Annotated in this window: 31 protein-coding genes; 11 read left to right on the forward strand and 20 right to left on the reverse strand. The window is 51.0% G+C overall.

Translation table 11 applies throughout. The features are described 5' to 3' along the window. Positions 1 to 502 precede the first annotated feature (502 nt). The 5 genes from ACZND6_RS07540 to grpE form a co-directional block, all read right to left on the reverse strand. Positions 503 to 3,592, reverse strand: a complete 3,090-nt coding sequence (locus ACZND6_RS07540) for an efflux RND transporter permease subunit (protein WP_489524520.1) — start codon at positions 3,590 to 3,592, stop codon at positions 503 to 505. A gap of 20 nt (positions 3,593 to 3,612) precedes the next feature. Next, complete coding sequence (locus ACZND6_RS07545; RefSeq protein WP_008863619.1) at positions 3,613 to 4,728, reverse strand: efflux RND transporter periplasmic adaptor subunit; 1,116 nt, start codon at positions 4,726 to 4,728, stop codon at positions 3,613 to 3,615. A 315-nt stretch (positions 4,729 to 5,043) separates the two neighbouring features. After that, entirely contained in the window at positions 5,044 to 6,204 is a 1,161-nt protein-coding gene (dnaJ, locus tag ACZND6_RS07550; protein ID WP_008810587.1) for a molecular chaperone DnaJ, read from the reverse strand. Positions 6,205 to 6,326: 122 nt separating this feature from the next. Further along, on the reverse strand, positions 6,327 to 8,231 hold the full coding sequence (gene dnaK / locus ACZND6_RS07555) for a molecular chaperone DnaK (protein WP_008863618.1): 1,905 nt from the start codon (positions 8,229 to 8,231) through the stop codon (positions 6,327 to 6,329). 81 nt (positions 8,232 to 8,312) lie between these two features. After that, positions 8,313 to 8,858, reverse strand: coding sequence for a nucleotide exchange factor GrpE (gene grpE, locus ACZND6_RS07560; protein ID WP_008810585.1), 546 nt, complete (start codon positions 8,856 to 8,858; stop codon positions 8,313 to 8,315). Between the two features lie 55 nt (positions 8,859 to 8,913). Between grpE and ACZND6_RS07565 the strand changes: the two genes are divergently transcribed. Further along, positions 8,914 to 9,036, forward strand: coding sequence for a hypothetical protein (locus tag ACZND6_RS07565; RefSeq protein ID WP_021868332.1), 123 nt, complete (start codon positions 8,914 to 8,916; stop codon positions 9,034 to 9,036). Between the two features lie 95 nt (positions 9,037 to 9,131). Here ACZND6_RS07565 and hemH read toward each other — a convergent pair whose 3' ends face one another. The 4 genes from hemH to glnE are packed head-to-tail and all read right to left on the reverse strand — an operon-like array spanning position 9,132 to position 14,639. Further along, positions 9,132 to 10,139 (reverse strand): ferrochelatase, encoded by a 1,008-nt coding sequence (gene hemH, locus ACZND6_RS07570; protein WP_293737038.1) that lies wholly within the window; start codon positions 10,137 to 10,139, stop codon positions 9,132 to 9,134. A 6-nt stretch (positions 10,140 to 10,145) separates the two neighbouring features. After that, on the reverse strand, positions 10,146 to 10,721 hold the full coding sequence (locus ACZND6_RS07575) for a VUT family protein (RefSeq protein ID WP_022100446.1): 576 nt from the start codon (positions 10,719 to 10,721) through the stop codon (positions 10,146 to 10,148). A 46-nt stretch (positions 10,722 to 10,767) separates the two neighbouring features. After that, the gene (locus tag ACZND6_RS07580) at positions 10,768 to 11,751 is read right to left on the reverse strand and encodes a YheT family hydrolase (protein ID WP_278385327.1); all 984 of its coding nucleotides are present in this window, start codon (positions 11,749 to 11,751) and stop codon (positions 10,768 to 10,770) included. A gap of 35 nt (positions 11,752 to 11,786) precedes the next feature. Continuing rightward, the gene (gene glnE, locus ACZND6_RS07585) at positions 11,787 to 14,639 is read right to left on the reverse strand and encodes a bifunctional [glutamate--ammonia ligase]-adenylyl-L-tyrosine phosphorylase/[glutamate--ammonia-ligase] adenylyltransferase (protein ID WP_370748494.1); all 2,853 of its coding nucleotides are present in this window, start codon (positions 14,637 to 14,639) and stop codon (positions 11,787 to 11,789) included. Between the two features lie 106 nt (positions 14,640 to 14,745). Between glnE and ACZND6_RS07590 the strand changes: the two genes are divergently transcribed. From ACZND6_RS07590 to aroG, 8 genes are all read left to right on the forward strand, one after another. Then, positions 14,746 to 18,702: a YhdP family protein gene (locus tag ACZND6_RS07590; protein WP_489524521.1), complete on the forward strand. Its 3,957-nt coding sequence runs from the start codon at positions 14,746 to 14,748 to the stop codon at positions 18,700 to 18,702. Positions 18,703 to 18,707: 5 nt separating this feature from the next. After that, positions 18,708 to 19,529, forward strand: coding sequence for a carbon-nitrogen hydrolase family protein (locus tag ACZND6_RS07595; protein WP_293737041.1), 822 nt, complete (start codon positions 18,708 to 18,710; stop codon positions 19,527 to 19,529). After that, positions 19,522 to 20,964 (forward strand): metalloprotease TldD, encoded by a 1,443-nt coding sequence (gene tldD / locus ACZND6_RS07600; RefSeq protein WP_300873753.1) that lies wholly within the window; start codon positions 19,522 to 19,524, stop codon positions 20,962 to 20,964. Before ACZND6_RS07595 ends, tldD begins: the two co-directional genes overlap by 8 nt. Positions 20,965 to 21,117: 153 nt before the next feature. Further along, positions 21,118 to 21,684 carry a surface-adhesin E family protein gene (locus ACZND6_RS07605; RefSeq protein ID WP_418573177.1) on the forward strand — a complete coding sequence of 189 codons (567 nt, stop codon included), beginning with the start codon at positions 21,118 to 21,120 and terminating at the stop codon, positions 21,682 to 21,684. Positions 21,685 to 21,786: 102 nt separating this feature from the next. Further along, the gene (locus ACZND6_RS07610; RefSeq protein WP_370748492.1) at positions 21,787 to 22,974 is read left to right on the forward strand and encodes an MFS transporter; all 1,188 of its coding nucleotides are present in this window, start codon (positions 21,787 to 21,789) and stop codon (positions 22,972 to 22,974) included. A gap of 272 nt (positions 22,975 to 23,246) precedes the next feature. Beyond that, positions 23,247 to 23,840, forward strand: coding sequence for a lysophospholipid acyltransferase family protein (locus ACZND6_RS07615; RefSeq protein WP_370748526.1), 594 nt, complete (start codon positions 23,247 to 23,249; stop codon positions 23,838 to 23,840). A gap of 1 nt (position 23,841) precedes the next feature. After that, positions 23,842 to 24,798, forward strand: coding sequence for a phosphatidate cytidylyltransferase (locus tag ACZND6_RS07620; RefSeq protein ID WP_008810574.1), 957 nt, complete (start codon positions 23,842 to 23,844; stop codon positions 24,796 to 24,798). A 249-nt stretch (positions 24,799 to 25,047) separates the two neighbouring features. Continuing rightward, complete coding sequence (gene aroG, locus ACZND6_RS07625) at positions 25,048 to 26,118, forward strand: 3-deoxy-7-phosphoheptulonate synthase AroG (protein ID WP_293737738.1); 1,071 nt, start codon at positions 25,048 to 25,050, stop codon at positions 26,116 to 26,118. 93 nt (positions 26,119 to 26,211) lie between these two features. Here aroG and ACZND6_RS07630 read toward each other — a convergent pair whose 3' ends face one another. Further along, positions 26,212 to 27,483, reverse strand: coding sequence for an amidohydrolase (locus tag ACZND6_RS07630; protein WP_293737727.1), 1,272 nt, complete (start codon positions 27,481 to 27,483; stop codon positions 26,212 to 26,214). A gap of 202 nt (positions 27,484 to 27,685) precedes the next feature. Here ACZND6_RS07630 and ACZND6_RS07635 point away from each other — a divergent pair, with 202 nt between their 5' ends. Both ACZND6_RS07635 and ACZND6_RS07640 read left to right on the forward strand, forming a co-directional pair. Then, positions 27,686 to 27,877 carry a hypothetical protein gene (locus ACZND6_RS07635; protein ID WP_293737728.1) on the forward strand — a complete coding sequence of 64 codons (192 nt, stop codon included), beginning with the start codon at positions 27,686 to 27,688 and terminating at the stop codon, positions 27,875 to 27,877. Positions 27,878 to 28,048: 171 nt separating this feature from the next. After that, complete coding sequence (locus ACZND6_RS07640) at positions 28,049 to 28,255, forward strand: hypothetical protein (RefSeq protein WP_290063942.1); 207 nt, start codon at positions 28,049 to 28,051, stop codon at positions 28,253 to 28,255. Positions 28,256 to 28,325: 70 nt separating this feature from the next. Here the strand turns inward: ACZND6_RS07640 and ACZND6_RS07645 are convergent, their stop codons facing one another. From ACZND6_RS07645 to dcuC, 10 genes are all read right to left on the reverse strand, one after another. Next, entirely contained in the window at positions 28,326 to 29,735 is a 1,410-nt protein-coding gene (locus ACZND6_RS07645) for an FAD-dependent oxidoreductase (protein WP_290063939.1), read from the reverse strand. Between the two features lie 77 nt (positions 29,736 to 29,812). After that, on the reverse strand, positions 29,813 to 30,436 hold the full coding sequence (locus ACZND6_RS07650; protein ID WP_278660670.1) for a response regulator transcription factor: 624 nt from the start codon (positions 30,434 to 30,436) through the stop codon (positions 29,813 to 29,815). After that, a complete protein-coding gene (locus tag ACZND6_RS07655) occupies positions 30,433 to 32,202 on the reverse strand; it encodes a sensor histidine kinase (protein ID WP_278660671.1) in 1,770 nt (589 codons plus the stop codon). The genes ACZND6_RS07650 and ACZND6_RS07655 overlap by 4 nt, the downstream gene beginning before the upstream one ends. Before the next feature lie 199 nt (positions 32,203 to 32,401). Further along, the gene (locus ACZND6_RS07660; protein WP_278660672.1) at positions 32,402 to 33,010 is read right to left on the reverse strand and encodes a TetR/AcrR family transcriptional regulator; all 609 of its coding nucleotides are present in this window, start codon (positions 33,008 to 33,010) and stop codon (positions 32,402 to 32,404) included. Continuing rightward, positions 33,003 to 34,502 carry an efflux transporter outer membrane subunit gene (locus tag ACZND6_RS07665; RefSeq protein WP_278660673.1) on the reverse strand — a complete coding sequence of 500 codons (1,500 nt, stop codon included), beginning with the start codon at positions 34,500 to 34,502 and terminating at the stop codon, positions 33,003 to 33,005. Before ACZND6_RS07665 ends, ACZND6_RS07660 begins: the two co-directional genes overlap by 8 nt. Further along, entirely contained in the window at positions 34,503 to 37,640 is a 3,138-nt protein-coding gene (locus tag ACZND6_RS07670) for an efflux RND transporter permease subunit (RefSeq protein ID WP_008810564.1), read from the reverse strand. It lies immediately after the preceding gene. Positions 37,641 to 37,654: 14 nt separating this feature from the next. After that, entirely contained in the window at positions 37,655 to 38,848 is a 1,194-nt protein-coding gene (locus tag ACZND6_RS07675) for an efflux RND transporter periplasmic adaptor subunit (protein WP_021867565.1), read from the reverse strand. Positions 38,849 to 39,020: 172 nt separating this feature from the next. Beyond that, positions 39,021 to 40,832, reverse strand: coding sequence for a gluzincin family metallopeptidase (locus ACZND6_RS07680; protein ID WP_305131450.1), 1,812 nt, complete (start codon positions 40,830 to 40,832; stop codon positions 39,021 to 39,023). A 131-nt stretch (positions 40,833 to 40,963) separates the two neighbouring features. After that, positions 40,964 to 42,211: a M20/M25/M40 family metallo-hydrolase gene (locus ACZND6_RS07685; RefSeq protein WP_008810561.1), complete on the reverse strand. Its 1,248-nt coding sequence runs from the start codon at positions 42,209 to 42,211 to the stop codon at positions 40,964 to 40,966. A gap of 15 nt (positions 42,212 to 42,226) precedes the next feature. After that, positions 42,227 to 43,492 carry a C4-dicarboxylate transporter DcuC gene (gene dcuC / locus ACZND6_RS07690; RefSeq protein ID WP_008810560.1) on the reverse strand — a complete coding sequence of 422 codons (1,266 nt, stop codon included), beginning with the start codon at positions 43,490 to 43,492 and terminating at the stop codon, positions 42,227 to 42,229. Between the last annotated feature and the right edge of the window lie 351 nt (positions 43,493 to 43,843).

Consider the following 43,843-nt stretch of genomic DNA (forward strand, 5'->3'; position numbering starts at 1 on the left):
GCCGCTGACGAAAAAAGCCCAAGACATGCTTGAGCTTTTAAATCTACCTAAGCCTCCCATGACATTTAAGTCAATATAGAACTATGTCACGGGAGTTACGGCGTTAAGGAAATTTTCACGCATGACGAAAGAATCGAAAAAGAATTTTATGATTTTTTGACCATGGATATTCTTAATCGTTGTGGAAATTCAAATTATTTTCTTCTTGCGACAGAATCGTGGATATTCTCACACCCCTTAATCAAAGCCGTTCCACTAGATATCAACGCAACCTTACCTTTTGGTGCAATTCATTCAAAAAAGCCATCAGAACCAGTTAAAAAATTTTTAAGGATTGTTGACTTTGTTAATTTGGAGTACAAGAACTTTCAGCTTTGGTAGGAACTATTGGAAGAAATCCAGACGAGATTCGCATTCTTGTAGTTCCTTGCATAAAAGCACTATTAGTTAGTTCGGCATCAAAAGGTCGTCCGCATCGAACTGGACGACCGAATCACCTAACTCACCGACGAGTCTTTATCTTCTTAGACACAAACCACGTAAAGAAGACAGGAATAAAGAACGTCGTGATAAACGTGGCTGCCAGCATGCCGCCCAAAACGCCTGTACCCATGGACTGACGGGCTGCTGCACCAGCGCCGGTTGCTGTGGCTAGAGGAATGACGCCCAAGATGAAGGCCATTGAGGTCATCACAATCGGACGAAGACGGAGTTTTGCAGCCTCGAGCGCGGCTTGCCTTGCCTCCATTCCTTCTTCCATCTTTTGGGCTGCAAACTCCACAATCAAAATGGCGTTCTTAGCCGTCAGACCGATCAGCACAAGCAAGCCGATCTGGAAGTAAATATCGTTCGAGAAACCGCGGAAATACGTCGCTACAAGCGCACCCAGCACGGAGTAAGGCACTGCCATTACAACGGCAATCGGAAGCGACCAGCGCTCGAACTGTGCGGCAAGAATCAGGAACACAATGATCAAGCCGAAGGCAAACGCAGCGGCCGAAGAACTTCCGATACGTTTTTCATGGAAGGCCTGCCCCGTCCAGTCAACGTAGTAGCCGCTCGGCAGATATTGGCTCTCGGCATCCACAGCCTGAATCACGTCACCGGTGGAATAGCCCTGCGCCGCATTAACGTTCATAGACGCAGCCAAGAAACCGTTTTCTCGTTTCAACGATTCCGGGCCTGAAGTGCGTTCCACATGGGCCAACGTCGAAAGAGGAACCATCTTCCCGGTATCAGAACGGACATAAAGCTCACCTAAGGATTCCGGTGTCATGCGGTACGGAGCATCGGCTTGAATAATGACGCGGAAGATTTTTCCAATACGCGTAAAGTCGTTGACGTACTTGCCGCCCATGAAATATCCGAGCGTGTCATAAACGTCCGAAATAGCCACGTCCATTGCCAGAGCCTTAGCCTCATCAACCGTAAGGTAGAGCTGAGGTGCATCCGCCTGAATCATCGAGCGGGCCGAACTGATTTCAGGTTTTGCAACCAAACGCTGTCGGAAATCTTCGGCCACTTGCTGCAGTTCAAGCGGATTGTCCGATTCTCGGGATTGAATATAGAAGTCCAAACCGCCGGCACGACCCAGGCCGCTGATCGGCGCCGGATTCACAGCCTGACCCACGGCATCCGTGCGTGCGTTCACCAGCGTTTGAAGCTGACGGCGAATCGTTTCTGCACTGCGCGTTCTCTGATCCCAGGGTTTTAACTGAACAATCAGGGAAGCGGCATTGGATTTCGTATCGTTTGCGATCGTATCGTTTGCCACCAATGCAGTAACGTTCTCAACTTCGGGGATCTTGCGGATTTCTCGACTCAAGTCTGTGACCACCACACCAGTACGGTTCAGAGTCGCGCCTTCCGGCAGCTGAATCGCCACGCGCAAAATGCCTTGGTCTTCGCGAGGAACGAAAGAAGTCGGAACGATCTGCAGGAACTCCCAGCATCCGACGGTGACAGCGACAAGAATCGCAGCCGTAAACCAGCGATGGCGAAGATTAAAGGACACACCCTTGATGTAGTTCAGCTTGAAGCGCTCAAAGCCGTCGTTAAAGAGCCGGAAGATTTTGAAAGGCTTGCTCTTATTTCTGAGCAAAATAGCACACAGAGCCGGCGTCAGCGTTAACGCCACGAAGCCGGAGAGCACAACAGAAACACCGATGGTCACCGCAAACTGACGATACAGCTCACCGGCGATACCACCTAAGAACGCGACCGGTGTGAAAACCGTACTCAGCACCAGCACAATAGCCACCAGAGCTCCGGCTACTTCTTTCATGGCCTTCTGAGAAGCCTGGAAAGCGTTGAGCTTTTCCGTCTCCATAATACGTTCGACGTTTTCAAGCACGACGATCGCATCGTCCACCACAATACCGATGGCCAGCGTCATCGCAAATAACGTCAAAGTATTAAGAGAGAAATTCAGAGCCCATAGACCTGCAAGGGTACCGATCAAGGAAACCGGCACAGCAAGCATCGGGATCAGCGTCGCGCGCCAATTCTGCAGGAAGAGATATACGACCAACAGCACAAGGAGACCGGCTTCCAGCAAAGTCTGCACAACCTCATTCAAAGCGGCCTCAACGAATCTTGAGTTATCGTCCGTAATCACATAAGCGATATCATCCGGGAAGTTCTTGGAGAGCTCCTGAAGCCGCTTTTTGACATCCACAGCCGTCTGCATGGCGTTAGCGCCTGTCTGCAGGTAAACAGCAAACGTAACGCTCGGAACATCGTTTAATTGGTTGTATGCCTCATAACTGCGGTTTCCGACTTCGACCCGGGCAATGTCGTGAATGCGGACAATACCGTCAGCACCGCGCGAACGGACAGTGATATTGCCGAACTCTTCCGGTGTCAGCAACTGACCTTTTGTGCGAATCGTATAAACCAGCTGCTGATCATCAGTCGTCGGAGACGTACCGACTTTACCGGCAGCGTACTGATTGTTCTGCTCTTCGATCGCTTTGCGCACATCGATGGCCGTAATGCCGAGCTGAGCCATTTTCTTCGGATTCAGCCAAATACGCATCGCGCTTTGTGCGTTACCGAAAACGTCTGCGTCACCGACGCCGGGGACGCGTTTGATTGCATCCACTACGTTCAGATTCACGTAGTCAGCGAGCTGAATCGGTTTTAGAGTGCCATTCGGAGAATAAAACGGCACGATCATCAGCGTTTCTTCGCTGCGCTTACGGACGTTCACGCCGTTCTGTCGAACGCTTTCCGGCAACCGTCTTTCTGCAGATCGCACGCGGTTATTGATCTCCAGCATCGCGTCGTTCGGATTTGTACCGACTTCGAACGTGCAGGTAATACGAACATTTCCGTTCGAACGGATGGAAGTTTCGTAATAAAGCAGGCCTTCAACACCGGAGAGCTGATCCTCGATTGGCGCAGCAACTGTCTTAGCCAATGTCTGTGCGTCGGCCCCTTCGTAGGAAGTAGAAATAAAAACAACTGGCGGCGTGATGTCAGGGTATTGGCCCATCGGCAGGACACGTCCTGCGAGCAGGCCCGCAATCACGATCAAAATCGACAGGACAGATGCGAAAATCGGTCGCCGAATACAGAATTGAGAAAGCATTTCGGTTCACCTATCGCAAGTTATTTTTCAGTCGGCTTTGAAGCGGTTTTCTTGTCTTGGTTTAAGGCCACCTTGGCCTTGTCTCTGAGTTTCTGGATCTGATCAATGATCACAAGATCTCCGGATTTGAGGCCGGAGGTGATAATCCAATCTTTGCCTGACCAGCGACCCACCGTCACAGACTGAGCCCTCGCGACACCGTCTTTGTATAAATAGACGCTGTAAGTTCCGTCGGGCAGCTGGCGCACCGCCGATTGAGGAATCAGATAAACGCCCTTCTGTGTGCCGAGCGTCAAACGGATCGTCACGTATTGTCCCGGAAGCAGCTCAGCAGAACGTTCAATCTCCGCGCTTAGCGAACGGGTACCCGTCTGAGGATCGATTTGAGTAGCGGCAAAATTAATGCGCGCAGGAACTTCCACGCCTGTTTTCTCATGCACCACACTCACTGGAGAGTCTTCGGTGATCGTGAATCCGTGCAGATCATTATCGCTTAAAGAAAAGCGAGCCTTAAGTTGATCATCCTGTGTAATATCGGTTAAGGCCGAATTGTTGGCGGTTACCAGTGTTCCGGGATTGATTAAAGACCTGCCGGCAATTCCGCTCACAGGCGCTTTAACCGACGTGTAATCAAGTTGAATTTTGGTTTGCAGCGCTTTAGCCTTTGCTGCCGCTAGATTTGCCTTACAGGACTCCAAGGCGCTGATGCGGTCTGAATATTCTTTTTCGCTTACAGCATTAACTTTGCGCAAAGCTGCAAATCGCTTGGCTTCTCTCTCCGCCTGTTTCAGTTCCACCTGCGCTTGAATAACCGACGCTTCTGCGCTCTGATTAGCGGCATCGAAAGGTGCCGGATCAATCGTAAAGAGCACATCGCCTTGTTTGACGCTCTGTCCTTCAGCATAGTGCCGCTGCAGCACGGGACCAGTCACTTGAGGATAAACAATCACGGCTTTAGAACCTTCCGTCTGCCCGAACACTTCGGCCACATACGGCTGAGTGGTAGGTTCGGCTTTAAGCGTTGTTACTTGAATGGCTTGAACTTTCTGCTTGACTGCTTCTTTGTCATTACATGCGGTTAAACAGGATATGAGGCCTAAGATGCATATAAGGCTGAGGATTGTTCGTTTCAGCATGATGTGTTATGTATTTTTTTTCGTCGACAAATGTGAGAATACCTCAAACGAAGGCCTTCTCATAAGTAAACTCATGCTCCACAGTATTTGTCCTATAGTCTACAAAAGAGGAATAGTTGCCCTAATATCTCTCTTGGGACGGAAATCGATCAACGGAGGTTTTAGACACCTAAAGCCTGATTTCACCCATGATTTCGGTGTTCTGAATCGAATTTAGTCTGCAAATCTTTTTCACAAAAATTTTTTGATGATGAAAAAATCCCGACTTCAACGGGTAAGTCAAAATCGGGATTGAATTATTAATTCAGAGGCGAATTACTTGAAGAGCTTGCCGAGCTTTTCGAAGAAACTTTTTCTTTCCGGCGCGTGATGATCTTTCTTGCTGTGATTGATCGACGCATCGAACTGTCTCAGGATGTCCTTCTGTTCAGTCGTCATATTTACCGGAATCTCCACAGTGGTATGAACGTACAGGTCGCCCTTCTCAGCATTGCGAACACTACGGATGCCGTGGCCTCTCAAGCGGAAGGTCTTTCCGGACTGAGTCCCCTCGGGAATGCGCAATGTGGCTTTGCCCGTTAACGTCGGGACTTCGAGTTCACCTCCGAGCGCCGCCGTCACAAAACTCATGGGCATCTCCATGTGCAGATCCTGCCCGTCACGTTCAAAGATGTCATGGGGCTTGATGCGAATGCGGATGTAAAGATCGCCTGCGGGGCCGCCGTTTTGTCCGGGCGATCCGCGGTCGGGAATACGCATACGGTTGCCGTCATCCACACCGGCGGGAATCGTAATCTCGAGTTCTTTCTTCTCTTCCTGCATACCGGTGCCGTGGCACTTGTGGCAGGGATGAGGAATGTACTTGCCGGTTCCGTGGCAGCGCGGACAGGTCTGCTGAATCTGGAAGAAGCCGGCGCCGGCGCGGACATAACCGCTGCCGTGACAGGTCGGGCAGGTTTCTACCTTCGTGCCCTTTTCTGCACCGGATCCGCCGCAGGCTGTGCACTTGCTCCAGGAGGGAACCTTAATCTTTGTCTTGTAGCCTTCTGCGGCTTGTTCAAGCGTGATATCGAGGTCATAAATCAGATCTTCACCGCGGAACATCTGCTTATTCTGTCCGGAGCTGCGGGCGTGTCCTCCGCCGAAAATCTCGGAGAAAATATCGCCCATGTCGCCGAACTGAGAAGCATCAAAACCTCCGAACCCCCCGAATCCGCCGGCACCGGGGCCTCCGGCTCCGCCGTTGAACGCAGAACGGCCGTAACGGTCATAAGCCGCGCGCTTCTGCTCATCCTTCAGCACTTCATAGGCTTCGCCTACTTGTTTGAATTTTTCTTCGGCATGCTTGTCCCCTTTATTGCGGTCAGGGTGATACTTCATCGCCATACGGCGATAACCTTTCTTGATCTCTTCCTGAGTAGCAGTACGGGAGACTCCCAGTACCTCGTAATAATCAAAATCTACTTCGTCAGCCATTCTTTACGGAATTCGGTTATAGGGTAAAAACCCTTATTTTCGTCTCTTTATCTACGCCATGAGGCCGCAACCTTACGGAAGCGGCCTCATTGTCGTTAGCTACAGTCTAACAAGTTTCAGAATTAGACTTCTTTGAAGTCGGCATCGACGACATCGTCATCTTTCTTCTGAGACTTGGGAGCTTCCTGCTGAGCACCCGGCTGTGCCTGCTGCTGATTCAGCTTTTCGCCGATCTTCTGAGCAGCAGCCATCAAAGCGTCAGTACGTTTTGTGATCAGATCCTTGTCTTCGCCCTTAACGGCTTCTTCAAGGTCGTTAATCGCAGTTTCGCAGGCAGCGCGGTCAGCGCCGTCAACCTTTTCACCGAGGTCCTTCAGGGTCTTACGAACCTGATGGATGCTGGATTCAGCCGTGTTGCGAGCCTGAGCCAGTTCGGCACGGCGGCGGTCTTCTTCCTTGTTGGCTTCAGCATCGGCAACCATTCTTTCGACGTCGGCGTCGCTCAAACCGGAGTTAGCCTTAATCGTGATCTGGTTTTCCTTGCCTGTTGCCTTGTCCTTAGCGGAAACATGGAGAATACCGTTGGCGTCGATATCGAATGTCACTTCGATCTGCGGCAGTCCTCTCGGAGCAGGAGCGATGCCTTCAAGGTTGAATTCGCCAAGCAGTTTGTTGTCAGCTGCCATTTCACGTTCGCCCTGGTAAACCTTAATGGTTACGGCAGGCTGATTGTCTTCGGCAGTAGAGAACACCTGAGAGTGCTTTGTCGGGATCGTGGTGTTGCGCTTGATCATCGGAGTCATCACGCCGCCCAGGGTTTCGATACCGAGGGTAAGCGGTGTAACGTCGAGAAGAAGAACGTCGCTGCGGTCACCGGACAGAACGGCACCCTGAATAGCAGCACCCATAGCAACTGCTTCATCCGGGTTCACGTCCTTACGCGGATCCTTCTTGAAGAAGTCCTTAACAGCTTCCTGAACAGCCGGCATACGTGTCTGACCGCCGACGAGGATGACGTCGGAGATATCTTCAACAGTAGCGTTGGCGTCCTTCAGGGCCTTGCGGCAAGGTTCGATCGTCCTTTCGATCAGATCTTCGCAGAGGCTTTCGAGCTTAGAACGTGTCAGTGTGATGTTCAGATGCTTCGGACCTGTTGCATCAGCAGTGATGTAAGGCAGGTTGATTTCTGTTTCCTGACGGCTGGACAGTTCGATCTTGGCCTTTTCAGCGGCGTCTTTCAAACGCTGCAGAGCCAAAACGTCCTGGCTCAGGTCAATGCCTGTGTCTTTCTTGAATTCTTTGATGACGTAGTCAACGATTCTCTGGTCGAAGTCTTCGCCGCCAAGGAATGTGTCACCGTTGGTAGACAGAACTTCAAACTGTTTTTCACCGTCAACATCGGCTAAGTCGATGATGGAGATATCGAATGTGCCGCCGCCCAAGTCATAGACAGCGATTTTACGGTCTCCCTTACCGCCTTTATCAAGACCGAAAGCCAAAGCAGCGGCTGTCGGTTCGTTAATGATACGGCGGACATCCAAACCGGCGATCTTACCGGCGTCCTTAGTAGCCTGACGCTGAGAGTCATTGAAGTAAGCCGGAACAGTAATAACGGCTTCTTTAACTTCTTCACCGAGGTAGTCTTCGGCGGTTTTCTTCATCTTACGAAGAATTTCAGCAGAAACCTGCTGCGGAGCCAGATCCTTGTCACCGAGAACCTGAACCCAGGCGTCGCCGTTGGCAGCCTTGATAATCTTGTAAGGCATCAGTTTGATGTCTTTCTGAACTTCTTTGTCGTCATAGCGACGGCCGATCAAACGCTTGATCGCGAAAAGCGTGTTGGCAGGATTCGTAACAGCCTGACGTTTTGCCGGAGCGCCGACAAGCACTTCTTTTTCAAGATATGCAACGACGGAAGGTGTGGTGCGAGCACCTTCGCTGTTTTCGATCACGCGAACCTTGTCACCTTCAACGACCGCGACTGCGGAGTTTGTTGTTCCAAGGTCAATACCAATAATTTTTGCCATTTTTGAATTTCCTCACTTGCCGGCAGAAGGGCTGCCTGCTGTTAAGTTTCTATATTGAGTCGTTTCCTGAAAAAACAAGTCTTATTGAGCGACTGCCACCATCGCCGGACGAAGAACTCGATCGGCAATTTTCCATCCGCGCTGAAACACTGTTGCGACGCAGCCTGGCTGGACTGCAGGATCTTTCACCATGGTTATCGCCTGCATTGTGTTGGGATCAAATTTGAGACCCACAGGGTTTTCACACTTCATCCCGTTATGCTCCAGTGCGCTCAGCAGTTGACGGTAGGTAATCTCAAGGCCTTCTTTGAGGGGCCCCTTTTCATTTGCAGACGCCTCAAGCGCCTTTTCCATACTGTCTACGACCGGCAGCATGGATTCTGCAAATTTTTCAATGCCGAATTTACGGGCTTTAGCAACATCTTCAGAGGCGCGGCGGCGGGTGTTGTCTGCTTCGGCGACTGCTCTGACATAAAGGTCGTAGTTTTCCGCGGCCTTAGCCTGGGCCTTCGCTAATTCGGCAGATAAATCTAAGTCCGGGAGTTCCGGAGCGTCTGCCGGAGCCTGTTGGGCTGCTTCGTCCTGAGGTGGGACGGTCTGTCCGTTCTTTAATTCGTTATCTTGCATTAACTGTCCTCAAGTTTTTTTCAGAAATCAGGATCCGATCTAACGGAGCCCTTTAATGGTTGATATGGGGTCGCCCGATCCTTTTTCAACCTTCGATGAACATCATTATGAGAACACCTCTCAGCTTCAAGAAGTAACGCCACCCGAATTAAGCAAATTAGGAAGTGAAGTTATGTAGCAAATTAAATGACCTAGCGGGAAAATACCCGCCTATTGGTTGAAATATAAAGGGTTTTCCCTTATTCGCCAAGCTTAACGAAAAAGGTAACAAATTTATTCCGGCCAATGAAGCAGTTCTTCTTCGACAATCTTCTCAACTAGGGAAACCGACGCCTCTGAATCATTCAAACAAGGGATGTAATGGAAGACTTTGCCTCCGGCTTTAAGCCAAGTCTCTTTGAGTTCCAGGCCGATCTCTTCAATCGTTTCCAAACAGTCGGTATGAAACCCCGGGCAGATAACATCTAGCCGCTCCACGCCTTCTCGAGCTAAATGACGGGCCGTCTCATCGGAATAAGGTTTGAGCCATTCTTCCTTGCCAAAACGGGATTGGTAGGAAAGCACTACTTTAGAAGGATCTACGCCGAGCTCTTGAATCAGCAGATCGGTTGTCTCGCGAACTTGTTTCGGGTAAGGATCGCCTTCTTCGCAGTAGCGAACCGGCATGCCGTGGAAGGAGAGCATCAATCGGCCCTTCTTGCCAAGCGGACCGACCTTTGCCCATTGATCGCGAATTTGATCGGCCAATGCCTTGATGTACAGCGGATGCGTGTGATAGTCGCGAATGAAGCGCACTTTTGGATGGCTTTTCATTTGCTGCATTGCCTTTGAGACGGCATCGGAAACGGAAGCCGTCGTGGAAGACGAATACTGCGGATAGAGCGGAAGCAATAAGACACGGTCAAAACCGTGCTCATTGTGGATGGTTTTAAAGACTTCGACCTGGGAGGGATTGCCGTAGCGCATGCCGACAAACACGTCCGCATCGATGGCTTTTTCCTGCAGACGCTGACGTAGCTTATCGGCGATCCGGTCGGTATAGACCTTAAGCGGAGCGCCCTCTTTCATCCATACCTGCGCGTAGCGCGCTGCGGATTTGGGACTGCGGCGAGGCAGAATAACCAAATTCAGCAGCGTCAGCCAAAAAATCGGATTTAAGTCGACGACTCGTCGGTCGGAAAGAAATTCTCGTAAATAAGGCTTGAGCGCCGAAGCGGTCGGTTCATCAGGGGAACCGAGGTTAATCAGGAGTACCGCGGTCTTCGGGCTCTTTTCTGTCATATCTTTTTAACGGGAAAGGATTTCGTCTTGAACCGCTTTGGCGCGGCGGCTATGAAGATACCCGATAAGCAGTGCTACGGCAAGAGACATCCAGAACTTACCCAGAACCTGGCCGAAGATAAATTCAATAGAGCCGAAAGCCAGAGAAAGGAAGATGGCACTGTCGACCATGGAGCCAACTAAGCCGCTTGCCATAATGGCCCAAGCCGGCCATTTCTTACGCATCGGCGTGTAGACAACCAAGTCAGCGAGTTCGGAGAAGAAGAAGGCCATCACGGAAGCCAAGACCAAGGACGGTTCGGAGAAAAGTGCGGAGAGCGCTGCGCCGATAATGATGGCGTAAAGCGACCAGCGGACACCGAGTTTGGCCTGCAGTCCGTCACGAAGCACCAGCGCTACACCGGCCATGAGCACGCCGCTCGGGGCCATGATTCCGGGCCATACCGGAATTAAGCAAGGGCCGTCGGCAGTACAGACCGTACCGACATTCATCACCACCCAGTTCATCGCCGGGATGGTCAGGATAAAGAGGATGAAGTAGAGGATTCCGACTGAGTAGTCTTTGGTACTTCTTAAAGGCATTTCAACTCCGTTTCCGGCTGCACATACCGGGGGAAAATTAGAGACATCAGCGGCCGCGGAAACAGAAATCGAAGGTGCGTGTCGGCAGAAATCCGAGGCTTCCTTCGTTCGGTTTGCGAGGGAACCCGCAATGGCCGCCCTCAGCGGGATATTCTAACGTCACAAATTTGGAAACTTCTTGAATCTTCGGTAAAACTTCGTTTCCCACGATCGGATCGTTCTTGGCATTAAGCACCAGTGTCGGCAATCGGATGCCGCCTAAATGCGGTTTGCTCGAACATTTCGTCCAGTAGTCCATGTAGTCCTTGTAGCCGAAAATCGGTGCCGTAAAAAGATCGTCAAACTGCCAGAGCCAGCGAATCTTTTTAATTTTCTCGACATCTAACACGCCCGGAAAACGCTTGGCTTTTGCGAGCGCTTTTTTCTTCATCGTCGAGATGAAATTTAAGTCGTAAATCCGGCTGAAGCCTTTACGAATGACATGACTCGAACCCACCAAATCGAGGGGCGCGCAGACTGCAGCGATGCCGGAAACCAGCTTTGCAGCGTCCTCGCCTCGAGTACCGGCCCAGAAGAGCAGGTTGTTGGCGCCCAACGAGACGCCCATCGCATAGATCGGGGCCTCAGGATAGAGCTCTCGAAGCCGTGCAAACTCCCAATCCAGCTCTGCGGCATCTGCCGCGTTATACGCCCGAAGTTTCTTATTAGTGACACCGCCGCAGCCGCGGTAGTGAATCACCACGCCTCGGACGCCCTCTTCGCCGCAGCGCGCCATCAGCGCTCGCGCATAGTGACTGTTGGAGGATCCCTCCAGTCCGTGGATATGCACCATGATCGGGGCCTTCGGATCAATGGGTTCCGGTGTCGACCAGTCCACGGCGATGATGTCGTCATCCGGTGTATTCCAAATCTCACGGCGATAAATCACCTTGGCCTTCGGAAACAATTCGGCAGGCACAATGGTTTGCAGGTGGCCGCCGGGCAGCCACCAAGGAGCACGGTATTCGGAAGCAACGAGACTCATAGGCATAGCAGGTTCAAACTGCCTTTTAGCTTAGGTCGCTTTTAGGCCTCCTGACCTTCGGACGGACCAAAAACGAGCGACCAAAGCTCGCGAACCTTTTGCGCCTCTTCCGCAAACTCTTCTCTCGGAACGCGTACCGGCACACTCGGTGAGTTCAGTCGGAACTCATGCTGGATGCGGCGATATTTACGATAAATCGCCGAGACTTCAAGCGCCAGGTCTTTCGGAATCAATCCGGCGTCAGAAGCCATCTCCAGCATCTTGATGTTGCCGAAATTATTGACGAGCTGCGGGAACTTAGAAGAGTACTGAAGCACAAGATACTGGACAATGAACTCCACATCCACCATCCCGCCTTCGTCATGCTTCACATCAAAAAGCTCCGTTTTGTTGGGATGGCCGTCGTGCATACGCTGCCGCATTTTGAGCACTTCAGCCTTCGTTTCCTCGGCATTTCGCTCGCGGCGGAGAATTTCGATGCGAATTTTTTCGAACTTGTCGCCGATGTCTCGGTCGCCGGCGGCGTACCGCGCACGCGTTAAGGCCTGATGCTCCCAGAGCCAAGCACCTGTGCCGTCTTCGTTTTTCTGATACTTCTCAAAGCTGTCCACGGAAGAAACCAGCATGCCGGACTCTCCGTTCGGACGCAGACGCATATCCACGTCAAAAAGAACGCCGGACCCGGTTGTGGCGGTGAGCCAGTTAATCAGTCGACGCGCGAAACGCATGTAGATCTTTTCTGCATCCTGAGCGTCATCTTCAAACAGGAAGACCAAATCCAGGTCGCTTGCGTAGGCGAGTTCTTTGCCGCCGAGTTTGCCGTAAGCCACGATGGCAAACTTAGGACGCTCGATGTGGCGTCCGGGAACCGTCTTCCAGACCTCTTCCATAACGATTTCAAGCGTCGCGTCCGCCAGGGCCGAAAGCTGGTCTGCCAATCGTTCTACCGTCAGGCGTCCAGCCATGTCTGCTAAGAACAGTCGGAACAAACGAGCGTGATGGACTTCTCGGATGAGGTTCATACGAGTTTCCTGATCGTCTTCCGGAATATCCGCAAGCCGCGCCCGGGTGCGCTCAATATAAGAAGAGAAATCCACCGGCGTGTAGTCGTCAATCTGGCTAAGTCGCTCGTCCCAGAGTTCGTCCAGCAAAAGCGGATGGCGGTTGAGATACTCGGCCGCCCACTTGCCGCAGCCAAGTACGTCGCCCAAACGTTTCGCCGCCAGCGGGTACTGTAGAAGCAGCGAAACATACGTCGGGCGTCCCGCAATAACTTCATAGAACTTGATGCAGCGGCGTAAGAGCTCTTCCCGCGAAATCAGTTTTAAATGTTCCGGCTTATTTTTACCTTCAACCGTATTCTTAACCAGGGTGATCATGCGCTGGCGGGCACCGGCATTAATGAGCTTTAAGGCGCGCAGCGACATCAGGTTAAGGATGAGCTGGGAGAGCTCTTCGGTTTCTTTAAAACCGTTACGCTCTAGTACTTTTGCTAAAGCAGGCAGCGCTTCGGCGGAACCGGTTTCCCAGCCAAGCGGCCAGTCTTCTTCGCCGACCTCTTCTTTAGTCTGGAAAATCTCATCAAAGCGGGCGGCTACATACTCTGTCGAGAGCTCTATCTGTTTCTGCAGGTCTTCGACAGTAAAGCCCAGCATCCTCGCAATTCTCTTTCTGTGTTCGGGATCCGCGGCAAAAAGCTGCGTCTGCTGATCGTTCTCATACTGAAGCGCATGCTCCAGATTGCGGAGGAACACATAAATCTTCGAGAGCATCTCGGCTTTGTCTTTGGCGAGGATGTTCTCGGAAGCGAGCGCCTGCAGTGCTTTCAGCGTAGAGCGTTCTCTTAAAAACGGATTGCGTCCTCCGCGGATTACCTGAAAGGTCTGTGCAATGAACTCGATCTCTCGGATGCCGCCGCGGCCGAGCTTAATGTTCTGACCTTCTTTCAGGCTCTCCAAGGCACGTTTCTGCGTCGAGAGACGAATCTTTGCGTGCAGGTCGGTAAGAGAACTGATCGCCCCGAAATCCAGGTACTTCCGATAAACGAACGGGCGGACAATATCGTTGATGTTTTTCTTTTGGATATTGAAGTCTTCCTCAGAAGCAAACACCGGGCCGTTAACGACACGGCCCTTGAGCCATGCAAAGCGCTCCCAGTCGCGTCCCTGCGTCATCAGGTACTCTTCGAGCATGTCGCTTGAGCCCACAATCGGACCGGAATCTCCGTTCGGACGCAGACGCATATCCACGCGGAACACAAAGCCTTCCCAAGTGATTTCGGAAAGAGCCGGAATGACTTTCTTGGCGAGCCGCTCATAGAACTCCTGATTGCTGATGATCTTGCGAACATTCGGATATTCCGGCGTCGGTCCGCATTCGCCGTCGCAGTCGTAGAAGAAAATCAGGTCTATGTCGCTTGAGACATTCAGTTCATGGCCGCCTAACTTGCCCATGCCGATCACAATCAGATCCTGAGGAACACCGGTTTCCGAGCGCGGAACGCCGAATCGCTTCGCCAGCTCTTTGGCATAGACGGAAACCGTGCGGTCGATCGTGATCTCTGCTAAATCAGACATCACGGTGACGACTTCTTCTAAATTCGCCAAGCCGGAAATATCGCGCGCGACAAGATTCATCATCACGTCTCGGCGCAAACGACGCATTGCACTCTTAAGCGCCTCGCCGTCTTCGATACCGGATAGTCGCTCACGCATTTTTTCCGGCGCCCAGGGCGTCTGAGAGATTTCCTGTACATAAGACCGAACTTTATCTTCGTCTTCTCCGAACATGGAACGGAGTGTGTTTTTGAAATACGCCGAGACTTCAGGGACTTCCGAGAGAGAAAGCCTGAGAACTTTAGGAAGGAGATCGGAGGATTGGAGTGCTGCAGACATATTGTTTTTGGAAGCTAAAAATGAGTCTATCTTCCAATATTAGAGTTTATTTATGGGAAATTGAGCGATACTTAGAAGATCAGAAAAAAGTTTAAGGATTCGGGAAATGACGGACAATTCCGAACTACAGACATCAACCACACCAACAAAACCTAAAAAAGGCTTTTTCGGGTATGCCTGGAGGACCATTCTTTGGTTCTTAGTCATCCTTTACTTTGCACTCGGCACCGCATGGCTCGGAGCGCGCTACTGCCTTGCGCCTTATCTGAACGAACATAAATCCAAGATCGAAAACAAGATTTCTCATGTTTTGGACATTCCCGTTCAGTTCGGATCGCTCGACACCGACTGGCAGGGGCTGTCTCCCGAAATCACGCTTAAAAACATCGAACTCGGCGAACCGGGCAAAGACCCGATCACAGCTGAATCTCTTACTGCAAAGCTTTCTCTTAGTTCTTTAACAAACCTCACTCCGATCTTCGAATCCGTCACGTTAAACAACCCTAAAGTCGAAGTTCGCCGCCTGGCACCGATGTCCTTCTCCGTATTGGGCAGAAAGGTCAATCTCAAAAAACTCATGTCCGGCGAGACAGAGACGCATGCGCTGACGACGAAACTGCCGTCCGACGTCATGCTTCTTTTAAAGCAGAAGTCTCTGGAAATCAAAGACGGCACGATTCTGATTCATGATCAGAAGAGCAACAAAACACTTGAAATCAAGAACGTAAACGTCGCCTATAACGGCTCCTCCCGGGACAAGCAGCTGGCCTTTACGCTGACGCTCCCGTCGGCGATCGCTTCTCCGATTACCGTTCGCGCGCTCTTTAAGACCCCGGCGCTCAATCCGTCTAAGCTCGCCGACTGGGATGCGGAGCTCTACGCGCAGACTGACTTTATAAATTTCGGCGAACTGGCCAAATGGCTGCCTGACTTCTCCTTCAAATACAAAGGGACAGGATCAGGCTCTCTGTGGGCAAACTTTGAGAAATGGTCTCCGTCCTCGGCAAGTTTTATCGGAGCTCTGTCTCATGTCGACCTCCAGCTGCCTGACTTAGCACCTCTGCGCCTGAAGTTCGTCAAGGGCAAGATTTCCGGAAATATGTCGGACAAGGCCTACGGCCTGTCGACAGAAAACTTCTCCTTTGAACTGGAATCCGGAGAAAAACTACCTCCACTGGATATGAGCCTGAAGTTAGACCGTAACGGCAAGGAATTCACGGGCGGTTCTTTCAATGCCAACAGCTTAGTTTTTCAGGGCATGACTGCTTTGCTGCCGTCGCTTCCGCTGCCTCAGTCTTTCAAGGATTTCGTCGCCGAGCGGAAGCTCTCAGGATCGCTCGTTAATGTGGACTTAGATTGGCAGGGGCTGCCAAGCGAACCCAAGCATTACAACGGCAAACTTTCTCTGCGTAATTTCTGCTCTTTCGGGGCCTCCGGCAAAGACAATACCCAGTGGCTTCCGGGATTTATCAATCTCAGCGCCGACATTACCCTTAAAGATGGCGTGGGTACCTCCGTACTCACAACAAAAGACGCGTCGGTTGCTCTTCCAGGATTATTCCCAGCAGCCGCTTTCCATTTCGACAGCATCGGAGGAACCGTGGTTTGGAATACCGTTAACGGCATTTCACTCGAGTTCAAAGACGTTCTGATTGAGAACGCCGATGCTGCGGTTAAGGTCAATGGGACGTACACTAACGCCGGCAACACTCCCCTCGGAACCGCAGACCTTAAAGCCGATGTTTTACGCGGAAACGTCCCTGCCGTTTGGAAATACATGCCGCTTGTTGTCGGCAACGACACAATCACCTGGCTGCGGTACGGTCTTTTAGAGGGCAAAGCCACCGGGGGCCACGCCGTTCTTAAGGGGCCGCTCCACGAGTTTCCCTTCCATGAATCTAAAGAACATCAGTTTCTGGTATCCGTTAATGCAGAGGACGTCCTTCTCGATGTCTATCCGAACATTCTGGACAATCCAAAGGCTTCTCCGAAACGCGGAGCGATTTGGCCGCTCTTTGAAAAAGTCGGCGGCGTAGTCAAATTTGAAGGCGACGGCATGGCCATTAGTGCCAACCGCGGGACCTATAAAGGTGTACAGCTTACGCATGCACAAGTCGACATTCCCGCCTTCTCTGCGGATACCGTTTGGTTGGATGTAGACGCAGCGGCGTCCGGCGCCCTCCCCGGTTTCTTGTCTTACGTGAAGACTTCTCCGGTTGACGGCTACACCGGCGGTCTTTTCAAGAAGGCCGAGGGCACCGGCAACGGAGATCTGACTCTCGAACTGAAGATCCCGCTTGACGGTCCGGGTGAAGTTGCTGTTTCCGGCGCTTTTACGCTTAAAGATAATGCAGTTAAGTTCAATGATTTCTCGATTCCGGATTTGACTCATGTCACCGGCCTCGTGAACTTCAATGACAAAGGTGCTTCGAGCACGGGCATTACCGCCGATTGTTTCGGCAATGCCGTAAAAGCGACGCTCGACACAGACGATAAGGGCAATATTAAGGTTTCTGCTTCCGGAACCATCGCCGCTAAGGCATTGCCGCAGGTTATTCCGGTTCCGATGCTTGCCAAAGCCGCAGACAAATATCTGAGCGGCAACACGCCCTTTACAGTCAATGTAACCGTCGGCCCAAAGCTCACGGTGAACGTTAAAAGCTCGCTTTCAGGCTTGGAGAGCAAGCTGCCGCCTCCTATGGAAAAACCGGCATCTTTGTCTGCACCTCTGGACCTCAATATCGTCACAGACAACAAGGCCACGGATCTCAGAATCATGATTGAGGGATTCCTGAGTTCGGAATTTATCCTGCAGAATAATGACATCAAACGTGCTGCCATCGGCAACCGCAGTCTGCCGACATTGCCGTCTCACGGCTATGCGATCTCCTTGAAGGCGCCGCTGGTTTCGGCGAAGGCGTGGCAGGCGGTCTTTGATCATCTAAAAGTGGATACCAAACCGTCCGGAACCGTTGTCCTGCCGGATATTGCCTTCCTCAAGGCTAACATTGACGAACTGCAGATCGACAATTTCAATCAAACGAACTTCTCGCTCTTAGGGCGACCCGTCGGGAATTCTCTGCTGATTACGATCAACAGCAATCAGATGAATGCCAATCTGGAATGGAAAAAAGCTCAAAACGGCAAGGAACCCGAGCTCATCGCGCATATTTCCAAACTCTTCATCCCGAGCTCTGCAAGAGACGCCGCAGAAAAATCCAAGCCGGTTCAAATTCAAGGCGGCTGGCCCGCAATCAATGCGGTTATCGATGATTTAACCTACGGCAATATGCGGTTAGGCAAGCTGGAACTAGTTGCACGCAACACTCCGTCAACAAAAGGGCAGCTCTGGAAAATTACAAAGCTGAATCTTTCCAACAGCGCTGCGCAGCTGCGCTCATCCGGCAGCTGGCTGAAAGGTTTCGACGGCGGCAACGAAACGAATCTTTTAATCAATACCAATATCAATAACCTCGGCGGCCTGCTGAATCGCCTGGATATGCAGAATCTGGTCAGATCCGGCAACGGCTCGATCAGCGGTAATTTATCCTGGGTCGGTACTCCCCTCGGCTTTAACACCGAGAGCTTCGACGGAGAACTGAATATCGATCTGAAGAGAGGCGAAATCCTCAAGATTCAACCGGGTCCGGCAGCCAAGCTGCTGTCTCTACTGACGCTGCAGTCTTTGACGCGCTACCTGACCTTGGACTTCAGAGACTTTTACTCCGCAGGCTTCAACTTCTCCACGATCCGCGGTAAAGCGGTATTGGAAGACGGCCTGATGAATATCAAGGATCTGACGATGATCGGGGGAAGCGCGACCGTTGTTATTAATGGCAACGTCAACACGCAGAAAGAAACAGAGAATCTGCACCTATTGGTCCTGCCTGATATCAATGCAGCAGGAGCGTCTGTGGCTCTCGCGGTTGCAAACCCGATCGTCGGTATCGGCAGTTTCCTGGCCCAATTGATTTTCAAAGATCCCTTGAGTAAGCTTTTCTCCTTCGAATATCAAGTGACCGGGACTTGGTCGGATCCGGTCGTCACCAAGATTAAACGTTAGGAACCATGTTACGTATTGCCACCTGCCAGATGACATCCGGACCAGATCTCGGGGCCAATCTCCAGATCGCCGAATCTCTCATTCGTAAAGCTGCCCGAGAAGGGGCCAACCTCGCGCTACTTCCGGAAATGTTTACGATCATGAGCAATGATCCGAAAGATGTTCTTCATGCGGCTGAACGCTACCAAGACGGCCCGGTGCAGAAGATCATGGCCGGGCTCGCTAAATCATTAGGCATTTGGATTGCCGCCGGTACGATTCCTCTGAAATCCGATGATGAACACCGCGTTACCAACACCATGCTGGTGTATGACGCATTCGGCCAGGAAGCCGCAAGGTACGACAAGATTCATCTATTTTCGTATGAGGGTCAGCAGGAGCGTTACGACGAGTCCGAGCTTTACGTAGGCGGCCATAAGACGGTTTCTTTTAACTATCCGTTAGAAAACGGCCTAGACATTCGTATCGGCCTCGCCGTTTGCTATGACCTGCGTTTCCCGCAGCTTTTTCGTCGTCAAACCGGCGTCGACTGTTTTCTGCTCCCGGCCGCTTTTACAACTAATACCGGGAAAGCGCATTGGGAAGTTCTTCTTCGTGCCCGTGCGATAGAAAACCTTAGTTATGTGGTAGCCGCAGCTCAAGCGGGACGCTCTTCCTGCGGCCGAGCTTTCTGGGGACACTCCTGTGCCGTCGACCCATGGGGGACCGTTGTCGGATCTCTTAACGGGCATGAAACGGGCGTTTGCTTCACTGACGTCGATCCGGCTTTCCTTCGTCAGGTCAGAGCACTTTTGCCTGCCCTGAATAATCGCGTGAAATATGAATAACAACACTTCTGCCGCTATCGAAACCCTTCTCTACCGCAACGGTCTTTCTGAAAAAGACATTCAGGACGCCTTTGCGCTTTTCAGCGGTTACAACATTGACTACGCTGATTTCTACTTTCAGTGCTCTGTTTCAGAAGGCTATGTGCTTGAAGAAAGCATCGTTAAGACGGGCCATTACAACACGGACATGGGCGTTGGCGTTCGGGCCGTCTGCGGTGAAAAATCGGCTCTCGCCTACTCAGAAGAAATTTCCCGTGATTCTTTATTTGAGGCGGTCAGAACCGTACGAGCTATTGCGCAGGCTACTAACAATCAAATTACAGTCAATGTCACACCTAAGGACGGTCCGAAAGTTCTTTACCGTGCTGTTGATCCGATTGAAGCGGCAGACACGGACGCCAAGATCAAACTTCTTCAGTCCTTAGATAAACACGCCCGCAACCGGTCTTCTTTCGTCACTCAAGTGACGACTTCCGTCGGCGCCTCGCATGACACGATTTTGATCGCCAAAATGGACGGCACTTTAATCGGCGACGTGCGCCCGCTGGTTCGGGTGAACTTAGGCGTTATCGCTGAAAAGGACGGCAAAAAAGAACAAGGACAAGCCGGAGGCGGCGGAAGATTTTCGTTAGATCGTTATAACGGGGAAATTATTGAGCAGTATGCCCGAGAGGCCGTCGATGCCGCAGTGCGCAACTTAGATGCGCGGCCGGCTCCGGCCGGCAGCCTCCCCGTCGTCTTGGGGAACGGCTGGCCGGGCGTATTGATTCATGAGGCAGTCGGACACGGCTTGGAAGCTGACTTTATTCGAAAGGGAACGAGCGTCTTTACCGACAAGATCGGTCAAAGAGTAGCCTCTCCGCTGGTCACGGTCGTTGACGACGGCACCATTGCCGGACGCCGAGGATCCCTGACCATCGATGACGAGGGCAACGAAACGCACTGCACCACGCTTATCGACGAAGGCATTCTTCGCGGCTTCATGCACGATGAGACCAGCGCTCGCCTCATGAAACAAAAGACGACCGGCAATGGGCGCCGAGAGAGTTTTGCTTATCTGCCGATGCCTCGAATGACCAACACTTATTTGCTTCAGGGCGAATCCGATCCTCAGGAAATCATTTCTTCCGTGGACTACGGCATTTATGCGTCCAACTTCGGAGGAGGCCAGGTCGACATCACGAACGGCAACTTCGTTTTCAGCATGAGTGAGGCTTGGCTGATCGAAAAGGGCAAGCTAACCGACCCAATCAAGGGCGCCACACTAACCGGCAATGGCGCAGATGCTTTGACAAAAATCGTCATGGTCGGCAATGATCTTGAATTAGACAGAGGCTGCGGTACCTGCGGAAAGAATGGTCAGCAGGTTCCAACCGGTGTCGGCATGCCGACACTCCGCATTGACGGGCTCACCGTCGGCGGCACTGCCAACTGATACAGCCGATTCAGGCGATTGTTTGCAGACGACGAGACATTCTGACCTCGGAACCACAATCCGAAGTCAAAAGATATTCTCGTTTTGTCCTCTTTTTCTTGCACCCAATTAGGCGCAGAATCGAGAAAAAACCTCAACCTCAAGTCTGCAGCTATGAGCAAACTCCTCGTCGGCCTCTGTGCCTCAATCTGTCTCCTATCATTAGCAACGGACGCTCAGGCAGTCCGCCTCGGCGGAAGAACCACCATTCGTCCGCACCGGTCCTACACTCCGCCTCCGAGAATTTACCGACCTGCTCCAGTGAACCCTGCGCTTCGCGGCTTTAATGCTCGCCAAAACGCAGCGCCTGCAGGATCGAATATTCCGATTCCGCTCTTTATCCCGCCGGTCATAGCCGGGCACAATACGACGCAAGTCACGGATGACATGTACCTCATCAAAACAGGCATGCGGAAACAAGGCGACAAACTGCAGTTTTGGACGCTTCAAAATCACAGTTACACACCTGACTCGAAGTCTGCAAAGGTCCAGTTCAGCATGGACTGCTTGGCAAAAATCTACTCTCCGATTGCTCTCGTCACTTATCCGGAATTAGACGGCAAGGGCAAACAGATCAAATCCACGACCTTTGATCCGAAGTTCAGACCGATTAAGGAGAAGAGCGCGATGGACCGTCTGCACAGCCTTCTGTGTCCAAAACCTGCTCCACAGCAGCCTTAATACCTGACCAGCACAATATCTTCTGTTCTTCCGCGGCTCCTCTTTGAGCCGCTTTATTTTTATCAATAAAATTCAAAGCTCTAATCAAAATATTTGATAAAAATGTTCTCCGAGGCAGTCAAAAACAAGCTCAGCTGCGCAGCTTTCTTTTTCCTTCCGGGCCTTTCCTACAGCCTGGTGACTTCTCGCATGCCCGCGATCAAAGAAAGTGCACAGATTGACGATTTACAACTTGGCATCGCTCTTTTTTGCCTCGGAATCGCAGGCTGCATCGGACTGTTTTTCTCTTCCAGACTCGTCCGTCTTCTTAAAGATCGACCAACTATTGCCGCCGGCGCCTCACTCAGCACTATCGGACTTGTGATCGCTGGCTACGCAAATTCTTTCACCTCATTAGTTGCAGGCTTTGCAGTCATCGGTTTTGGCATCGGTCTAACTGATGCTCTGATGAATGCTCAAGGCATGTTCTACGAGCGTCGATACAAAACGAGATCGATGAATTTGTTTCATGCCTTCTTTAGCTTAGGCGGCATCGTCGGTTCTTTGACTGCTTCCTTTTGTGCCTACCTCGACCTTTCGCCGCTTTTCAGCTTTTTAATCTTGGTCGTTCCTTGGACTGTCGTTTGTTTGTTCGGCTGTCGGTATCTTCAGGAAGAGGATCGGCAGGTGGCAAGCTCTGAGACTTCCAGAGTAAATACGACAAAACGAGCCTACCCGCTCATCCTCATTTGTTTCGGCTTACTAAGTTGGCTGGCTTACGACATTGAAGGCAGCGTGGCCGAGTGGGGCTCGGTTTACATGGTCAGTTCAAAGGAATCAGACCAAGCTGTTGCCGCCCTGGTGTACGGATTGTTCTCAGGAACCATTTTCATCGTTCGACTCTTCGGAGACAAACTTCGAGAAAGCGTGGGGGATTTTCGCTTGTTGCCTATTTGCTCTCTGATTGTTTTTTGCGGAATGTCATTCGTACTTTCGTCCGCGGGTCCTGCAACAGCGCTTTGCGGCTACGTTGTTATGGGACTTGGACTCGCGCCTGTCGTCCCGACAATATTCAGTCTCGCCGGAAAATGCAAAGGAATTACAGCTTCCGAAGCCAGCAGTTTCATCGCCATCGTCGCTTATGGAGGTCTGTTGGTCGTACCTCCGACGCTTGGATGGATCGCCTCTCATTCATCGCTCGGAACTGCCTTGTGCTTGGTGTTGGTTTTCTGTGCATTGGCTTTTGTGATCTCATTGATTCTTCCGCGCCTGAAAGACCAACTGAATCTCAGCGGCTCATTGGAGCCGTAAATTCTTCATTGATATTGCGTTAATTGTTTCTTGCAGAAATTGCTTTAGAGATCTTCAAAAGGTTGAGTCTTAAGTTCGGCTACTTTCTCCCCCATCCTTTTTCTTGTTAAAACAGACATTTCTTTGAATTTGTACGTCTCTATTGAAAATTGAGAAGTACATCTATGCCCTTGTCCGCCAAATCTGCAATCAACATGCACCTCGGCATTGGAGGCATAATTACCAAATTATGTATTGAAAAACGAAGAAACGTGAAACACGCATTTAAGTTCATGACACCGATGGTGTGGCTGACTCGTCTGTTGGTCGGCGCATATCCTCAGTGGATCGGGTGCAAACCTGAAAAAATTCAGAGAATTTATTTTGCCAATCACTCGAGCCACCTCGACACCATTGTGATTTGGTCTGCTCTCCCTCGCTCTTTGCGTCCGCTTACCCGACCAGTTGCTGCTCGTGATTACTGGCAAAGCGGAATTCGCCGCAGAATTGCCGTTGACGAGTTAAACGTCGTTCTTGTCGACCGGCGCCGGACGGAAAACTCTGACCCTTTGGATCCGATGCGTCAGGCTCTTCGCGAAGGCTCCTCTCTGATTATCTTTCCGGAAGGCACGCGCTCTCCCCAGCCGCTTCCCGGGCCGTTCAAGAGCGGTATTTGGCGTTTGATGAGAGAATTTTCCGAAGTTGAACTCATCCCCGTTTATTTGGAAAATCTGCACCGCTCCATGCCGAAAGGTGCCCTTCTGCCCGTTCCGACTATGTGCTCCGTAAGATTCGGTGCACCTCTGCCGCACTCTGTCGACGACTCTAAAGAAGAGTTCTTAGAAAGAGCTAGAACGGCCGTCATCAGTTTAGCCAGGGAGCTCTAATATGCGTTTAGGATTTTCCACTCAAGAAGCCTACTTCACGATTCTAGGCGTTCTTATTGTTCTCTCTGCCATTGGCACGATTATCGGCAACTGGCTGGTCTCCCGGGCCCAAGGAAACGAAACTCGACTCAACAATCTTCGCGTTGTTAACTCCCGCGTTCGTGCTTCATGGCCTCTGCTGATTGTTTTTGCGATTGCTTTCTGTCTTGGTGAGGCAGCGCTTCTCATCTTCTTCGCGTTTGCTTCATTCTTTGCTCTGCGGGAATTCATTGCCCTGACTCCAACCCGACGCCATGACCACGTCATTTTGATTATTGCGTTTTATATCGCAATTCCCGTTCAGTACATCCTTTTAGGGTATGAAGAGATCGGGCTTTTCTCCTTGTTCATCCCGGTCTACTTATTCCTGACGCTGCCGGTCGTTATGGCCTTGGCCAAAGATACCGACCGCTTCTTGGACCGTGTTGCCAAAGTGCAATGGGGCATTATGCTGGCCATTTTCTGCGTCAGCCACGCTCCTGCGATTGCTACATTGAACCTCACAAGATTTAATTCCAGTGGTTTGCTGCTGATGCTTTACTTCCTGCTGGTTCTCTATTTTGCGGACCTGTTCCAAATCATGGCATCCGCCATCTGGGGCGGCAAACCGACTTGGAGTAATCAGTACAAGACATACAAAGGCATCATTATCGGAAGCATCGGAGCTTTGATCATGGGCTCTGCACTTTTCTGGATGACCCCCTTTCGTGCTTGGCAGGCACCTCTAATGTCCCTGTTGATTATTGTCTCGGGAACGCTAGGCGCTCTGGTCATGTCCTCGGTTAAGCGCTCTTTAGGAGCAGTTCGCTTGGACACCAGCATGATGCTGACTCGTGGGGCGTTGGACAGAATGGAAATGCTGTTCTTCTCAGCGCCTGTTTTCTATCACTCAACGATCTTTCTTTTCATGAGCAAGTAATTTCTGAAAGAAATTTCGTTAGAAAGAGAAAAATACGGTAAATTATTCCTCAGTACCTTTTTACTAGCAAGTATCAAAAGATGTTCGCTTCTAAGTTTTACTTTTACGGCTTTTACTTTCCGTCCGCGGCGGAAGGTAGGGCTGTGACGGCTTGCATCTAAGATCACACAACACTACTCAACCGCCGCTCCTTCGGGACTCGGCGGTTTTTTATAGCCTCAATCCCGACAGGCGCCATAATGGAGAACCATAATGCCTTACACAACTGACGACCTCAGAATTAAAGAAATCAGAGAACTGACTCCGCCGTCTTACCTCATTCGCGAATTTCCTTGCGGACAACTCGCATCTTCAACCGTACACATTGCCCGTCACTCTGCCCATGACATCATTCACGGCAAAGACGACCGGCTCCTTGTCATCGTCGGACCCTGCTCAATCCATGATCCCGTTGCCGCCGAAGAATATGCAGAAAAACTCTCTGAACTCCGCCGTCATTTTGCCGATGACCTTGAAATCATCATGCGGGTCTATTTCGAAAAACCTCGCACCACCATCGGCTGGAAAGGCCTGATCAATGACCCGGACTTGGACTGCAGTTTCCATATTAACCACGGCCTTCGCTTAGCCCGCGAGCTCCTCTTAACGATCAATGAACTGGGTGTCCCCGCAGGTACGGAGTATCTCGATATGATCACGCCGCAGTACATCGCAGACCTGATCTCCTGGGGTGCTATCGGAGCTCGTACCACAGAAAGTCAGGTGCATCGTGAATTGGCGAGCGGTCTTTCATGCCCCGTCGGATTCAAAAACGGCACTGACGGCAACGTCAAAATTGCAATTGATGCCATTAAAGCGGCCGCAAACGAACATGTCTTCCTTTCCGTCACTAAGGGCGGCCACTCCGCTATTGTTGTTACGGGGGGCAATGAAGACTGCCATGTCATCCTTCGCGGCGGCAAAGCGCCGAATTACGATGCCGAGAGCGTAGCCAAAGTCTGCGAAGCGCTGAAAGCAGCCGGTCTTCCGCCATCTGTCATGATTGATGCCAGCCACTCCAACAGCCATAAGAAGCACAAAGAGCAGATCGATGTCGTTGACAGCATCTGCAAGCAGATCGGCGACGGAAGCTACAACATCATGGGCGTCATGATCGAGTCCAATCTTGTCGAAGGCAACCAGCCTCTCGTTAAAGGCAAAGAAAAAGAACTGAAATACGGTCAGTCCATCACGGATGCCTGCATCGGCTGGGATGACACGGTCAAGGTCATCACCTCCTTGGCCCATGCCGTTCGCGATCGACGCGAAAGAAATCGCTAATCCAGATTCATAGAAGAAACCGCCGTGAAGATCGCTCAATCCTCACGGCGGTTTTTAATTAGTTTTAGAAAGTCAGCTGACTTTCAAACCGAATTACTTGATGCCGACAATCATCGGGATCAGGTTCTGGTAGAAGCGCAAAGCGATTCCAATCACATCTTCGTCAAAGTCGAAGAGTCTCTGATGGTGACCGGCAGATGTACGGCAGCCGAACACAACGAAGGTACCCTTACCGCCGTGCTGCTGGACTCTACGGAGCATGATCGTGCAGTCCTCACTGCCTAACTTCAAGCCGAGCGGTCTGGCGAGTTCTTCGGTCGTCACATTTCTTGCGGCGATATAAGCAAGTTCGATGGCTTCCTGGTCCGGCTTGAATTCAGTAGCTTCACCGGCTTTGACGATATCGACTTGGCAGTCGTACATATCGGCAGAAGCCTTAATCTTACGGATTGCCTGATCACGCATGTAAGCGTTGAGTTCTTCGGTTTCACCGCGGACTTCAAGCTGCATGAAAGCGTTCGGAGCAACCACGTTGCGACCCTGGCCGGCAACTAACGTTCCGACGTTCAAAGCAGTCACTTCTCCGATCGGGCGAGTAATGCCGTGAATTGCCAATGCAGCAGCTGCGCCGGCTAAGAGGGCATTCTTACCTTTCTGAGGATCGGCGCCGGAGTGGGCGGCAAGACCCGTGAATGTGGCATCCAATTTGGTGGAAGCCAAGAAAACGCCGGGTTCCGGAGAAATCGTACCTGTCGGCAAGTTAAAGCCGAGGTGGTTTCCGAAGAAGAAATCGACGTCATCGAAAATACCGGTTTCGGTCATTGGGCGTGCACCGCGAACACCTTCTTCAGCGGGCTGGAAGACGACTTTGATGGTTCCGCAGAACTGATCCAGGTTTTCCTGAATCCAGTTGCAGACAGCGATACCCATCGTTGCGTGACCGTCATGACCGCAGGAGTGCATATGGCCCGGATTCGTGCTTGCCCAGCCTTCGTCGAAAGGACGGTGACCGGCTTCGTGAGCTTCATCCACGTCAACGCAGTCCATGTCGAAACGGATAGCTAAAACAGGACCGGGACGGCCGGTTTCGAAAATAGCGGCAACACCGGTGTAGTCCTGCATGGATTCGATAAATTCCGGAGGAACTCCTTTTTCTAAAGCTGCTTTTTTAGCTTCTTCAACTTTGGCAGAGTTGCGGCCTGCGACAAAGTCAGGATTGATAACCTGACGGCCATAGATTGGATCCAAACCGAAGCTGCGAAGCTTTTCAACGATCTTGTGGGTCGTGACAAATTCGCACCAGCCAGTTTCGGGATAGGAATGGAGTTCACGACGGAACTTAATCAACTCGTTTTCAGTAAGCAACTTTATTCTCCTTGTTACTGTTCAAATAATCCGCTCATTATCGCCGATCTTTAAGTTCGTGTAGAGAGGGGGAAGTTCTTAGTGAACCCGCGGGATTTTTATGATTATCCTTTGTCGCAACGAGATGCTGTTGAAGAGCTGCGTCAATTAAGTTCGCGATCCTGAATAGATTAAAAAACAAATAGTTATTCGGAGAACTCGCATGAGCTGCACATACGCTTTCAACATAACCGGTTGGTCTCATGTGTACATCAAAGATGATGAATATGCCAAAAACCGTCTTAAATACTTAGCTCAGCACTGCCCTACAGTGTTTCTTAAATTCGAGTACTCGGCGTATAAAGGCCTTGCCGAGAAAATTTTGAAAGAAACAGACTCGTCATTAAGAGGATAGCAGATCAGCTCCTTCAAAATTGCATACCCACAAGGCTTAGCTTTATTTTTGTTCGACTGGGTTGAGTTTTTAAGTCACGAGTTCTCAAGCCCGATATGTTTAATTATGAACGACCCGCGCCGTTGCACGTTTCTATTGTTGCGTTCATATTCCATTGCAAGGCGTTTGGAGATGAAAAGCTTCGTCTACGCATACCCTAAGCGCGGCTTTCGCCTCTGTCCGGTTAAACCAATCACACTCGAGGCTAGTCCGCATCGAGACGACACTGAATTGTTGGTTTCTGCACAAGCGCTAACTGAACGCTTTTGGACTGAAGATGATTTGATCAGGACCTTGCTCGGCTTGGATAACCGCGATGAGATTCAGATTTCTCTGTAACATTCATCAGCAGCAGCTTTAAAAGTCAAAACGCCCCGCAGGGCGTTTTGGTTATCAAGAGTTGGTCTCTTTACTTGTTCATGTAGTTAGCAGCATTCGTACCTGCTATACGGCCGAAGGTAATGATGTCAGCAACCGCGTTTCCGCCGATGCGGTTACCGCCGTGAACACCGCCAGTCACTTCACCGGCAGCATAGAGGCCGGGAATCGGTTTAGCTGTCACGCCGATCACTTCTGCGTTCTTGTTAATTCTCACGCCGCCCATGGTGTGGTGAATAGCCGGAGTGATCTGAACAGCGTACATAGGCCAGACATTGTTGGCTACAACCATCTCAGGGCGCCCGAAAGCCTCGTCTTTCTTGGTCTCGAAGGCTTTTTGATACTGATCCATTGTGGCCTTAAGATTCTTGGCAGGTACGCCCATAGCCTTAGCTAATTCGTCAACATTCTTGCCGGAAACCATCAAACCCTGAGAAACATAACCGGCAGCCAGCTTGTTGGACTTAACCAGTTTGTCATCAATGAGGAGCCATGCTTTGCCTGTCGGCTGAGCCAATACGGCAGCAGCAACAACGTCACGCGGCTGAAGTTCATTCACAAAGCGATTGCCCTCATTATTGACGAGGTACCCGCCGCGAGCTCTCATGGATTCAGAAATCAGAATGCCTTTAACAGGAATAACGGTCGGGTGGGCTTGAATCTCTCTCAAATCAACGAAAGTTGCACCGACGCCTTTAGCCAAGTCTAAACCTTCACCCAATGCACCCGGTTGGTTCGTTGTAGCAAAACCTTTGTATTCCGGCCTTAAAGAAGAAATCAGCTTGGCATTTGCACCGAATCCGCCGGTAGCCAACACCACAGCCTTGGCATCAATCGTGTAGTCTTTCTTGTCTTTGCCTTTTGCTTCGACCTTCACGCCGGAGATCTTACCGTCTTTGGTCAAAAGCTCTGTGACCTGATTAAGCGGACGAATTTCAATCGTCGGAATCTTCTTAGCTGTACCGTAAAGAACCTTCATCACAGACTGTCCGACTGCAGAACCGTCGCAAGGTCCGTGACCGCGGGCAGCTGTCTGTCCGCCGCCGCGGCCCATACGATGGCAGAAAGGAGCGCCTAAGGAGAGGAGCCAAGCTTCGGCATCTTTGGCGTTCTCAGCCAAAGTCAGCGTCAGCTCAGGATTGTTGAGATAGTGGCCGCCCTTCTGAGCATCCATACTCATACGCATGGCGGAATCGTTCATGATGCCGTGTTCAAGCTGTTGGAGCGTGCCTGCGGCATTCATACCGCCCTCACTGCGGAGAGTGTTTCCGCCGATGATCGGCATTTTTTCGAGAACAATAACTTTCTTGCCTTGCTGAGCTGCCATGATAGCGGCAGAGAGGCCGGCGCCGCCGGAGCCGACGACAACAAGATCAGTTTCTTCAGCATTAACAGCGCCGAAGGCCAGTGCAGAAACGAGTGCAATGCAGAGCTTCTTCATTTTTAATCTCCTTAGTAGATATGAAATTCGTTAATTGAATTTTTGCGCATCGCAGTACTTAAGTACCCTGACAAATATCAAAAAAGAGCGTTTTCTTCGATGTGAGAGAGTAATCTCACTAATTCCGAAACCGTCTGTACCCCTAATTTATGGAGTCCTTTTTGACGATGAACCTCAATTGTTCTCGGTGAAAGTCCGAGGCGTTCGCTGACTTCTTTGTTAATCAGCCCTTTCGCAATCAGCGATAAGATTTGTTTTTCCCGAGAAGTCAGTGTCTGAAATCTCTTCTTTTCTTCCTCCTCCGAAATCGTCCAGCTTCTGTGAGTTTCGTCATATCGAACTGCTTTTGCCACGGCTGACAGAAGTCTCTCCTCGTTAATCGGCTTTTGAATGAAGTCGATGGCGCCGTCCTTCATCGCCTGGACGGCCATGTCCACATCGCCATGCCCTGTCAGAAAAATCACCGGAACCTCGTACTTTCTTTCACGCAGTCGTTGGTACAGCTCCAGTCCGTTCATCTCCGGCATAGCGACATCAAGAATGAGACAGCCGATGAGAGAAGGTCGGTCTTCAACCAAAAATTCAGAGCCTTTCTCATAGGCCTCGACCGCCCATCCCTCGGACTCAAGGAGGAACTTCAGCGCTTTTCGGATGACTGCTTCATCGTCCACTATGCGAATAATCGGATTCGATATTGTCATTGTTCTGTCGTCTCCTCTGCCGGCAACCTAATTTCTACCCTCAACCCGCCCGAAGCCGCCCGAGAAAAGAAAATCTTGCCACCGTGATTTTCAATAATGCTTCTGACAATCTGCAGACCTAGACCTAATCCGTCAGCTTTCGTTGAATTAGTCGGTTCTGAGAGTTTTTCAATCTTTTCTTTTTCAATGTGACCGTTGTCTTCGATTGCAATTAGCGCTTTGTTATCTTCTCGCTTAATCGTCAGAGCCACTTTCGAATTCAAGACTCCGAGTTCTTGAAGTGCCTGAGCCGCATTTCTCAAAAGGTTAATGATCACCAGCTCAAATTCGAGCGGGTTCACGATGATATAGACCGGTTGCTCTTGAAGGATCCAGACTTCAACTCTTTCTCCGCTCTGTCGTTTGAATTCTCGAACTGCTTTGTTAACGAGCTCGGAAACTTCCGAAGACACTCTTTCGCTGCGAGTGCCTTTGGCGTAGCTTCTGACTCGCTCGACAATGGCGGCAGCTAAGTCCGCATCTGTGCGAATCTCCGTCAAGGCTGTACTGAGCTTGTCTTCTGTCAATGTTCCCGAATCTTTAGCGCGCTGAAGCGTCCGAGCATAGAGCTTGATACCAGCGAGCGGCTGATTGAGTTCATGTGCGATCAGGCTGGAAATCTGCCCGACGACAGCCGCTCGCTGCATTTTCATCAGGCGTCGGTGCGCTTTTTGTGCTTCATTAAAACTCCTATTCTCACGTTTGAGCGATTCTTTGAGCTCCCTCGTCCTAATGTCCACCGTCCTTGAGACAATGAGAGAATGGATCAGCAAAAGAACAAAAGCAGCTAGGGCACTCAAGATCCAAAAGCGATATTCGACAATTCGCTGCCAAAACCATTCTTTACTAAACCGCTGATACGACCCGAGCCGCAGAGACTTCAGAAGATTGTCTACCGCGGTGTAGTCACTTGCAACGGACCAATACAAACCGATACCGACCGGTTTTTGTGCAATCAAACCTGCAGCCACCGCTGACAGGACTGCCGGTGAAACGGAAGGGTTCGAGCCAAAACTCCAGTTCGGATAAAGTCGTGTGGAGTGCAGGCAAATGTGGTCCGGATCGCTCTTAAGATTGATAAACTTGAGCTGATCCGTCGTAACAACCTTTCGATTAACCGCATCCTCGAGATAGCAGGCTCTCAAAATCCCCACATCAGCCTTTCCGTTCAAAACGTCTTTAATGATTTGATCGCGATTAAGACCGTAAAACTGAGTCGATCTAAAAAAGGTTTTAGGATCGTAACCGTCCGCGGCAATCTCGCCCATCGCGGCCAAATACATCCCGAAAGCAGTCGGGCGACCTGCCGCAGCACGTTTGTCCTTGAGGTCCGAAACGTTATTGATATCCGACCTGTCGGCCTTAACAATGAACAAAGAGCCTTCAGACCGATTCGGATTTTTAGAGAACGGTGAAGACGCTGTCAGCACATCACGAGCGCCTAGATCCTGATAGCGCCGAATGGTTGCCGCAGTCGAAATGAAGAAATCCGCCTGATGGTCTTCGATCAGCCTTTCTAACTCCGGCAGCTCGACATACATAACCTTTAGCTTGGCCGGCGCCACGGCTCTCTCGACCGTCTTAATCGTTTGATTTACAAAAGCGGCATGCAGAAGCGGAGTAACGGCTGAGTTGATCGCAAACGTGTATTCCTTCGGTTCCTCAGCCTGCACATTGAGCAGAAGAAAACCGATTACTGCAGCGATCAGCCTAAGAATCTTATTCACGGTTCAACTTCATCGAACTAAGTCGTAGTTGTCTTCAACTTACCACAATTGAGTCAAACTCAAAATCCGTTTTCTCACTACTAAAACTGACACTCGGCTAAACACCCCTAATCTGCAAATTCAGATAAGGAAAAAATCAAAAAAATAATCCCGAGTTTGATCCCGGGATGTATGTGAACACTTACTTAATCTCTAAGTATTAGGATACTGTTGCTTTTGACCCTTTATCTCCGCAAAACGGAAGAATGCAGGTTTCGGCCTGCGCCAAAATCTTGGTCATCAGTTCACGGTTTTCAACCGGCGTAAAGATGTTGGAAATCGACATACCAAGGTACATGGCCATCACGCAGAGAATGCGGTACTGCCCTTCCTGGTCGTCCGGCGAGATGCCGCCCGCTTCCGAAATCATCTTCCGAAGGCGTGCGCCGTTTTCCGTAATCTTTTCTTTTATCTCGGGATTGCGCGTGCACTCAGTCAGAATCGTCAGCATCAGCGAAGAGCGACGAGAATCAAAAATCGACTGACAACTCGGGTTCTTCTCTCCTGCGGACATCGCTGTCTTTAGAGCATCAAAAGTTTCCTGCCCCATCTTCAGCTGCACTGCCAACGCCAAAGCAGCTTTACTAGCATAGAAGTTGTAAAGATGAGGCGTACTGACGTTGGCCGCTTCTGCGATTTCATTCATGCTTGCCGCATGAAAGCCCTTATCTAAAAAGATGGCTTCCGCGGCACGCAAAATTCGATCGCGCTTTTCGCTGCGTTTTTCTTCCTTACGCTCTTCAACTCTGGTTTTTCGGGTTTTAAGCATTTCCGCCTCCGCTCGAGACAGGAACTGCCTGAGCCTGTTCAGCGGCAGCCGGAGCTTCCGTTTGAGCAGCTGCCCGAGTTTCAGGTTCAATGACAGAGCCGCCTCCGAGCACCTTATAGAGCATTACGCCGCTGGACAGGCGATTACTCTCGGCAGAAATGTAATTCGTCTGAGCAGCAACCATCTGTCTTTGGCTTTCCAGTACGGTCAGGAAGCCGTCAAGACCGTTCTTGTAGCGGCTCTGAGACAGACGGTAAGCCGTTTCCGTGGCGTTAACCAAATCCTTTAAGGCTGCGCACTGACGGTTCACCGTGCCGACAGTAGCAAGCGCATCACTTACCTCTGCAAAAGCATTCTGCACAGTCTTCTCATAAGTTGCGACCATGATCTTTTGCTGTGCCTCTGCCTGACGCAGGGTCGAAAGGTTCGCTCCGCCGGTAAAGATCGGGAGAGAAACGGAAGGTGCAAACGTCCAAAGGCCCGTACCGGCATCAAACAAGTCACTTAAGTGACGGGAAGAAGACCCGATGCCTGCCGTCAAAGAGATGCGCGGGAAAAAGTTGGCTCGAGCCGCGCCGATGTTGGCATTCGCAGACATCAGATCATGTTCGGCAGCCTTAATGTCCGGACGGTTTAAGAGGATGTCACTGCTTAAGCCGGCAGGAGCAATCGCTCCGTAATTCGTAGCTTCTTCCAGATTGTTCGGCTCAAGATCCGCAGGAACTTGGGAGCCGACAACTAAGTTCAGAGCATTCTGTGCCTGAGCCAAGCTACGTTCGTACTGCGCTACTGCAGCGCGAGCCGTGGCAACCGTCGTACGAGCCTGTTCTAGCTCCAGCAGAGAGCTCGCGCCCAAACGATAGCTGTCGGACATCAGCTTGAAGCTTTCTTCCTGACTTTGGAGCGTAATTTTCTGCAGACGGAGAAATTCTTTCTGAGCGCCTAAGTTAATCCAAGAAGTGGCGACCTGCGCAATCAGGGCGTTCTGTGCGGCGGCACGGTTTTCTTCAGCCGAGAAGAACTGCTGGAGAGCTGCTTCGCTCAGGCTTCTGACACGTCCGAAGAGGTCCAGCTCCCAAGCCGTAGAAGCCAGGTTCGCCTGATACGTGTGAGAAACGTAGCTGCTGCCCGTCGCCGACATCATACTTGGCGTTTTAGCGGCATTTTCCTGCAAGCCGGCTGCCACGGACGGCATCAGCGCAGATCTCTGAATACCGTAGGCCGCTCTGGCCTTTTCGATATTGAGGATCGCAACTCTCAGATCGCGGTTGTTGGCAAGTGCCATCTCAACCACTTTCTTGGCTTTCGGGTTGGTGATGAAGACCTTCCAGTCGGGGAGCGGAGAGGCTGTGGTCATCACGTCCTTGTACGCTTCCCCGGTCGGGAAAGTTGCCGCGACCGGCGCGGCAGGTCTTTCATATTTGGGCGCCATCGTGCAGCCGGCACAGACGGCCAGAGAACAGGCAATAACCGTGAGTTTTAATGCCTTCATTTACTTATTCTCCTGCAGGGCTTCCTGCGGTTTTTTCTTTTTAATCTTATCGCCGAAAAGCTTAACAATGAGCACATAGAACAGCGGAACGAAGAAGATACAGAGGAAAGTACCTGTCAGCATACCGCCTAACACACCGATACCGATGGCGTTCTGTGCACCGGATCCGGCGCCGGTTGCCTTAGCAAGCGGAAGCACGCCGAGACCGAAGGCCAGAGAAGTCATCATAATCGGACGAATTCTCATGCGCACCGCGTGTGCTGCTGCATGGACAATGGACTCGCCCTTCTCATGCAGTTCTTTTGCGAATTCCACAATCAAAATCGCGTTCTTACTGACCAAACCGATGGTCGTCAGCAAACCGACCTGGAAGTACACGTCGTTGTTCATGCCGAAAGCACCCGTCATACCGAGCGCACCGATCACGCCCAGCGGCACAACCAAGATGACGGCGATCGGAATAGACCAGCTTTCATACAGAGCTGCCAAACACAAGAACACAATCAAGATAGACAGCGTATAGAGCGCGCCAGTCTGAGAACCGGCCTGCTGTTCCTGGAAGGAAATACCGTTCCAAGCGATACCGAAACCGTATGGAAGAGCCTTGGCGATTTCTTCCATCGCCAGCATCGCCTGACCGGTTGTAAACCCTGCAGCCGGAGCTCCTTGAATATTCACAGCGCCTAAGCCGTTGAAACGTTCCAGACGAGAAGAGCCGAACTTCCACTCTGTGGAGCAGAATGCTGAGAACGGAACCATTTCGCCTTTATCGTTGCGTACATACCAGCGATCCAGGTCTTCGGGACGCTGGCGGAATTTCTCGTCGCCCTGTACGTAAACCTGCTTGATACGGCCGCGGTCATAGAAGTCGTTGACGTAAGAAGAACCCCAAGCCGTCGACAGCGTGTCATTAATGGAAGCCACGCTGACGCCTAACGAGGCCGCCTTGGCAAAATCAATGTGCAGCTGCAGCTGCGGTGCGTCTTCTTTACCGTTCGGACGAACGTTGTAGAGCTGAGGATTGCTTCTGGCAGCACCCAGCACCTGGTTACGGGCCGCCATCAAGGCGTCGTGACCTTGACCACTCAAATCCTGCAGATACATATCAAAGCCGTCTGCCATACCGAGCTCGGGAACCGGAGGTAGAGCAAAGCCGAATACCATGGAATCCTTCCAGCTCATTAGCGTGCGGTTAGCACGAGCAGCCACAGCCTGTGCTTTCTGCTCAGGATTCGGACGTTCGCTCCAGTCTTTGAGTTTGACGAAGGCCATGGCGGAGTTCTGTCCCATACCGGCCAAGCTGAAGCCGACTACCGTCATGACGGACTGAACGGAATCCTTCTCTTCGTTGAGCATGTAGTCCTGCATACGTTTTACAACAGGCAGGATTTGCTCTCTGGTCGAGCCTTCCGGCAACTGAATCTGAACCATTAAAGATCCTTGGTCTTCATCCGGCATAAAAGCGGTCGGAACTTTCAGGAATCCGAAAACCACGCCGCCGATAATTACGCCGTAGATCACGATGAAGCGTTTCCAGCGTGCGGTCATATAGCCCACAGCGGAGGTTGCTCCTTCAGCGCCTTTGTTAAACCAGCGGTTGAACCAGCCGAAGAAGCCTTTCTCAGCCTTGTCGTGCTTGATCGGCTTAAGAATCGTGGCACAAAGTGCCGGTGTCAGCGTCAGGGCAACCAGGACGGACAGGCCCATCGCAGCCACAATCGTGACGGAGAACTGACGGTAAATCACACCGGTAGAGCCGCCGAAGAAAGCCATCGGAACGAACACGGCAGAAAGCACCATCGCAATACCGACCAGAGCGCCCGTAATCTGCGACATGGACTTCTCGGTAGCGTCATGCGGAGAAAGACGCTCTTGGTCCATCACACGCTCGACGTTTTCCACCACCACAATCGCGTCGTCCACCAGCAGACCGATCGCCAGCACCATGGCGAACATCGTCAGCATGTTGATGGAGTAGCCCATGGCGCCCAAGATACCAAAGGTGCCCAAGACCACCACCGGCACGGCAATCGTCGGAATCAGCGTTGCGCGGAAGTTCTGCAGGAACAGATACATCACGAGCACCACCAGCACGATAGCTTCGAGCAAGGTGTGGATCACGCCTTCAATAGAAATACGCACGAACGGTGTCGTGTCGAACGGAATCACATACTCATACTTCTCAGGGAAGAAATGAGACAGCTCTTCCATTTTTTTGTCGACTAAGTCCGAAGTCAGCAGCGCATTTGCGCCGGAGGCCAATTTAATCGCAAGACCGGCGGTCGGTTTGCCGTTAAAGAAGGCGGTGGCTTCGTACATCTTCGGGCCCTTTTCAATGCGGGCTACATCGCGTAGGAAAACCTGAGAGCCGTTCTCCTGAGTCTTCAAGAAGATAGCGCCGAATTGTTCAGGAGTTTCCAGCAAAGAGCTCGAGGTAATCACCGCGTTAAGCGCCGTTCCCTTAGCTGCAGGCAGGCCGCCCACCTGTCCGGAGGATATCTGCACGTTCTGCGTGGAGATCGCGGTCTTAATGTCTGCCGGAGTGAGAGAGAATTCGTGAAGTTTTTCTGGATCGAGCCAAATACGCATCGCAAAGGCCGAACCGAAGACTTCGACTTCGCCCACCCCGTCCACGCGACTCAGTGGTTCTTGAATACTGGAAACAAGATAGTCACCGAGCTCTGCCGAAGAAATCGAACCGTCCGTCGAGGTCAGACCGATCACCTTCAGGAAGCTTGCGGTCGTTTTAATAACCGTCACGCCTAAACGCTGAACCACTTCCGGCAGGGAAGACTGTGCCTGAGACAGACGGTTCTGCACCTGCACCTGAGCCATGTCAGGGTCGGTACCGGCTGCAAAGGTCAGCGTAATGTTGATTCGGCCGCTCGATTCACTGGTCGAACTCATATACAGATAACCATCCAAGCCGGTCATCTTTTGTTCAATGACCTGGACGACGGTATCTTCAATCGTCTTAGCAGAAGCACCCGGATAGGTCGCGGAGATGCTCACCTGAGGAGGCGCAATCTGCGGATACATGGAAACCGGCAGATTCAGAATCGAAAGCGTACCGGCCAGCATGATCACAATTGCGATCACCCAAGCAAAAATAGGTCGGTTAATAAAAAACTTTGCCATATCAACCTCTGAATTTACTGCTTAGAAGCCTTTGCCGCTTTGGCTTGTTCCTGCTCAGCCATTGTCGGAACGATCTGGACGGGAACTCCCGGGCGGATTCTCTGCAGACCTTCGATGACAACCTTTTCACCCGGCTTCAGACCCTCCTCAACAATCCAGTTCTGACCTTGTGTACGATGAGTCACTAAACGGCGGATAGCGATCTTGCCGTCTTCAACCACATACACATAGGGCGTGCCGTTGGCTTCGCGCATCACGGCTCGCTGCGGGACCAGCAAAGCTTTTTCCATCGTACCCTGAGGGAGTTCGGTACGAACAAACATACCCGGCAAAAGAATATTGTCGGGGTTCGGGAATTCGGCGCGCAGCGTAATGGTGCCTGTGCCCGGATCAACAGAAACCTCGGACAGCGTAAGCTCGCCCGTCTGAGGATACTTGGTTCCGTCTTCCATGATCAAAGTCACGGGAATAGCGCCGCCTTTGGTTTTAAGTTTGCCGGAAGCGATGTCTTTTTTAAGACTGAGAATTTCTTTACTTGACTGGGTCACGTCAACATAGATCGGATCCAGTGTCTGAACGACGGCCATGTTCTGGGCCTGATGTGCGGAAAGCAATGCGCCTGGTGTAACTAAAGAGCGGCCGATGCGCCCGCTGATCGGAGAACGTACGGTCGTGTAGTCCAGGTTGATCTGGGCGTTCTTTAATCCGGCTTCAGCAGCAGCCACCGCGGCCTGTGCCTGCTTGTATGCAGCCTGAGCGTCGTCGTTGTTTTGTTTACTGATTGCATTGGTTTTGACCAGCTGTGCATAGCGGTTTGCGGTCAGACGGGTCTGATACAGCACGGCCTGAGCTCTCTGAAGCTCGGCTTTAGCGCTTGCCACTGCGGCTTCATAGACAGCCGGATCAATCTGATAAAGCGCTTGTCCTTCTTTGACTTCGCTTCCTTCCTTAAAGAGCCGTTTCTGCAGAATACCGGCGACCTGAGGACGGACATCAGCGACCAAATACGAAGCTGTGCGGCCCTGAAGCGTCGTCGTCATGTCTAACTCGGTCGGCTGAATTTCCGTGACAGAAACCTGAGGAGCTCGCTGAGCACCGGCTCCGGCTGGAGCACCGGTTGATTTCTGCGAGTCACATCCGCCGAACATAGTCACGGCAAAGCCCGCGGCAACACACAACGCCGCCTTCTTTAAGTCGTTCAATAACATGAAAAACCTCGAGATTTATTCCCAATTTATTCTGATTTGAGTGCGCTTTCTCGCCTGAGAAGCACAACGGACACAATTCTAGTTCAATTCTGAATGAACATTCATTCAGGAATTTACAATTTTCGATTGTTTAGCGAGCCAACAATGGAAAGTTGTAAAGGAGATTTTCTTGCTAAGTATTTTCCATTACCGCTTTTTCGGAATACTTCCGTGCTTCCGCCTCAAAAACGGAGATCTTCCGTTCCATCGCCTTCAGTCCGCCTTCCCAAAATTCAGGCTGAGTAATATCGATCTTGAAAAACTTTTTAAAAAGATCGTCGACAGACATACGTCCGCTGTTAAACAGAAAGTCACTGTAAATTTTGGGGAACACTTCCGGCATTCGATGACGAATCTCAGATAATCCGTAGGCACAAACCGTACCGAAGATATACGGGTAGTTGTAGAAGTAGTCATCAATCTTGTAGAACTGACCGCGGTTGATCCAAAGATAGGGATCGATGCCGGCGGTACTCTCTCCGTACCAAGCCTGCCACGCCTCGGACAACAGATTAGAAATCTTGGTGACGGATAACACGCCTTTCCTTCGCTCTTCAAAGAAACTTCTTTCGAAATCGAAGCGCACACCCATGTTTATGACATAGTTCGAGATAAACGTGAGCTCCTGCCAAAGGGCTTCCAGCTTTTCTTCCGTTGAAGCTGCTTTCTCTTGGATTTCTTCAAAAAGCAGCAGCGCAAAGAAGTGTCCGGCAACTTCCATCAAAGCACGTGGAATCTTTCGCTCCTGCGCAGGCAGCTCTCTTTGCAACCAGAAGTGCCAGGCATGGCCGTACATGATGGCCTGTTGGCTCATGGAGGCGAATGATCCGAGATACGTCGAAAAAATTCTCGGCTCATTGAGCGACAAAATGCCTTGGAAGAATGCGCCGTTTTGTTTGCCCGGCAGCTGACGAGCCTCAACCCAGCCTTTTTCGACGAACAATTCGAAGGTTTCCGGAATACGTTCGTCGAGCACCTTCCCCACTTCTTTAATCTTGTCGAGCGCCTCCTCGTAAGGAATATGAATTTCTCTTCTGAGCGGAGCGGGCGCATTAAGATCCCAGACATCCATCGCACTCCTGCCGGTAAAGAGCGCACGGCTGATCACCGACTTTCGAAGCATGTGACGGTCAGCCCTCACCGCCGTCATCAATGCATCAACCGCTTCCGAGCTTACGGCATTTTGCCAATAAGCAGGCGCCATGAAGTCCATATGAGCAAACTCGAAACCTTTCAGCCGGAAACCGGTGAGCATATTAAAAATAGATGCGTAGAGATAAGCGTTCTGCGAATAGTATTCGTTCAGCGCAGCAAAGGTCGACTGTCTTAATTTCGGATCTTCCGAAGTTTTAAGTACCGCAATGCACTGCGAGTGAGACTGATGTTTCGTCAAACCGTCCATCGTCCTCACCGTCGCCACCAAATGTGAATTCACCGAGTGATAAAGATCCGAGCAAGGAACAAAGTTCGAAGCTTTCAGCTCATAGAGGAGCTGCAGAGCACGGGGCGACAGCGAAAAAGACCAGCGGGAAGAAACACGCTCAAAGAGCCATTCCCACTTACTGAAATCCAGTTCCTTCCAAATCGGATCGCTCTTTTTTAACTCGGTCAAGCGATGAAAAAGACCGGTAATCAGCTCGTAATAGCGGGAATGAATTTCCCAAAGGCGGACGCGCTCTTTTGCAGCTTCCTGTTCTCTCGTATCAATCGCAGACAGGCATCGACAATAGCCGATCAAAGAATCCGTAAGGCTAAAAACCTCCGCTAAATGCTCCAAGGCAATGCTGATCGAAACCGCGTCTTTGGCGTTCGGCACAAGCCCCGAGAGAATATGAATATCCGCTTCCAACCGCTGACGGGCCTTTCGATATGCCTGAGAAGTCAGACCTCCGTAAGAAGATCGGAAGTCCCATGCCGGCATTTTATTTTTCAAAGATGGAGTCATATTGATTCGGAAACAGCGGTTGATTTTCCGAATCATTCTAATGAAAAAGAAAAGAGGCAGCCGTTCCCTCACAAGAGAGAAGCCAGCCGCCCGGAGAGGGTTTATTGGTTCGAGGTGTTGTGTTCTTTTATTTATCCGAGAAGGGGTTTAGTGGTTTCCGTACCGGCTAATGCAAGCGCGGTTAAGAGAACCAGCTGAGGTCCGAGCTCGGTCTTTTCCATGATGAAATGCTCTTTAAGCGTATGAGCTCCGATTCCCTTACCGCCGGAACACAGGCAAGTGGCGGGAATGTTGTGGCTCATCGGAGCATTCGCATCCGTGGAAGACATTGCATAGTTTGTCAGCTCAATGCCAAGTGTCTTCTGGGCGCTGCGAGCAGCCTGAAGAACCGGGCAACTGTGCGGACGAAGTCCGCCCGGACGATTGCCGATCATGGTCTTGGTGAGCTTCAGACCATTTTCATCAGCAACACCCCACCGGGCATTTTCTTCTTTGATGGCCTTCTCGAAGGCGCCTAAAACTTCACTCTCTACGCGAAGCAGTTCGTCATTGGAAACGCTGCGGATATCCACGTCCACTTCGCAGTGAGCGGAAATCGTGTTGACCGTCGTACCGCCCTTGATCGTACCAATCGTGAAGGTGGTCTTTGGGTCTTCCGGAACTTTGATGTCGGCAATGATATTGCCGGCACGGCAAACGGCGTGAATGGCGCTCGGAGTCTTGCCGAAGTCAGCGAAAGAGTGTCCGCCTGTACCGTCCACGGCTAAACGCCATCGGTGAGAACCGACTGCGCCGTAAAGGACGCGGCCGACGTCCGTACTGTCGATCGCGACAAAACCGTCAAGCTTGTTGTTAGCACAGAGATGCTTTGAGCCGCGAATATCGCCGTTGCCCTCTTCGCCGACGGTACCGACAAACCAGATATCGCCGACAGTGCGGATGTCTTCTTTTTCAAGGGCGCGGAGCACCTGGAGAAGCGCTCTCAAGCCGGAGCAGTTGTCACCAATGCCGGGGGCACGGTAGATATTTCCCTCTTTTTTGACCTTGACGTCGGTTCCGGCCGGGAACACGGAATCCATATGAGCACCGATGGCGAGAACTGGGCCGTTGCCGGAACCCTTGCGGATACCGATCACGTTTCCGATTTCATCAATATGAACATCGGTCAAACCGTACTGCCTCATACGCTCTGCAACAGAAGCGGCTCTTTTCTCTTCGTGGAAAGTCGGAGCTTCAATTTCGCAGAGCTCAATCTGTTCCAGCATAGCGACTTCAGTCTGGTCTTTAATGAAGGCAATAGCCGCTTCAACTTTGGGTTCTTTAGAGATTTCGGTAACAAGACCGAGAACTTTAGGATCTAATGCGGGAATATTTTTCATGCCAGTCTGTTCCTATTAAACCAGGAAGTAAAGAGTGAGAACCATCACAACAGCGGCCGGAGCAGTTCTCTTCACGACTTCAACCGGGGAGACGCCTGCGATACCGGACAGAAGGATGATGCCGCCTGCAAGCGGAGAAGCCTGACGACCGATACCGGCTGCCATCATGGCGAGGTAACCCAGACCGTCAATGGTCATTCCGAATGTCGGAGCGTGCGGAGTAACCGCTTCGTTAAAGGCGAATGCTGCCGCATCGCCGGAGCCTGTTAACACGGCCAGGAAGAACGGACCGAAAGCACCGCCGATCTTGGCAACTTCGTTGGAGTGAGTCAGATACTGAACGAAAACTTCAATGACGCCTGCGGCACGTAAACCTGCGGCAAACACACCGGCAGCAATAATGATACCGAGGATCTTGGCATAGCCGTTACCCATACCGGCGAAGAATTTCTTCGTGACTTCTTCGGGGTTGGAGCGTGTAACGACTAAGGCATAGAACGTACCGATCAACATAGCGGTTGCAACAGACATCTTGAGCTGCGGGAACCAGATGGAAGCGCAAACGAGAAGAACGACCGGAACGATCGGAGCGATCGCGAACAGGATGTTCGGATGTTCAATTTCATTGGAAGCAACTTCAACGGCTTCTTCAACAGCGGCTTTACCGCGCTTAAAGTCACCGAAAGCAAAGCAGGTGATCGTGATCACGACAATGCTGATCAAGCCCATGGTGACGGTAGTCGTGGCATGAGCTCCGATGAACTGCATGATTTCCATGGATGCGAGCTTGGAGATGAACGGGTTATGAGAAACGCCCGGGTTCAGATAAGCCGGCATCATGCAGCCGCCGACAGCTGCAGCAGCAATAGCGGGTTTGAAACCGCTTCTGATCATGATCGGGATCATTGTCGGACCGACGGCAGCGGAAAGACCGGCCATAGAAGGAATGGCAGTGGCAATCACGCTGGTCACGATCATGCAGGAAGGAAGGAGAAACACGCCGAGCTTTTTCAGCGGTCTCATCAGAAGGCTAACCAGATGAACGTCGCATTTGGTCAGAGAAATCACTGCAGCAAAACCGAGCGCCGAGCAGATGGCGATGATCAGGCTGCCGTTTGTCATCGATTTGTCGAACTGCTTGAAAGCGATCATCGGCTGCAATGAAATGAAGGCCATCACAAAGCCGGAAGTCAGCAGAACGAGACGAGTTTCATAGCGCTTGATAAGGGCATAAACCGTTGCAATCACTACAACAATAGCGGCCCAGAAAGTCCATGTCATTTGGTTCTCCCAGAACAATAGGTTTAGAAAGAGTCATCGCCGATAATTCGGCCTTATATTTCTAGAAACGAATTTTACGTTCTGAGATAAATCAGATTCAGACAATTAAGAGTTATTACCTAATGATTCAGTAGTTACTCGATTATTTATTCTATCTATTCGATCAATTAAAATTTATTGATCTTCAATTAGAAGATAATTTGAAATTTGTATTAGGTATTATTTCTATCTTTATAGGTATTACTACCTAAGTATTTGTAGACGTATCATAAATTTTTCTCAGCAGTGTGGTTATTTTGTCCTCGTGGTACAACAATCCTGAGTAAAACCACTAATACATTGAGAAAACCA

The sequence above is a fragment of the Parasutterella sp. genome, from assembly GCF_057870745.1.

Excerpts from the sequence above, each read along its gene's own strand:
- ACZND6_RS07540 (WP_489524520.1), bottom strand. The coding sequence starts at position 3,592 with ATGCTTTCTCAATTCTGTATTCGGCGACCGATTTTCGCATCTGTCCTG.
- ACZND6_RS07545 (WP_008863619.1), bottom strand. The coding sequence starts at position 4,728 with ATGCTGAAACGAACAATCCTCAGCCTTATATGCATCTTAGGCCTCATA.
- dnaJ (WP_008810587.1), bottom strand. The coding sequence starts at position 6,204 with ATGGCTGACGAAGTAGATTTTGATTATTACGAGGTACTGGGAGTCTCC.
- dnaK (WP_008863618.1), bottom strand. The coding sequence starts at position 8,231 with ATGGCAAAAATTATTGGTATTGACCTTGGAACAACAAACTCCGCAGTC.
- grpE (WP_008810585.1), bottom strand. The coding sequence starts at position 8,858 with ATGCAAGATAACGAATTAAAGAACGGACAGACCGTCCCACCTCAGGAC.
- ACZND6_RS07565 (WP_021868332.1), top strand. The coding sequence starts at position 8,914 with ATGGTTGATATGGGGTCGCCCGATCCTTTTTCAACCTTCGATGAACAT.
- hemH (WP_293737038.1), bottom strand. The coding sequence starts at position 10,139 with ATGACAGAAAAGAGCCCGAAGACCGCGGTACTCCTGATTAACCTCGGT.
- ACZND6_RS07575 (WP_022100446.1), bottom strand. The coding sequence starts at position 10,721 with ATGCCTTTAAGAAGTACCAAAGACTACTCAGTCGGAATCCTCTACTTC.
- ACZND6_RS07580 (WP_278385327.1), bottom strand. The coding sequence starts at position 11,751 with ATGCCTATGAGTCTCGTTGCTTCCGAATACCGTGCTCCTTGGTGGCTG.
- glnE (WP_370748494.1), bottom strand. The coding sequence starts at position 14,639 with ATGTCTGCAGCACTCCAATCCTCCGATCTCCTTCCTAAAGTTCTCAGG.
- ACZND6_RS07590 (WP_489524521.1), top strand. The coding sequence starts at position 14,746 with ATGACGGACAATTCCGAACTACAGACATCAACCACACCAACAAAACCT.
- ACZND6_RS07595 (WP_293737041.1), top strand. The coding sequence starts at position 18,708 with ATGTTACGTATTGCCACCTGCCAGATGACATCCGGACCAGATCTCGGG.
- tldD (WP_300873753.1), top strand. The coding sequence starts at position 19,522 with ATGAATAACAACACTTCTGCCGCTATCGAAACCCTTCTCTACCGCAAC.
- ACZND6_RS07605 (WP_418573177.1), top strand. The coding sequence starts at position 21,118 with ATGAGCAAACTCCTCGTCGGCCTCTGTGCCTCAATCTGTCTCCTATCA.
- ACZND6_RS07610 (WP_370748492.1), top strand. The coding sequence starts at position 21,787 with ATGTTCTCCGAGGCAGTCAAAAACAAGCTCAGCTGCGCAGCTTTCTTT.
- ACZND6_RS07615 (WP_370748526.1), top strand. The coding sequence starts at position 23,247 with ATGACACCGATGGTGTGGCTGACTCGTCTGTTGGTCGGCGCATATCCT.
- ACZND6_RS07620 (WP_008810574.1), top strand. The coding sequence starts at position 23,842 with ATGCGTTTAGGATTTTCCACTCAAGAAGCCTACTTCACGATTCTAGGC.
- ACZND6_RS07635 (WP_293737728.1), top strand. The coding sequence starts at position 27,686 with ATGAGCTGCACATACGCTTTCAACATAACCGGTTGGTCTCATGTGTAC.
- ACZND6_RS07640 (WP_290063942.1), top strand. The coding sequence starts at position 28,049 with ATGAAAAGCTTCGTCTACGCATACCCTAAGCGCGGCTTTCGCCTCTGT.
- ACZND6_RS07645 (WP_290063939.1), bottom strand. The coding sequence starts at position 29,735 with ATGAAGAAGCTCTGCATTGCACTCGTTTCTGCACTGGCCTTCGGCGCT.
- ACZND6_RS07650 (WP_278660670.1), bottom strand. The coding sequence starts at position 30,436 with ATGACAATATCGAATCCGATTATTCGCATAGTGGACGATGAAGCAGTC.
- ACZND6_RS07660 (WP_278660672.1), bottom strand. The coding sequence starts at position 33,010 with ATGCTTAAAACCCGAAAAACCAGAGTTGAAGAGCGTAAGGAAGAAAAA.
- ACZND6_RS07665 (WP_278660673.1), bottom strand. The coding sequence starts at position 34,502 with ATGAAGGCATTAAAACTCACGGTTATTGCCTGTTCTCTGGCCGTCTGT.
- ACZND6_RS07670 (WP_008810564.1), bottom strand. The coding sequence starts at position 37,640 with ATGGCAAAGTTTTTTATTAACCGACCTATTTTTGCTTGGGTGATCGCA.
- ACZND6_RS07675 (WP_021867565.1), bottom strand. The coding sequence starts at position 38,848 with ATGTTATTGAACGACTTAAAGAAGGCGGCGTTGTGTGTTGCCGCGGGC.
- ACZND6_RS07680 (WP_305131450.1), bottom strand. The coding sequence starts at position 40,832 with ATGACTCCATCTTTGAAAAATAAAATGCCGGCATGGGACTTCCGATCT.
- ACZND6_RS07685 (WP_008810561.1), bottom strand. The coding sequence starts at position 42,211 with ATGAAAAATATTCCCGCATTAGATCCTAAAGTTCTCGGTCTTGTTACC.
- dcuC (WP_008810560.1), bottom strand. The coding sequence starts at position 43,492 with ATGACATGGACTTTCTGGGCCGCTATTGTTGTAGTGATTGCAACGGTT.